Here is a 54,982-nt window from a genome sequence, read left to right on the forward strand (position 1 = left end):
AGGCGAACCAGAGTGCCGCGACCACCTTCCGCACCATGCGGTCGGACGCCAAGGGCAGCGCTCCGGCCAAGCTGCCGACGCTCTACGGCATCGCGCCGTTGGTGCAGGCCAAGAGCGGCAGCACCCTGGTGATCGAACGCACCGATGGCAAGGAGCCCACCATCAGCGTTCCCCTCAAGAGCGAGACGATGGTCGGCGGCAAGTTCTATGACTTCGCCAAGGCCGGGAAGTCGCTGACGCCGGGCGGCAGCTATCTCGCCATCCTCGGCACCAAGCGTTACGCCTTCCAGGTCGATCCCAGCGCCACGTCGTCGCCGACGCCGATCGTCGGGCGCCTGCTGCGGCTCGAATAGGCAGCTAGCGACGGGGCGATGCGGCAGATCGGCAGACGGGACATCGTTGCAGCGATCCTGATTGCGCTTCTTGCAGGCGCCATCGTGACGTCTCCGCCGTTGCAGACACTGCAGGGCCTGTCACTCGACATCCTCACGGCACTGCGCGGTAAGCTCGTCGGCGACCACCGCGATCCCGCGACATCACCCGTCGTCGTCGTGGCCATCGACGGCGAGACCTACGACACTCCGCCGTTCAAGGGATCGCCAACGCAGACCTGGACGCGCGAGATCGGCCGGGTTCTCGGCAGCATCGACGACGGCGGCGCCAAGGTCATCGGCTTCGACGTCATCTTTCCAAGCTCGATCGAGCAGTCGGAGATTCCCTTCGGCGACGCCTCGCTGGGCAGCCGCATGAGAGGCTTCGATCGGGACTATCTCATCGCCCTACGGAAGCTTTCCGACAGCGGCAAGCTGGTGCTCGGCGAGATCTTGAGCAACGACCATCAGGAAAGGCCCGACCGCGCGCAGCAATTGGCGGTGAGAAACAATATCCGCGCCCTCAACGTCCATACCGACACCGACGACGTGATCCGGCGGATGCCGCTGAGCTTCTCGATCGACGGCAAGCCGGTCCCCGCGATGGCGGTCGAGCTCGCCGCGCGCGCGCTCGCTGTAAAGCCCGAGATTGCACCGTCCGGAACGACCGAATTGTCCGGTTATGCAATTCCGAGTGCGGTACCGAATACACTGGCGCTCAATTTTCGAGGACTGGGCCGCGACATTCCGACTTTCTCCTTCGCCGATCTGCGAGCCTGCGTCGAAAAAGGCGACCGCGATTTTTTCCGCCGCGTCTTCGACGGCAAAGTCGTGCTGCTCGGCACCGCCCTGAATTTCGATGATCGCAAGCTCACCTCGATGCGACTGTCCGACGGATATGACGGAACGCCGGGTCCACGATGCGCCCTACCCGTCTCGGCGAACACCGCGCAAAAGGCCCGCAGCGACATCGCCGGGGTCTTCGTGCATGCCACCGCGGTCCGGAACTTGATCGAGCGCGATGCCGTGAGCGAACTCGGCTTTCCGGCACGGACCATTGTCACGATCGCGCTCGCGGCAATCATCGCCTGCGCGGCCTGCATGTTCGCGCCCGGCGGCGCGATGATCGCCTGGTTCGTCCTCACCGCCGTTTACGCCGCCGTGGCCGTCGGTGCATTCGTCTATGCCTTGGCGCTGCCGCTGACGGAGCCGGCACTCGCAAGCCTTGCCGCGCTCGCGATGATGATCGGCTACCGTTTCGTGCTGGCCGATCGTGACGAGCGTTTCCTGCGCAAGAGCTTTGCGTTCTATCTCGCCCCCGAAGTGATCGACACCATGGTTGCCTCCGGCAAGATGCCTGCGCTCGGCGGCGAAATGCGCAACGTCACCATGTTCTTCTCCGACCTGAGCGGCTTCTCCTCCATCGCCGAGACGATGACGCCGGGCGAGCTGGTGACGCTGATGAACGAATATCTGTCGGCCATGACCGACATCATCGAGAGCCATGGCGGCTATGTCGACAAATATATCGGCGATTCCATCGTCGCCATGTTCGGTGCGCCCGCCGACGATCCCGCGCATGCGCGCCACGCGGTCCATGCCGCGCTGAAGTGTCACGCAAAGCTGGCAGAGCTCAACGCCGGCAGCGCCGCTTTCGCCGGCCGCGGCCTGTCGCACCGCATCGGGCTCAACAGCGGCGAGGCCGTGGTCGGCAATATCGGCTCCCGCCGCCGCTTCAACTACACCGTGATGAGCGACACCGTGAACGTCGCTTCGCGGCTCGAAGGCGCCAACAAATACTACGGCACCGCAATCATGGCCTCGGAATCGACGATGGCGCAAACCGGCGACGGCTTCGCCTGGCGGGAACTCGATGCGATCCGGGTGCTGGGGCGCGGCGAGGCGATCAGGGTATTCGAGCCGCTCGCGGACAAAGGCGCGGAGAGCGCCGGGCAGAAACAGGTGGCCACGGCTTACGCGGAAGGGCTGGCCTGCTGGCGGGCAAGGGAATTTGCGAAGGCCGCTGATGCGTTCGGGCGAACGGCGGAAATGGATCCGGCGTCAGCGCTTTTTGGCAAGCGCGCGACTGCGCTCGCTACAAATCCACCGGGGTCGGATTGGACTCCGGTGAACATCCTAGAAGGAAAGTAGTGCAGCGTAGCACCGCTTTTCGGGTTCACTCCACGCTAGAACGGCAGCCCCACATAATTTTCCGCGAGCAGGCGCTGGGCCGTTTCGGACGAAAGGAGATACTCCAGTTCAGTCTGCTGGAGCCGGTCCTCGTATTCGAGCCGGTCGGGGAAGCGATGCAGCAGCATCGTCATCCACCACGAGAAGCGTTGCGCCTTCCAGATCCGCGCCAGCGCCTTGGCGGAGTAGCCCTGGAGCCCGGAATCATCGTCGTTCTGATAGTGCGCGAGCATGGCGTGGTAGAGATAATAGATGTCTGAGCCGGCGCTGTTCAACCCGCGCGCGCCGGTCGGCGGCACGATGTGGGCGGCATCGCCGGCGAGAAACAGGCGGCCGTAGCTCATCGGCTCGGCGACGAAGCTGCGCAAGGGCGCGATGCTCTTCTCGATGGACGGTCCCGTAATCAGGCGGCCGCCGACCTCGTCCGGCAAACGACGCTTCAGCTCGGCCCAGAACGCATCGTCGCTCCAGTCCTCCACCTTGTCGGTGAGCGGCACCTGGACGTAGTAGCGGCTCAGCACTTGCGACCGCAAGGAACACAGCGCGAAGCCGCGCTCGTGCTTCACATAGATCAGCTCCGGCGACACCGGTTTCGTGCGCGACAGCACGCCGAGCCAGCCGAACGGGTAGATCTTTTCGTATTCCCGCAGCACGTCCTTCGGGATCGACTTGCGGCTGACGCCGTGAAAGCCGTCGGCGCCGACGATATAGTCGCAATCGACTCGAACGGTCTCGCCATTCGAACGATAGGTCACGTAAGGCCGGTCGGAGGTCAGGTCATGCGGCGTCACGTCCTCGGCGTTGTGCACGACGTTGCCGCCGAGGCGGTCGCGCGCCTCGTAGAGGTCGCGCGTCAGCTCGGTCTGGCCGTAGACCAGCACCGAATTGCCGCCGGAATGCTTGTAAAGGTCGATCTGAGAGAGCACGCCGTCATGGGCGATCTCGAATCCCTTGTGGATCTCGCCCTCGCGGTCCATCCGCTCGCCGCACTGAGCCTCGCGCATCAGCCTGGCGAAGCCGTGCTCGAGCACGCCGGCCCGGATCCGGGCAAGCACGTGGTCGCGGCTGGATTTTTCCAGCACGACCGTGTCGATGCCCTTGAGGTGCAGGAGCTGGGACAACAGCAGCCCGGACGGCCCGCCGCCGATGATACAGACCTGAACTTTCATTTTTGCGTCCTCCTCTGCACTTTCTTGCAGATTCAGCGCCGCTGACCGATGGAGGCTTTCGTCTTTGTCTTGTACTATTCGAACATGAGACGCGCAGCCCCCGCCCCGGCAATCCGGGTCTACAATCTGTTCGGCGAGTCCGGCGATCTGCCCGATGTCGTGCATTGCGAGACGATTGCCTCGCGCTCGGTGCTGCACGACTGGACGCTGGCCGTGCACCGCCATGCCCGACTGCACCAGGTGCTGCTGATCGAGCGCGGCGGCGGCGAAGCCACGCTCGACGGGCGCGTGGTGCAGCTGAAGCCGATGCAAATCGTCAACGTGCCTGTCGGCCACGTCCACGGCTTCCGTTTCGTGCCTGATACCCAGGGCTGGGTTCTGACCATTGCCGCGGAAATATTGGACGAAGCGCTGCTCGCCTCCGAAGGACTGCGAGGTGCCTTGTCGCGTTCGGCCGTGATACGCGGCACGCCGCAGATCCGGATCACCATGAAGCAGATCTTTGCCGAACACGCCGCACGCGATTTCGGCCGGGCGCACGTGCTGCGTGCACTGTCGGCGGCCATGATCGGGCTGGTGGCCCGCGCGCTCACCGGCGAGGGCGGTGGCAACGGCACGGCTGAAAGCGGACTATTCCGCCGCTTCGAGGCGCTGCTGGAACAGCATCATCTGGAACGCTGGAGCGTTGCGGACTATGCGGGTGCGCTGTCGATCACGACGACCCATCTCAACCGGGTGACGCGGACGGCAACCGGCGACACCGCCTCGCACCTGATCCTCAACCGGCTGATCCGCGAGGCGCGGCGCAACCTCGTCTACACCAATTTGCCGGTCTCGACGATCGCCTATGCGCTGGGCTTCGAGGACCCCGCCTATTTCAGCCGGGTCTACGCCGCCGCCACGGGCGTGTCGCCGCGCGCCTTTCGCGCGCAGCTCCACGGCGAGGAGACCTGAGACGATCACACGTCGAAGAACACCGTCTCTTCCGGCCCCTGCAAATTGATCGTGAAGGAATACACGATCTTGCCAGCGCGTTCGCTGCGCTTTGCGATCAGCGTCGAGCGCCGGACCGGATGCTCGATCAGGTTGAGCACGGGGTCGGCGGCGTTGGCGACCTCTTCGTCCGAAAAATAGAGACGCGTGTTGAGACCGATGTTGATACCGCGCGCGACGATCCAGACATTGATGTGCGGAGCGCCTTTGCAGCCGGTCTTGTCGATGATTGCGCCCGGCTTGATGGTCTCGAAGGTGACGAGACCGCTCTCGAAGTCGGAGCCGGCGCGGCCCCAGCCACGAAATTCCTCGTCGAGCGCGCCGGTCGACCGGTCGGCCGGATGGCTATAGCGGCCGGCCGCGTTGGCCTGCCAGATCTCCAGCAGCACGTCGCGAAGCGGCGTGCCGCTGCCGTCGATCACCTTGCCCTCCAGCGTGATGCGTTCGCCTTGCGTGTTCGGCGTCACCAGCACGTTGGAGAAATTCTTCTCGAAAATGTCGAAGCCGGCCATGGCCGGGATCAACCCGATATGGACGTAGGGCCCGGCCGTCTGCGAGGCGGTTTCCTTGAGGTAGTTGAGCGGCTGCGGCATGGACCTAGTTCCCTGCGGTGCGGTTTTCAAAGTAGGTGGAGCGCTGGCCGCGCAAGGCGATGTCGAAGCGGTAGGCGAGCGAGTCGAACGGTGTGGATGCGTTGAGGTCGAGCGGCGCGACGAGACGCTCCAGCGCATCCTTGTCCGGGATCGTCGTCAGGATCGGGCAGACCGGGATCAGGGGATCGCCGTCAAAGTACATCTGGGTGATCAGACGTTGTGCGAAGCCCGAGCCGAACACCGAGAAGTGGATGTGAGCGGGACGCCAGCTGTTGACGTAGTTACGCCAGGGATAGGGTCCCGGCTTCACGGTACGAAAATAATAGTAGCCCGTGTCGTCGGTCAGCGCGCGGCCGCAACCGCCGAAATTCGGATCGATCGGCGCCAGATACGTGTCCTTCTTGTGCCGGTACCGGCCGCCGGCATTGGCTTGCCAGAACTCGACCAGCGTGTTCGGCACGCCGCGGCCGGTCTCGTCCAGCACGCGGCCGTGGACGATGATGCGCTCGCCGACGGGATCGCCGTCCTTGGCGTAGTTGCGGATCAAATCATTGTCGAGCGCGCCGAGGTCGTTGTGACCGAACACCGGGCCCGTAATCTCCGAGACCGAGTTCTCAAGCGACAGCAGCGCCTGGCGCGGCGAACGCAGCACCGAGGATTTGTAGCCCGGCGCGTGCGCGGGCGGATGCATGGAACGGTCGCGCTGGAAGAAACCGCCGTCACCGAGCGGCGGCGCGAACGGCTCGGGGTGGTTGAGGCGGGGATCCCGCAAGGCTGGCGCCTGGGCATGCATCGGCGTTGTCTCTCCCTCTGGCGCCCCGTTTGGGCGCACGATTTATCGGGAGATGATGGCGCGGGCTATTCTCAAGACAAATAGATCAATTATAATGAATTCCATGAACAAAATCGATCATTTGGCGCTTGATGGCCACGCGCTGGAGCTGTTCCTGGCGGTGCTGGAAGAAGGATCGGTGACGGCCGCCGCAACGCGGCTCGGCCTGACGCAATCCGCGGTCAGCCACGCCCTCAACAAGCTGCGGCGGATCGTCGGCGATCCGCTGTTTGCCAAATCCGGCCGCGGCATTGTGGCCACGGCGCACGCCCAGGCGCTCGCGGCAAAGGCGCGAGCGCTGATCGACGAGATGCGGAGCTTTGCCGGCGGCGTCACGTTCGAGCCGGCGAGTGCGCAGCTTTCGCTGACAATCGCCGCGAACGACTTCCAGCGCGACCTGCTGCTGCCGCGGTTCTTCGATCATGTCGCCGCGCAAGTGACGAGCTTGAACCTGCGCGTGATCCCCTCGCAGTCGCCCTCGCCCGCGATGCTGCGCGAAAACCGCTGCGATCTGCTGATCACGCCGCTGCCGCCATCCGGCGTGGACATCGTGCAGAAGCGCCTGCTGCAAGACCATTACGTTTGTTACTACGACCCCCAAGCGCGTGCCGCGCCGGCTACGCGCGGCGCCTATCTCGCGGCGCGTCACATCACGGTGGTCTACACTGACAATGAGCGGCTCGACTTCGACCGCCGGCTTGCAGCCAACGGCTTCCACCGCGACATCGCGATCTCGGTGCCGAGCTTCTCCGGCGTGCCGTCCTTCCTGCGTGGCTCGCAGATGCTGGCGAGCATGCCGAGCCTGCTGGCGCCCGGCGTGATGCACGGCTTCGCGCAGGTGCGGATTCCGCTGGCCTCGCGCACGCGAACCCTGGCCGAGCTGCCGATGTACGTGGTTTGGCACCAGCGCTATCAGAAGGACCCGGCGCATCGCTGGATCAGAGGCCAGCTCGAGACCGTGGCGGCGACGGCCTCGCACCCCGCCCCCGCGAAAACCTGATCCCCGTCAAACCCACTGGTTGCGCCGGGGCCGCCACGCTAGAATTCCCCCATGACAGTGACCGACATTGCGAGCCGGACCTACAATCACAGCTGGCGGCTGGATCCCATCATCCGCAGCCTGCTTGATACGGACTTCTACAAGCTATTGATGTTGCAAATGATTCGGGAATCTTACCCGAATCAGCAGGTGACATTCTCGGTCATCAACCGATCGCGCCATGTCCGGCTCGCCGAGATCATCGACGAGGGCGAACTGCGCGCCCAGCTCGACCACGCCCGCACCATCCGCTTCACCAAGAAAGAGCTGATCTGGCTTGCCGGCAACACTTTCTACGGCAAGACCCACATGTTCTCGGCGGACTTCATCCGCTGGCTCGCCGAATTCCGGCTGCCCGAATACGAGCTGCGCAAGGTCGAAGGCCAGTACGAGCTGCACTTCCACGGGCCGTGGAGCCACACCACGATGTGGGAGATTCCTGCGCTCGCCATCCTCAACGAATTGCGCTCGCGGGCCGCGATGAAGGGCCGCGGCCGCTTCGAGCTCGACGTGCTCTATGCCCGCGCCAAGGCCAAGCTGTGGACCAAGGTGGAGCGGCTGCGCAAGCTGGATGGCTTGCGGCTGTCCGATTTCGGCACTCGTCGCCGCCATGGCTTCCTCTGGCAGCGCTGGTGCGTCGAGGCCGTGAAGGAGGGCCTGGGCCCGTCCTTCATCGGTACCTCCAACGTGCTGCTCGCGATGGACAATGATCTCGAAGCCATCGGCACCAACGCCCATGAGCTGCCGATGGTCGCGGCGGCGCTCGCCAAGGACGACGAGGAGTTGCGGTGGGCCCCCTATCGCATCCTCGACCAGTGGCGCCAGACCTATGGCGGCAACCTCCTGATCGCGCTGCCCGACGCTTTCGGCACCAAGGCATTCCTGCGCGATGCGCCGGAATGGGTCGCCGACTGGACCGGCTTCCGCCCCGACAGCGCGCCGCCGATCCAGGCCGGCGAGGAGATTATGAAATGGTGGGAGCAGAAGGGCCGCAATCCCAAGGACAAGCTGCTGGTGTTCTCCGACGCGATGGACGTGGGCTCGATCGAGGAGACCTACCACCACTTCACCGGCCGGGTGCGGCTCTCCTTCGGCTGGGGGACCAATCTCACCAATGATTTCGTCGGCTGCACACCCGACGGCTCGTTCAATCTCGATCCGATTTCGCTGGTCTGCAAGGTGTCGTCGGTCGACGGACATCCGGCCGTCAAGCTCTCCGACAATCCCGAGAAGGCGACCGGCCTGCCCTCGGAGATCGAGCGCTATTTGCGCGTGTTCGGCGACGCCGGCCGCGTGCGCAAGCCGGTGCTGGTCTAGCGCCAGAGCAATCTCTCTCCATCGGGTAAACCACCTGGGGCGAATGCGCGACATCGGCGCCGATGCCGCGTCAGTTCCGGTTCGGCGGCATTTGCAACGATCTGCCAGCATCCGCTTCACAATGCCTTCACCCTGCGACGCAGTCTCCCGGCATTTTCAAGTCGAGTTAAGCACCTTTCGCGCGTAATCCGCGTTATGAGCGGATCGCTCCGCTGGGGTCGTCGAGCGACTTGGGGAAACGCAAAGTGTTTCGCAGAACAGCGCCGTCAACGAAGGGACGCAGCTTCCTTCACGTCATCAAGCTGGTCTCGCCTTTCGTCACGGTCGTCCTGCTGCAGGCCGCGATTGCCGGATTCAGCCTGGAGGTGATGTCCTCGGTCCGCGCCTATGTCGCGGGCGAAGCCTTGTGGTCGCGCTCGCAGAAGAACGCCGTCTATTTCCTCAATCTCTATCTGCATTCGGGCGACGCCAGCCAGTTTGCGCAATATCAGACCTCGCTGGCCGTTCCCATCGGCGACGAGTTCGCGCGCTGGGCGCTCGAGCGCGATCCGGTCGACGTCGAGGCGGCCCGCATCGGCTTCCTGCAAGGCGGCAACCATCCCGATGACGTGCCGGGATTGATTTGGCTGTTTCGCTACTTCAAACAAGTCAGCTTTCTCAAGGAAGCGATCCGCGAGTGGGCTGCCACCGACCCCATGCTACTGGAGCTCAGCGTGTTCGGCGAGGTCATCCGGTCAGAGCTGAAGAACGGGCCGGTTCAGGACGGCAACCGCCTGCAATTGTTGTCGTCGCGGCTGTCGGAGCTCAACACCCAGTTCACGGTGCACGCCAACCGGTTCTCCACCGTTCTCGGCGAAGGCTCCCGCGCCATTAAGATGACGCTGACTGGCGTCAATATCGTCACAGCCATGACGCTGATCCTGCTCCTGATCTGGCACACGCGGCGATTGGTGCTGCAACGACAGGCGTTCGAGGATGCCCTGCATGCCGAGAAGGAGCGCCTGGCCTGGCAGGCATCGCACGATTGGCTGACCGGCCTGTCCAACCGTCGCGCCTTCGAGGCGCGCCTGCAAAGCGAGCTGGACGACATCGCGGCGGGTTCGCTGGGCCTGATCCTGCTCGATCTCGACCAGTTCAAGGACGTCAACGACAGCTGCGGTCACCTCGCCGGCGACCGCCTGCTCCGCCAGATCTCGCGCCTCCTGCAGCAGGAGCGGCGGCCGCATGACCTGGTGGCCCGGCTCGGCGGTGACGAATTCGGCCTAATCCTTCCGCAATGCACGCCGTACGACGCCGTCGATATCGCCGAACGGCTGCGCCGGGCGCTCGATCTATCCGTCTTCGCCTGGGACGATCGTTGCTTTGCCGTGACCGCCAGCATCGGCGTTGCCTGCATCACCGACGGCAACGCCACGCTCGAGGACGCGATGCGGCGCGCGGATGCCGCCTGCTATCGCGCCAAGGAGAACGGACGCAACCGTGTTCAGGTCGACAACGGGACGACGGACGTCATCGTCGTCACCTCTCGGCAACGCAAGTCCGCCAGCGCATAGCAGCGCTCAGCACTTTATCGCATGGGCAGAATCCCGAGGCCCGCGAGATGCGCATCCAGAAATTGTTCGACCTGCTGGCGCAGCATTTGCGGCGGTACGGCCACCATGCGCTCTTCGAGGCCGAGTGAGATGATCCCGTGCACGGCGGAAAACAGGGTGCGTGACAGCAGCGCGATCTGCACGTCGTCTGCATTCGGAAGCAGCCGCACCAGGGGCGCTTGCATCAGCGCGAAGGCGTCCATCACCATCTGAAGGATGTCATCGGGGTAAGGGCGGTCGTCCTCCATCCGATGTTCGAACAGCGAGCGCAGCAGATTGGCGTGCTCCGCGAAGAATTCGAGATAGGTCGCGGCCAGCCCGTAGAGCTGGCGAACCGGATCCTCGGCTGGGACCTGGCCCAGCCGCACCGTTAGCGCATTAACAGTCTCCCGATTCACAGTCAGGATCACGCCGTCGAAGTCACCGAACTCGTTATAGACGCTGCCAACCGAGCAGCCGGCGGCGTCCGCAACGTCCCGGACTTTCAACGCTTTCAATCCCTTAGTTGCAATAATGCCGCGAGCGATCTCCACGATCTGCTGCCGCCGGCGAGACTTTTTTCGATCTCGCAACGATTCGTCTTGAACATTGTTCATTTTCAGGATACTCACTTGAACAATGTTCAAGTTAACCCGGAGACCTGCAAAATGCAAACCCTCGCTGTTGATATCACCTCCACCTTCGTCGATGACGCCATAGCTCTCGTGACCGGATTTGGCCGCGCCCTCCTGCGGTTCGCGACGGGGCCGATCGATCGCATCGCAAATGCCTGCGACATCGCCGGCGTCCTGACCGAGCGCCGGGCGACCTTCCGGATGTGGCGGGCTAACCGCGGCCGTGCCCGTCATGAGGGCCGCCGCATTAGCCTGCTCGGCCGCCTCTCGCCCTTTCGCCGCCTAGCCCATCTCACCTGAGGCGAGCACGCCGCCTTGCCGGAGCGTGACAGAGCCGCGACCAACCATTTGCGAACCAAACCACGCCACGCGGAGACCAACAGGATCGGAAGGCAAAGGCGCAGAGCAGGCCGGGACGATCGTCGTCAACCCGCAAATGCCCGTCGCATCTCCTCCGGTCCCGACGCCCATCCGACAATGAAACAACCTCAGACAGCGTTTCCAAAACAGGACTAGTCATGATCAGGGATTTGATGTCGTCACGCCGCTTCGCGCCGCTGTTCTGGGCGCAATTCTTCTCGGCGCTGAACGACAACGTGCTCAAGAACGCACTCGTCATCATCCTGCTTTACAGTGCCGCGACCGGCCACGGCGATGCGCTGGTGACGGTCGCAGGCGCCGTCTTCATCTTCCCCTATTTCATCCTGTCCGGGCTCGGCGGCCAGCTCGCCGACAAATACGTCAAATCCGTCGTCGCAAGGCGGCTCAAATTCGCCGAGATCTTTGCCGCGGGCTTTGCCGCGGCCGGCTTCTTCCTGCACTCGGTGCCGCTGCTGTTCGCAGCGCTCGCACTGTTCGGCGTCATCGCCGCGCTGTTCGGTCCCGTGAAATATTCGATGCTGCCGGACCAGCTCGAGCTCGGCGAGCTCGCGACCGGCAACGCGCTGGTCGAAGGCGCGACCTTCATGGCCATCCTGCTCGGCACCGTTGCCGGCGGCCAGTTCGTGGCCGGCTCCGCGCATATGGGCTGGGTCGCATCGGCCGTGGTCGTGCTGGCCCTGCTGTCCTGGACCTTCGCCTCCCGCATTCCCGCGACGACGCCGTCTGCACCCGATCTTCCGGTCAACGCCAATCCCTGGACCTCGACGCTCGGCCTGCTGAAGACGCTGCACGCCGATCACCGGCTGTGGGACGGCACCGTGATCGTCTCCTGGTTCTGGCTGGTGGGCGCCATCGTGCTCTCGCTGCTGCCGGCGCTGGTCAAGGAGGTCATCGGTGGTACCGAGGGCGTGGTGACGTTGTGTCTCGCGATCTTCGCAATCGGCATCGCCGTCGGTTCGCTGTTCGCCGCGAATCTGAGCCACGTTCGCCCAAACCTCGCGCTGGTGCCGATCGGCGCCATCATGATGGGGTTTGCCGGCCTCGACCTCGCCTGGGCGATCGGCGTGACCGCCAAGGGCCAGGACATCACCGCGGGCGACTTCGCGACCTCGTTCGCGGGACTGCGCATGCTGCTCGACTTCGTCGCCTTCGCATTCGGCGGCGGGCTGTTCGTCGTGCCGTCCTTCGCCGCCGTCCAGGCCTGGTCCGCTCCCTCGGAGCGCGCCCGCATCATCGCCGCCGGCAACGTGCTGCAGGCCGCCTTCATGGTGGCCGGCTCGCTGTTCGTCGCGCTGCTGCAGGCCGGCGGATTGCACATCGGCTGGATCTTCTTCGGCCTCGGCGTCGCCAGCTTCGGCGCGGTCTGGTTCGTGCTGACGAAGTGGGGCAAGGAAGGCGTGCGTGACTTCGGCGGTCTGCTGTTCCGCGCGCTGTTCCGCACCGAGGTCCGCGGGCTGGAGAACCTGCCGCCTGCTGGCACGCGCATGCTGATCGCGCCCAACCATGTCAGCCTGATCGACGGCCCGCTGCTGCACGCCGTGCTGCCGATCGACGCGAGCTTCGCGGTCGATACCGGCATCGCCAAGGCCTGGTGGGCCAAGCCGTTCCTGCGCGTGGTCAAGCACTACACCATGGACCCCAGCAAGCCGCTGGCCGCGCGCGACCTCATCAAGCTCGTCGCCGCCGGAGAGCCGGTGGTGATCTTTCCGGAGGGACGCATTACCGTCTCCGGCTCGCTGATGAAGGTCTATGACGGCACCGCGATGATCGCGGACAAGGCCGACGCGGTCGTCGTCCCGGTCCGCATCGAAGGCGCCCAACGCTCGCATCTCAGCTATCTCAACGGCAGCCAGATCAAGCGCACGTGGTTTCCGCGGGTGACCGTCACCATCCTGCCGCCGGTCAAGCTTCCGGTCGATCCGTCGCTCAAGGGCAAGACGCGCCGCAACGCCGCGGGCGCCGCACTTCAGGACGTGATGATCGACGCGATGGTGAAGAACGCCATGCTCGATCACACCCTGTTCGAGGCGCTCGGACACGCTTACCGCGATCGCGACACCGGCAAGGTCATCATTGAGGATGCGCTCGGCACCAAGCTGACCTATCGCAAGCTGATCCTGGGCGCGCAGGTCTTGAGCCGGAAGCTGGAGAACGGCACCGCTGTCGGCGAGAATGTCGGCGTGCTGCTGCCGAATTCCGCGGGCGTCGCCGTCGTCTTCATGGCGCTACAAAACATCGGTCGGGTCCCGGCGATGCTCAACTTCTCGGCCGGCCCGGTCAACGTCCTCGCCGCCATGAAGGCCGCACAGGTCAAGACCGTGCTGACGTCCAAGGCCTTCATCGAGAAGGGCAAGCTCGACAAGCTGATGGCCGCGATCTCCGCGGAAGTTCGCGTCGTCTATCTCGAGGATGTCCGCGCCTCGATCGGCACGGCCGACAAGATCAAGGGCCTGCTCGCCGGGACTACGCCGCGCGTCGTCCGCCAGGCCAGCGATCCGGCCGTCGTGCTGTTCACATCGGGCTCGGAAGGCACACCCAAGGGCGTGGTGCTGTCTCACCGCAACATCCTTGCGAACGCCGCACAGGCGCTGGCGCGGGTCGATGCCAACGCCAATGACAAGGTGTTCAACGTGCTGCCGGTGTTCCACTCCTTCGGGCTGACCGGCGGAATGATGATGCCGTTGCTCGCGGGCATTCCGATCTACATGTACCCCTCGCCGCTGCACTACCGGATCGTGCCCGAGCTGATCTACCAGACCGGCGCCACGATCCTGTTCGGCACCGACACGTTCCTCACCGGCTACGCCCGCTCGGCGCATGCCTACGACTTCCGGACCCTGCGCCTGGTGATCGCCGGCGCCGAGGCGGTCAAGGATCGCACCCGACAGGTCTTCATGGAGCGCTACGGCATCCGCATCCTCGAAGGCTACGGCGTTACCGAGACCGCGCCGGTGCTGGCGATGAACACGCCGATGGCCAACCGCCCCGGCACGGTCGGCCGCCTGTCGCCGCTGATGGAAAGCCGCCTCGACCCGGTCCCCGGCATCGAGGAAGGCGGACGCCTCTCGGTGCGCGGACCGAACGTGATGCTCGGATACTTGCGGGCGGAAAATCCGGGCGTGCTCGAATCGCTCGCCGAGGGTTGGCACGACACCGGCGACATCGTCGCGATCGACCCGGCCGGCTTCATCACCATCAAGGGCCGCGCCAAGCGCTTTGCCAAGATCGCCGGCGAAATGGTCTCGCTGTCGGCGGTCGAGAACATCGCGACGGCGCTGTGGCCGCAGGCCGGTTCGGTCGCCGTGTCAATCCCGGACCAGCGAAAGGGCGAGCGCATCGTGTTGCTGACGACAGAGAAGACTGCCGAGCGCAGCGCAATGCAGGGCCAGGCCAAGGCGATCGGCGCGTCCGAGCTGACTGTTCCCGCTGCGATCATGGTGGTCGACAAGGTGCCACTGCTCGGGACCGGCAAGACCGACTACGTCACCGCAACGACGATGGCCCGCGAGCAGGCGTCTGGACCAGAGCGCGAGGTGGCATAAGCGAGATGCACGAGGCGCCTCAATCAGGCGACGGGCGATGCCCAGGAGTGGTTCTGCTTCACGGCATCGCGCGAACCTTCGTACCCTGAAACGTCTTTAGCGGGCACTCCAGGCGACCGGGTTCGCGACCCTCAACATCGACTATGCGAGCCGCAGGAAGCCGATTGCAGCGCTCGCGAGATCCACCCGGCGATCACCGATTTCGCAGAACGTGATGCGCCCGCCCCCCGTCAGGTGGTCACGGTCCAGGGATCGATTATCGTCAGACCGGCAGCCTTGAACGCACTCGTGTCCCGCGATGCCACTGCGAACCCGTGCGCGGCGGCGGTCGCGGCGATATAGCCATCGGGCGTGGGAAAGCCTTTCCCGGCCGCGCGCGCCTTGACGGCGAGATCGGCATAGCGCCGCGCCGCGGTGGTATCGAAGGGCAGAATGCGGGCCGCGAACAGGTCCAGCACGCCGTCGAGCGCAGCTGCCAGCCTGTCCCTACGCTTGCCGCGCGGCAACGCGCCGATCCCGAACAACAGTTCGGCGATGGTGACGCTGGAGAGAAACAGCGTCTCAGCCGCCTGGGCGTCGAGCCAGTCACGGACCGATGGATGCGGTTCGGGCTTCATAGCCTCGGAGACCACATTGGTATCGAGCAGGATCATTCGAAGCGTACCGGCTCAGCGGGACGCGCGTCGCGGCCATGTTCAAGTGCCTCGACGTCGGCATTGGTGAGGCCGATCTTCCGGCTCATCTCCGAAAGAGCGGTGCCAAGCCGCAGCCGGCCCTCGGGACGCACTGCGGCCTCTAGAATGGCGCGCATTTCCGCTTCCGCACTGCGATTGTGCTGCGCCGCGCGGACTTTCAGGGCGCGATGCGCCTCCTCGGAAAGGTTGCGGATGGTGACGGCGGCCATGATAGCGTCCTCCGGAGACTGACTGCAATGCTATCAAGATAGAGCTTCTGATAGCATTTTTCAAGGGCGACTGCGGCGCTCACGCGCCGCCGAACCTCCTTACCGGGATGCCGAACTTCTTCTCTCTACCGCTCACGTGCGCGAAACCCGCTTGCGCAAGTCTGAATCTCAAGAACTGCCTTCTCCGCGCCGCTCCTGCGCATAACGCACCAGTGCCGCGAAGCGATAGATGCCGTGCACGAACTTGCCGTAGGGCATGGTGATGAACAGCGCGAACACTGCACCCAAATGCGACGCCAGCAGCGGTCCCATGGCGACGGTCTCCCGCAAGAGCAGAAGCAACATGCCGGTGAAGCCGGTCAGGAACAGCATGGCGATGAAGCCGACATCCATGCCGTAGCGCTGCTCGTCGAGCAGCGCCGGGTCGCGCCGCATCTTGGCGACGAACAGGCCGATCGGCCCGATGATCAGGCCGATGCCACCGAGCGTGCCGAGAACCACCGGCAGATCCCACCAGGGATACGGCGCCTCGCGGCCGAGCAGATAGTGATACAGCGTGGCGACCGAGGTCGCGGCGAAGCAGAGCAGGAAGCCGTAGAAGGTCAGGTGATGGAAAAGCTTGCGCCGGTCGGTCGGCTTGTCATCCTCATTGTAGCAGCCGACGCCGCCACCATGGAGATAGCGCAGCTCACCAGCGTCGCGCATCGCCTGAAAGATGGAGCCACCGTCCGCACGGCCAGCGATCGGCGGGCCGATATCCCGCCAGAACGCACGCACGCTCATCACCAGCGCGAAGATCCCATAAAGGAAGGCGGCGCTGAACAACGCCGCCATCGCATTGTGCGGCATCAACTTGTAGAACGCGCCGGGGCCGGTGTGCACGCCGACCAGCACGCTGCGGTCGTTCAGTGCCGCGAAGCCGAGGATGAAGGCGGCCATGCTGAGCGCGGCGACGATGCTGATGACGAGGCCGTTGCGCGCAAAGGCACCGGACAGCGCCTGCGGCCAGGCATAGGCCGCGTAGGATTCCGCACGCGCGATCGCCAGCGTCTGCGGGACGTTGACGTTGAATTCGTGCGGCGGCGAGAACTGGCAGTCGACATAGCAGGCGCCGCAGCCGTGGCAGAGATTGGCGAGATAATTGAGGTCGCCGTCGGAGAAGGCGCGCCGCATCTCCATGGCGGGAAATACCGCGCAAAGACCCTCGCAGTAACGGCAGGAATTGCAGACCGTCATCAGGCGGTCGGCTTCGTCCAAAATTCTGGTTCCGTGCATGGCTTTACTTCGTCAGGCCTTTGCCCTCGAGCCATTTCTGGATCAGGGCTGCGACATCGAGGTTGTTCTTGTCCATCATCACCATATGCGAATTGCCCTTGATACCAGCCTGCGGGAGATCGACGATGTCGACACTACCCCCGGCCGCCTTGATGGCATCCGCAAAGGCGATGCCGTTGGCGCGAATCTTGGGCCAACGCGAATCGCGCTCGATATAGTCGCCGTAGATGATGAGGGTCGGGATGTTCTTCAGCACATCCGCCTTGGCGGGATCGCCGATACCGGCCGGTTCGATCGCAATCAGCGCCTTGACCTTGTCGGGACGGGCTTGCGCGACCTTGAAGCCGAAGGTGCCGGCTTGGCTGTGGAACAGAAGCACCGAGGGGCCGACGCGATCGATCTCGGCGATATAGGCGGCGATGGTCGCATCGTCGGTCGTGGTCCAGCGCGGCACGTTCTGCTTGACGAAATTCTCGTAACCCTCGACGGGGAACTGGCTGCCCGGCAACAGTCTTCGCTTGGCGGGATCGGGATCGTATGAGTTCGGTCCATCGCCGATGCGGAAACGCTCGAACGGATTGGCCGTGGTCAGGAAGACCGGCTCGCCTTTGAAGATATCGGGGTATTGCGCCCAGCCCGCGCGTCCGCGCTCTACCGCGTCGGAGTTATAGACGGCCCACCCCTTGCGCAGAAAATAATTCAGCCAGCCTTCGCGTCCGTCCGGCGTGGTCTCGTAGGTGACGCCCGTCAATCCGCCGCCGTGCCACATCAGCAAGGGATAGGCACCCTTCTCGTTAGCCGGCAGAAAATATTGCACGTACATCTGCTCGACCTGATACGTGCCGTTGGGATCGACCTTGGCCGGCACGCCACCAGGCGCGAACACAACCTCCCTCACCGGCTTGCCGGAGATTTCGACAAGGCGGCCGCCGACATGAAACGAACCCATGTCTCGTAGCGTGATCGGCTCGGCCGCCTGGGCGTGGCCGACGATCAGCAGCGCCGCGATCGCGGCAGTGGCAATGCGTGACATGGTTTCTCCCTGTTCTTTTCTTCGTCCTAGTTCTTGGCGTGCCGCGCCGCTTCCCGTCCTGCAATCCGTCCGAACACGCTGCCGATGGTCATGCCCATACCGGCGGCATAACCCTTGCCGAGCACGTTGCCGGCCATGATCTCGCCGGCCGCGAACATGTTCGCCGACGGCTTGCCGTCAGCCATCAGCATCCGCGCTTCCCTGGTCACGCGCGTGCCGAGATAGGTGAAGGTGATGCCGGGCCGTACCGGATAGGCAAGATAGGGCGGCGTCTCGATCCGCCGCGCCCAATGCGACTTCGGCGGCGTGATGCCTTCGGTGCGGCAATCGTCCAGAATGGTGTGGTCGAAGGTGCCGGGCCGCACCGCGGCGTTGAATTCGGTGATGGTCTTTTCCAGTGCGGCCGGATCGAGCTCGAGCTTGCCGGCGAGCTCAGCCACGGTCTGCCCGGCGATCGGGGGAAACAGCGTCGGCATGAAGCTGGTGACAACGGTCGAGTCGAAGATGATGTAGGCGATCTGGTCGGGCTGCGCGGCCACCAGCCGGCCCCAGATCGCGTAGCGCTTCGGCCAGATGTCCTCGCCCTCGTCATAAAAGCGCTGCGCGTGCTTGTTGACGACGATGCCGAACACGACCGAATCGTGCCTTGTGATGATGCCACCGTCGAATTTCGGCGCGCGGGAGTCGATCGCGACCGCATGGCACTGGGTGGGATCGCCGACCTCCTGCACGCCCTTGGCGAGCAGCATCTTCAGGATCGAGCCGCGGTTATAAGGCGTGCCGCGGATCAGGAAATTGTCGGCGGCCTCGCCCCAATATTGCTTCAGCCATTCGATGTTGGCCTCGAACCCGCCGGCAGCGGCGACCAGCGACGTCGCGCGGATCTCGGTGTTGCCCTTGATCGGCCGTTTGAGACGGGCGGCGAGGAACATGCCGTCCTCGATCACAAGGTCGGTGACCTCGGCGTCGTATTCGACCTCGACGCCGAGCTTCTCGGCGGTGAGATAAAGTGCGTTCAGCATCGCGCGGCCGCCACCGAGAAAGAAGGAGTTGGTGCGACCGAGGCTCAGCGTGCCGCCGAGCGACGGCTGCCAGCGCACGCCCTGCTCCACGATCCAGTTCAAGATGTCCTTGGACTCACGGATCATGTGTCGGGCGAGCAGCTCGTCGGTCTGGCCGCCGGTGACGCGCAGCAGATCTTCCCAAAACTCCTCCTCGGTGTAGGGGCCGGTGAGGATTTCGGTCGCCTCGTCATGGGCGCAGCGCATGTTGCGGGTGTGGCGCGTGTTGCCGCCGCGATAGAATTTTGGCGCACCTTCGAGCACCAGAACCGACGCCCCACCACGTCGCGCGCTGATTGCCGCACACAGCGCCGCGTTGCCGCCGCCGATCACCAGCACATCGTATTTGCTGCTCATGCCGTCTGCCCGATGCGACGAAGTTGGAGACATTCTGCCCGCCGGCGGCCCCGGTCAATCCGGGGCCATTGCGCACCTTTGTATACAAAGCTATACAAACGTCCGGCAAGCGCCATCCCTGCATGGGCAGGATGCGGGAGCCCACGAGGACGCATGGCAAAACGCTCGACAAAGGCAGGCGGCTCGATCGCGCGCGGCGGCGGCGTGGCGCTCGGCGAAGCCGTGTTCCGCTCGCTCTGCGAGGCGCTGCAGGCCGGCAGCTACCGCGCCGGCGACCGCCTGCGCGAGGAAGAGGTCGCCCAGCGGCTGAAGGTCAGCCGCACCCCGGTGCGGGAAGCTCTGGGGCGGCTTGCCGCACGCGGGTTCGTCGAACCTGCCGGCGGCCGCGGCCTGATCGTACGCAACCTCGACATCTCCGAGGTGCTCGAACTCTACGCCATGCGCGAGATCATGGAGGGCGCCGCCGCCCGACTTGCGGCCGAGCACGCCTCGGCGCCCGAGATCGATGCGCTCAGGGACATCGAGCAGGCCTTTATCGAAGGGTCCGGGGCCGACGCGACCGACATGGTAGGAGACATGGCAAGGCTCAACCGCGCCTTCCACGAGGCGATCTGCCGCGCCGCGCGCAACCGCTATCTCGACAACGCTTCGCGCGAATTGCAGGACTGGATCGCCCTGCTCGGTCCAACCACGTTCACGGTATCGGGCCGCCCCTCGACCAGCCACGGTGAGCACCAGGCCATCATCGAAGCCATCGCGGCTCGCGACGGCGGCAAAGCAGAGCAGCTCGCGCGCACACACATCCGCGAAGCGCTGCGCTGTCGGCTGAAGCTGTTGCAAAAGCAGTAGCAGAGCGCGGCGCTCAGGCGACCAGTTCTGCGGCAATCGCCTTCAAGACGTCCCGCACATCGCCTGGACCGAGCCGCACCTGCAGTCCGCGCTGACCGCCATTGACGTACACATAGTCATGTGCGAGCGCGCTCTGCTCGATCACGGTGCGCGCGGGCTTCCGCTGCCCGAACGGGCTGATGCCGCCAACCTTGTACCCGGTGAGGCGCTCGGCCTCCGGCGGCTTCATCATCTGCGCCGACTTGCCGCTGAAAGCAGCGGCGAGCTTCTTCATCGAGACTTCCTGGTCGGATGGGACGATCACGCAGACCGGCTTGCCATCGACCAGCGCCATCAGCGTCTTCAAGACGCGAGCGGGATCCTCACCGAGTGCGGCAGCCGCCTGGAGGCCGATGCTCTCGGCATCGGGATCGTAGTCGTAAGCGTGGACGGTGAAGGCAACACTGGCGGCGGTGAGCGCACGTGTGGCTGGGGTGGCTTTGGACATGTGTCACGTTTACCACCGTCATTGCGAGGAGCGAAGCGACGAAGCAATCCAGAATCTTGCCGCGGAGGCAGTCTGGATTGCTTCGCTTCGCTCGCAATGACGCCGCAGCCCTACTCCGCCGCGTCGCGCATCTCGGCGCGCTCGGCTCTCGCCGCGCAGAACTTGAACTCCGGGATCTTGCCGAACGGATCGAGCGCCGGGTTGGTCAACAAATTCGCCGCCGCCTCCGCGTAGCAGAACGGCATGAACACCATATTCTCGGGAACGTCGCGGTCGGAGCGGACCTTGACCTCGACCGCGCCGCGGCGGGTCTCGAGCCGAATGAAATCGCCCGGCGCGAGCTTCTTCCTGTGCATGTCCTTCGGCGACATGAACGCAACCGCCTCGGGCTCGATCTGGTCGAGCACCTGCGCGCGGCGGGTCATGGAGCCGGTGTGCCAGTGCTCCAGCACGCGGCCGGTCGAGAGCACCATCGGATATTCGACGTCGGGGATCTCGTCCGGCGGGATGACGTGAGCCGGCACGATCTTGCCGCGGCCGCTCGCAGTCGGGAAGCCCGTGGTGAAGATGATCTCGTTGCCGGGCATGTCGGGACCATCGACGGGATAGGTGACCGCGCCCTCGCGGACCAGCCGCTCCCAGGTGATGTTCTTCAACGACGGCATCAACTCTGCCATCTCGGTGAAGACTTCGCCGGGACCGGCATAATTCCACGGCAGGCCCATGCGCTTGCCGATCTCCTGGATGATCCAAAGATCGTGCCGCGCATCGCCCGGCGGCTTGATTACCTGGCGCGCGAGCTGCACGCGGCGATCAGTGTTGGTGAAGGAGCCTTCCTTTTCGGCAAACGCCGAGGCCGGCAGGATGACGTCGGCGTGGAAAGCAGTTTCCGTGACGAATAGATCTTGCACGACGAGATGATCGAGCATCGCGAGTGCTCCGCGCGCATGCTGGAGATCGGGGTCGGACATCGCAGGGTTCTCACCCTCGATATACATGCCCGTGATCTCGCCCGCGTGAATCGCGTTCATGATCTCGACCACGGTCAGACCGCGCACGGGATCGAGATCCTGGCCCCACAGCTTCTCGAAGGCACCGCGCATGTCGTCGCGGCCGACCGGCTGATAGTCCGGCAGGAACATCGGGATCAGACCGGCGTCGGAAGCGCCCTGCACGTTGTTCTGGCCGCGCAGCGGATGCAGGCCGGTGCCGGGGCGGCCGACCTGGCCGGTGATCAGCGCCAGCGCAATCAGGCAGCGCGCATTGTCGGTGCCGTGGACATGCTGGCTGATGCCCATGCCCCAGAAGATGATCGACGATTTTGCCCGTGCATAGGTTCGCGCGACCTCACGCAGGGTCTGCGCCGGGATGCCGCAGATCGGCTCCATCTTCTCCGGCGTGAACTCCTTGATCTTCTCCTTGAGGTCCTCGAATCCCTCGGTGTAGCCGGCGATGTACTGGTCGTCGGTCAGCCCTTCGGTGATGATCGTGTGGATCATCGCGTTCAGCATGGCGACGTCGGAGCCCGGCTTGAACTGCAGATGCTTGGTCGCATGGCGCGACAGCGTCTGCCGGCGCGGGTCCATGACGAACAGCTTTGCGCCGTTCTGCTTGACCGCGTTCTTGATGAAGGTCGCGGCGACCGGATGGTTCACGGTCGGGTTGGCGCCGATCACGATGATGACCTCGGCGTCCATCGCAGCCGAGAACGGCGCGGACACCGCGCCTGAGCTCAGACCTTCGAACAGCGCCGCGACCGACGAGGCGTGGCACAGACGGGTGCAATGGTCGACGTTGTTGGAGCCGAAGCCGGTACGCACCAGCTTCTGGAACAGATAGGCCTCCTCGTTCGAACCCTTCGCCGAGCCGAAGCCGGCCAGCGCCTTCACGCCCTTCTCGTCGCGGATCTTGACGAGGCCCTTGGCCGCGATGTCGAGCGCTTCTTCCCAGCTCGCTTCGCGGAAATGCGTGAAGGGATTGGCCGGATCGACCTGGTCGTTGGAATCCTTCTTCGCGTTCGGCAGCCGCACCAGCGGCTTGGTCAGGCGATGCGGATGGTGGATGTAGTCGAAGCCGAAGCGGCCTTTGACGCAAAGACGGTTACGGTTGGCCGGGCCATCGCGGCCCTCGGCATAGATCACCTTCTCGTCCTTGACCTCATAGGTCACCTGGCAGCCGACGCCGCAGAACGGACAGAGCGAATCCACCTTCTTGTCGGCATAGACGACACGGGTCTGCGCCTCGTCGAGCATCACGGCCGGCATCAGGGCTCCGGTCGGACAGGCCTGCACACATTCGCCGCAGGCGACGCAGGTGGATTCGCCCATGGGATCGTCGAAATCGAACACGATTTTCGAGCCGTGGCTGCGATAGGCCATGCCGATGACGTCGTTGACCTGGACCTCACGGCAAGCGCGCACGCAGAGGCCGCACTGGATGCAGGCATCGAGATTGACGCGCATCGCCGGATGGCTGGCGTCGGTCGCCCAACGCTCGGCGGCAGGGAAGCGGCTCTCGGTGACCCCCGTGGTTTCGGCCCAATGCCAGAATTTGGAGTCCGGATCGTGCGAGGTCTCGCGTGCCGGCTGATCGGCGACCAGCAGCTCCATGACCATCTTTTGCGCGGACACCGCGCGCGCGCTCTCGGTCTTCACCTTCATGCCGACCGACGGCGTGCGCTTGCAGGACGCCGCGAGCACGCGCTCGCCCTCGATCTCGACCATGCAGGCGCGGCAATTGCCATCGGGGCGATAATCAGGCGCGGGCGAGTAGCACAGATGCGGAATCTCGCGGCCCTGGCGTTTTGCGACTTGCCAGATCGTCTCGCCTGCATTGGCCTCGACCTGCTTGCCGTCGAGCTCGAACGTAATCTTCGTCATTCGGCCGCTTCCTTGAACTCGTCAGGGAAATATTTGATCACAGTGGACAGCGGATTCGATGCCGCCTGTCCAAGCCCGCAGATCGAGGCATCGCGCATCGCCTGGCTCAATTCGTCCAGGAGAGCGCGGTTCCAGACCGGTTGCTGCATCAGCAGTGCGGCCTTCTGGGTTCCGACGCGACACGGCGTGCACTGGCCGCAGCTCTCGTCCTCGAAGAACTTCATCAGGTTCAACGCGGCCGCGCGCACGCTGTCCTTTTGCGACAGGATCACGATCGCGGCAGAGCCGATGAAGCAGCCGTATTTTTCAAGCGTGCCGAAATCGAGCGGGATGTCGTCCATCGCCGCCGGCAGGATGCCGCCGGACGCACCACCCGGCAGGTACGCGTAGAACTGATGGCCGTCGGCCATGCCACCGCAATATTCGTCGATCAGCTCGCGCACGGTGATGCCAGCAGGCGCGAGTTTCATGCCGGGATTCTTGACGCGGCCCGAGACCGAGAAGCTGCGCAGGCCGTGCCGCTCATGGCGGCCGTGCCCCTTCCACCAGTCGGCGCCCTTCTCGACGATGTCGCGCACCCACCACAAGGTCTCGATGTTGTTGATCAACGTCGGCAGGCCGAACAGACCGACCTGGAATGGATAAGGCGGCTTGTGCCGGGGCAGGCCGCGCTTGCCCTCGATGCTCTCGAGCAGCGAGGATTCCTCGCCGCAGATATAGGCGCCGGCGCCGCGGCGCATGTGCAGCGTCGGACCGCCCGGCGGGAGCTTTGCGATCTCGCGTTCGAGGATTTCGCGCGACGCCGGATATTCGTCGCGGAGGTAAATGTAGATATCCGAGGCCTGCACCACATGGGCGCCGATCAGCATGCCCTCGAGGAAACGGTGCGGATCGCTTTCGAGATAGACGCGATCCTTGAACGTGCCGGGCTCGCCCTCGTCGCCGTTGATCGCCATCAGCCGCGGGCCTGGTTCACCGAGCACCGCGCGCCACTTCCGTCCCGTCGGGAAGCCGGCGCCGCCGAGACCGCGCAACGAGGCGTCGTCGAGTGCCTTCAGCAGGTCGTCCGTCGCCAGTTCCCCCGAGCGCAGGCGATTGAGCAGCTTGTAGCCGCCGCCGGCGACATAGGCCTCATAGCCGATATATTTGGGCAGATGCGCGTGGGTGTCGCCAGCCTTCGCCGCCGCCATGACATTCGCGACCGTCGCGTGGTCAACAAAGTTGTGTCCGACTTCCGCAGCAGGCGCCGTGTCGCAGCGGCCGACGCAGGGCGCGCGTACCACGCGGATGCCGGGGCCCGACGCGTCCTGCAGATCGGCGAGCAGCTTCTCTCCGCCGAGCATCGCGCAGGTCAGCGAATCGCAGACGCGGATCGTCAGCGGTGCGATATCGGGCTCGCCTTCCTTCACCACGTCGAAATGCGCGTAGAAGGTCGCAGTCTCGAACACTTCGGCGAACGCGAGCTTCATCTCGTCGGCGAGCGCAGCGAGGTGCGCGGCCGAGATCTGGCGGTACTTGTCCTGGATCAGATGCAGATATTCGATCAAGAGGTCGCGACGCCGCGGCCTGTCGCCGAGCAGCTGTGCGATCTCATGCGCGGCGGTGGGATCGACCTGCCGTCCCTTGGGCGTGGACTTGGCGCGCTTCCGTCCCTGGCCGGGATGTTCGAACTCGCGAACCTTGTGAACGTCGTCGTTGCTGCTCATGGAGAGGTCGCGTTCTCTTCAAATGCGTGATCAGTCTAGGCCGGATCGCCAAAGCGATCAGCCTTCGTTTCCCGATTCGATCAGCGGAACCACCGGTTCTGCGTCCCGCCGACCAAGCCAAATTCGACGCAACTCTAGTCTCTGGTATGCCAGATGCAAGACAATTTAGAGCGTCTCTAGAATGATTTAGGAGGCAGGCGGTCACCCGCCATGCCCCTTTACGCGTGCGCCAGACGGAACCTGATCTCAGGTCTTGCTCATGCACTCTTCGATGTAGAACCAGCGGTCATCGCCGGCGAGGCCCTTGGCCTTCACGTCGGCGCGGCAGGCTTTCAGCTTCGGCTTGTTGGCTGCCCATTTCGCCTTCATGTCTTTCAGCTTCTGCATGGTGAGTTTCATCTTGCCAGGCTTGGCTTCGGTCGTTGCAGCAGGCGCCGCCGGTGTCGTTGTCGTCTGCGCGGATGCGGCATGAAGGCCAGCGACGAGCAACGCGGCCGCAAGGCAAGTTCGAAGGCAAGTTCGGGTGCGAATCATTTTAATCCCCCTAAGTCCCATTCTTGATGATGTCTGAAAGGCCAACGAAGCGGGACGCCTGATGAGCATCCCGCTTCTGTTTCAACGGCGGATCAGAAGATTTTGACCGCGCTCTCCAATGTCTTCCAGACACCCCAAAGCAGGGGGACGCCGACGAAGGCCCAGAACAGCGCCGCCTTGGCGTCAAGCCCGCCAAATCCGATGCCGTAGGAGCCGTGCGGCCCCGCGGCGGCGGCGTTGGCGCTTGCCGCCTGCAACTTGGCGACATCAGCCTCCTTCATGTGCCATTTCGAATCGACCGGCTTGATCAGATAGTTGCAGATCAGGCCCGCGATCAGCATGGCGCAGAGGATGTACATCGTCGTGTTGTAGAGCTGGTCGCGCGGCACGCCTGCCGCGAGTTGGAACTCGCGGATGTAGTTGACGACGACGGGGCCGATGATGCCCGCGGTGGACCACGCCGTCAGCAGCCGGCCATGGATGGCGCCGACGAACTGGGTTCCGAACATGTCGGCAAGGTAGGCCGGCACGGTGGCGAAGCCGCCGCCATACATCGACAGGATGATGCCGAAGCCAAGCACGAACAGCAGCTTCGAACCCATCGCCGCAAAAGTCGGCGCCAACGCGTAGAGCACGATGCCGAGGATGAAGAACGTATAGTAAGTGTTCTTCCGCCCAATCTTGTCCGACAGCGATGCCCAGAAGAAGCGGCCGCCGATGTTGAACAGCGACAGCAATCCGGCGAAGCCCGCCGCGATCGCGGCGATCTGCGCCTTCTGTCCCGCATCAAGCGCGTTGAAGCCGATGTTAGGCAGGCCGATCAACTTGCCGGCGAAGATCTCCTGGAGCATCGGCGAGGCCATCCCGATCACGCCGATGCCGGCCGACACGTTCAGGCACAGCACCCACCAGATCAGCCAGAACTGCGGCGTCTTGTGCGCGTCGTTGAGATGGACATTGGCCTTCGAGATCATCGCGTTGGCCTTCGACGGCGCGGTCCAGCCCTCGGGCTGCCAGCCGGGCGGCGGCAAACGATAGCGGAACGCGCCGATCATCATGAACACGAAGTAGATGACGCCCATCGTGACGAAGGTCTCCCAGACGCCGACCGAGGTCGGGGTCTTGAAGTAGTTCATCAACAGGTTCGCCAGCGGTGCGCCGATCATGGCGCCGCCGCCGAAGCCCATGATGGCCATGCCGGTCGCCATGCCGCGGCGGTCCGGGAACCATTTGACCAGCGTCGACACCGGCGAGATATAGCCAAGGCCGAGACCGATGCCGCCGATCACGCCCGAACCCAGCCACAACAACCAGAGCTGATGGGTATAAACCCCGATCGCACCGAGGAAGAGGCCGCCGCACCAGCACAGCGCCGAGACGAAGCCGGCCTTGCGCGGGCCTACGCGCTCCAGCCAGCCGCCCCAAACCGCAGCCGCGATACCGAGCAGCACGAAAAAGAGCGTGTACATCCACCCCATGCTGGCGACCTTCCAGTCGCAGCTGGTCGTGAACAGCTCCTGAAACAGCGACATCTCTGCGCACGCCTTCGGCGCGGTCACTCCGATCGCGCGCGACAGCGGCAGCCAGAACACCGAGAAACCGTAGGCCATGCCGATGCAGAGATGGATGCACAGGGCGGCCGGGGGCACCAGCCAGCGATTGAACCCCGCGGTCGCGATGGTCCGCTCGCGATCCAGAAAACCTGCGCCGGCACCCGAAAGTGTTCCAGCGCTCTCGATGGTAGACATGCATTCCTCCCCTGAAGCCGCCCTTCTGAACGGCCTGCCACGACGGTCCTGTTCCTCAGCCGTTGCAGCGCAGCCTTTGTCCCTGCTGCTCCGCACAATGATCGACGCGCGCCAGGATCGTCACGCGCATCCGAGACGTTAAACCCCTAACTTTGGGGGCTATGCCCGACGCCACGGCCGGGCTTCTTTCGATGGCCCATTTGCTCCGCATATCGCAGGCAAGACTCGACCTCCGCGTCTCGGCGGAGGAACTCGATTGGGGCAGAAGTGGTGATCGATGTCGATAGACAAAAGGTAGGTATCAACCGAGTGACTGCCGGCTAAGTGGGCGGCGCACCATTGAGATTTTCTATCGATCGATTGGCCTTCTCAATCAAGAACACGATACGCGCGTCGTTGCGCTCAGTGATCTCCACCGTGTCGCCGGTCTCTCGGATCAGGTTCGGAATGTCAATCACCGACAGGGGATCGGTGCAGTACACTTCGAGCTGATCGCCCGGCTGCAACGGTTTCAGCGCTTTGCGCGTCTTCAGGGCGGGCAGCGGGCATTTCAGTCCGGTGAGATCGAGCGTCGTTCTGGTCATCGGCGCAACATGGCGGGAGGGGTCGATGGCGTCAACGCCAGGACAGCGCCAACATAGCACCCAGACTCAGAGCAAATCGGCATAGGACAGGAAACCCACGCTCTGCCCCGGCTCGACACGCGTAACCTCCTCATCGAGCTCGACGAGGCCGTCGGTGTCGACCAGAGAGGACAACAGGCCCGCGCCCTCGCGTGGAAACTTGATGGCCTCGAGTGCGCCGTCCTGCATGCGCCGCAAGGAGGCGCGAACATATTCGCGACGCCCCGCCTTCTTCTTGTAGGTGAACGCCGCGCGCACCGGGATCGGCAACGGCGGCGCCTGCAGGCTGCCCGCAAGCGCCAGCACCGTCGGCCGCACCACATGCACGAAAGTGACGAAACTCGCGACGGGATTGCCCGGCAATGCGATCAGCGGCGTGCCCTCGATGATGCCCATCGCCACAGGCCGTCCCGGCTTGATCGCCATCCGCCACAACACCAGCGAGCCGATGCTCTCGACTGCCGCCTTGACGTGATCCTCTTCCCCGGTCGAGACGCCGCCGGTGGTGAGGATCAGATCATGCGTGCCGGCGACTTGCTTGAGGCCATTCGCAAGCGAGATACGTTCGTCGCGCAAAATGCCGAGATCGCTGACGTGGCAGCCGAGCCGGCGCAGCATCGCCATCAGCATGAAGCGGTTGGAGTCGAACAGCTGCGAGGCCGCGCGCGGCTCGCCGGGCGAGGCCAGTTCGTCACCGGTCGAGAACACCGCGACACGGATGCGCCTGACGACGTCGAGCCTGACCAGGCCGAACGCCGCCGCGAGGGCGACATGCTGCGGCAGCAAGCGCTGGCCTGCGCGCAGCGCAATGTGGCCTTGGGGAATGTCCTCTCCCGCAGGGCGGACATTCGCACCCTGCTTCAGGCCCGGCGGCAGCACAATTCGGCCGGTATCGTCGACGCGGACGTCTTCCTGCATGAACACGGTTTCGGCATCCGGCGGCATCGGCGCGCCGGTGAAAATGCGCGCGGTGTGGCCGGCCTTGATCGGCGCCAGTGCCAGACCGCCGGCCTGAATGCGGCCGTCGAGCGGGAGTGCCCGCTCGGCGCTATCAGGAAGATCTGCGTTGCGCACGGCGTAGCCGTCAACAGCGGAATTGGTGAAGGGCGGCAACGGCAGCGGCGCCGCGATATCGCGGGCCAGCACCCGCCCATCAGCATCGATGAGCGACACGGTTTCGAGATCGACAATCGCGTTGACGCGCGTCGTGATCAGGCCAACGGCCTCGTTGACCGACATCATCGGTCCGCCAAAGGCAAAACAATCGTCCGACAATTGCGCCATGGTGCCTCGTCAGCGCATCGCAGCGCTTTTCGCGACCGCTTCCTCGACCGGCATCGCCGCGCGCAGCAGCAATTCCGCGGCGGCGGCGATATCGTCGAGATGGACCGTCGGCAGTCGGGTTTCAATGGCGACATCGGCCGCGATCCCGAAAATTCCGGGATCATCGGGAAACAGCAGCGGCTTGTCGTTGGCGGCGCGATGCACTTCGATCTTGCGATGTGGCTCGCGCTTGAAACCCTCGACCACGACGAGATCGACGGCCGACAATTTGCTCAACAGTTCCGGCAGACGCGGCTCCGCCGCTCCGCGTAATTCGTGCATCAGCACCCAGCGATTTGACGAAGCAACCAGCACCTCGGCCGCGCCGGCCTCGCGATGGCGCCAGGAATCCTTGCCGGGCACGTCGACGTCGAACTGGTGATGCGCATGCTTGATGACAGAGACGCGCAAGCCAAGCGCATTGAAATGCGGGATCAGCCGCGTCAACAACGTGGTCTTGCCCGCACCGCTCCAGCCTGCAAGGCCGATGACTTTCATTCCAGCTCCGTCTCCGCCAGCGACACGGTCCTTGATGGAACCACCCTCTCCTCCGTCATTGCGAGCGCAGCGAAGCAATCCAGGAATGCGTCCGCGGCGGCAGCCTGGATTGCTTCGCTTCGCTCGCAATGACGAATAGGCGGCATTTCGTTCTCTCGCCAGCATGCTTATATCGGCTTGACCCGAATGTCATGCTAACCTCGCGGCCATCATGAAGATCGACAAAGCCCCAGCGCCCCTGATCGTCCCTGACACCGACGACCCGCGCCTCACCGAGAGCGTGACCGGGACCGACCAGTCCGGCGCCAGGATCGAGATCAAGGTGCCGGTGGAGCGCCCACTGACGCTCTACCTGAATTCGCAGGAGATCGTCACCATGATGACGATCGGCGACTATCCGGAGTATCTGGCACTGGGCTATTTGCTCAACCAGAACATGCTGAAGTATAATGACAAGGTCACCGAGGTCGAATACGACGACGACCTTCAGGTGGTGGTGGTGCGCACCGAACACCACACCAATTTCGAAGCCAAGCTGAAGAAGCGCACGCAGACCTCGGGCTGCGCGCAGGGCACGGCCTTCGGCGATCTGCTGGAGGCGGTCGAGAGCGTGGCGTTGCCGAAGGCAGAGCTGCGCACTTCCTGGCTCTACCAGATGACTCAGACCATCAACACCATGCCCTCGCTCTATCTAGAGGCCGGTGCGATCCACGGCTGCGTGCTGTGCAGAGAGGGCGAGCCGCTCTGCTACACCGAGGATGTCGGCCGTCACAACGCCGTCGACAAGATCGCGGGCTGGATGTACCGCCACGGCGTCGATGCATCCGACAAGATCCTTTATACCACCGGACGGCTCACCTCTGAGATGGTGATCAAGACGGTCCGCATGGGAATTCCGATTTTGGTGTCGCGCTCCGGCTTCACCGCCTGGGGCGTCGATCTCGCCCGGCAGGTGGGCTTGACGCTGGTCGGCCGCGCGCGCGGCAAACGGTTCATCGCGTTGGCGGGGGCAGAGCGCATCGTCTACGACCAGAACCTCGCTTATGTCGAGGAGGAATCGGCCAAGCACAAGCGCAAGGGTGAAAGTAGTGACGATTAACTTTCCGACCACGCAAGGCGTGCTGCTCGCCGGCGGCCTCGCGCGGCGCATGGGCGGCGGCGACAAGCCGATGCGCACCATTGGCGGCCGTACCATCCTGGAACGCGTAATCGCACGCCTGAAGCCGCAGTGCAGCGGCCTGATCCTCAATGCCAACGGCGATCCCGACCGCTTCGCTGCGTTCGATTTGCAGGTCGTCGCAGACGACGTGCCCGGCTTTCCCGGTCCGCTCGCCGGCATCCTTGCCGCGCTCGACTGGACCGCGGCGAACCGGCCCGAGATGGAATGGGTGCTCAGTGCCGCCGGCGACTGCCCGTTCCTGCCGCGAAATTTGATCGCGCGCTTGCATGAAGAACGCATCGCGGCGAATGCCGAGCTCGCCGTTGCGGCGTCAGGCGGCCAGTCGCATCCGGTGATCGGCTTGTGGCGGGTTGGCTTGCGCGACGAACTGCGTCACGCGCTGGTGGTCGAGGACCTCCGCAAGATCGACCGCTGGACCGCGCGTTATCCGCTCGCGACCGTGACGTGGCCGACGGAGCCGCTCGATCCGTTCTTCAATGCCAACACGGTCGAGGATATCGCGGAAGCCGAGCGGCTGGCCGCACTGGATGCGGCGTCCTAACCAGGCTCTACGCCGGCCGGAATCCGGCCCGCTCCAGCGCGGCGCGCGCTTCGTCCGAACCGAGTGCGGCGAGAAAGGCTTGCACCGCAGGACGCTGCTTGCGCGCCGTGACCAGCGCGAAGTCATAATGTTCCTCCGCGAGCGGAATGAAACCGAGGCCGACCGCGTTGGCGACCGGCGCAATGGTCATGCCCCAGTCGGCGCGGTGCTGTGCGACCGCCGCGGCCACCGCGTTGTGCGAGCGCGGCTGGTTCCAATAGCCGTCCGGGCGCGCACCACCGAGCAACCGGTCGATCAGGATGCGCGTGCCGGCGCCCTGGTTGCGGTTGACCATGATGCAGGAGGGATCAGCGAGCGCCGCGGCGACGGCGTCCTTCGCGCTGTCGCCTTCGAAACGCTTGTCGCCCTTGCGAAACACGATGCCCTGCATCCGCCGCCAGCCCGGCACGAGTTCGAGCCCTTCGACGAGGTAAGGCGTATTGTAAGTCTCGCTCTTGTCGTCGAACAGATGGATCGGCGCCAGATCGCATTCGCCGCGCCGTGCCGCCGCAAGTCCGCCCAGACTGCCGACCGCGATCGAACGCACGGTCAGGCCGGCGTGCGCGAGTTGCGCCGTGACAAGATCGAGGCCGGTGCAATGGCTGCCGACGATGACGAGATCGGGCACCCGCACATGCGGCGTGAACAGCGTCACCTCGGCCTCAGTCCCGGCCGGCATCTGGTCGGCGAGCGCGTCGATGCGCAGAAAACCGTCAGCCTGCGCGAACGACGTGATCGCACCGGACCCCTTGCCGGAGGGATAGGCGATCAAGCCGTCCTTGCCATCGACCAGCGAGACCATGACGAATTCAGTGCGGCCGAGCTCGGAAGCAATGCGCACCGGCACAGTCGCGCTCACCCTGGCATCAGAACGCGGCGGCAGTCCGGCCATCTTGCGCAGCACCGGCACGATCATGTCGTGAAAGGTGAACATCGCCGAGGTCGGAAAACCCGGCAGGATCACGACCGGCTTGCCGTCGCACACCGCTAGGCACAGCGGCTTGCCGGGCTTGAGCGCAATGCCATGCGCGATGATGCCGGGCTTGCCGAGCCGGCCGATGATGCGATGGGAGAGATCGCCGGCGCCTTTCGACGTGCCGCCGGAGAGCACCAGCATGTCAGCGTCCGCCAGCGCACGCCGCATGGCGGCTTCGAGCTGGGCTTCGTCATCGGGAATGGCGCCGAGGAAAACCGCCTCTCCGCCGTTCTCGTCGATCGCAGCAGTGACGATCGCGCCGTTGGTGTCGTAGATCGCAGCAGGCGCGAGCACCTCGCCCGGCTGAACCAGTTCATCGCCGGTGGAGATCACGGCCACACGAGGTTTGCGCACGACGCGCACCTCGGCAAGACCGCAGGCCGCCAGCATGCCGACCTCGCGCGAGCCGATGATCGTGCCGGCGCGCAGTAGCGCCTCACCGCGCGCAATATCGGACCCCGCGTAGGATATGAATTGCCCGGGCGAGGCGGCGCGACGGACGTCGATCGCGCCCGATCCCGCCGGCTCGGTATGCTCGACCATGACCACGGCATCGGCGCCGCGCGGCAGCGGACCGCCGGTGGCAATCGACGTTGCCGTTCCCGCGGCGACTTGCAGCGCCGGTACGGTGCCGCAGTGAATGGTCTCGCCATTCAACCCGAGGCGCACCGGCGCACCTTCGCCGGCCGTCGCAAGGTCCGCCGAGCGCACCGCGAACCCGTCGACATTGGAACGGTCGAACGGCGGCACGTCGATCGGCGCAGTGATGTCTTCAGCGAGCGACGCACCGAGCGCAGCACCGAGTTTGCGCGGTTCGCTCAAAAGAGCGCGCGGGAACAGCGCGGCCTCGAAGCGAGCCAGGGCCTCCTCGCGGGAAAGGATTTTGAGGAACTGTTCCTGTTCGAGCGCGCTACGGACTTGCGATTGCGGGATCATGGTCATGCTAAACCCACATCATTCCCGCATCAGATAGGCATCGACCGGCGCGCCCGCTGCAAATCCCTCGTGACTGGCGGGAACAAGCAGCCATGCATCCGCGCGGGCAATTGCCTGGAGCGGCCATTCTCCTACCGCAAGTGGCACCCACCCATGATGTTCCTCGGCCAGCAGGACCATTTCCGCGATGCCGACGCTGGATGCAATTTTTCGCGCGAGCGGCAAGGCTATCTGTCGGCGCGGCAGCCGCGCCGACAAAAGATCGATGAGCGGCAGCACGAGCGCGAGCCAGACCGCGAGCGCGTGATCCGGCGATCCGGGCAAGGCGACAACAGAAATCGTTCCGAGCCGCCCGATCGCGGCGGTGCGTCCGGGCTGGAGCGCAAGACCATGGGCGATCACGTCACCATGCCGGGCCAGCGCCGTGACCGCAGCATCGTTGCGACCGACACCGCTGCCGCCGATCGTCAGCAGGAGATCGCAGGTGGGCGCACCGAACGCCCCCGCAATCGATTCCGCGTCTCGCGCGCCGGCCTCGCTCGTTTGCACATCCAGTCCTGCGGCGCGTGCGATGTCCGCAATCAGATGCATGGTCAGCGTTGCACCTGGTACATTGATGATGCGCAGTCGCGGACGGCGCACGCTCAGCCGGTCCAGTCCGGCGGCACGCGCGAGCAACAGAGCGGCAGGACCAAGCGGATTCCCCTCTGCCGCGGCAGGCGTTCGTCCGTCGATATCGCTTCCCGCACGCCTGACGCCCTGCCCCGGCACGCCCTCCGCCAACACCTGGGCGAGCGGACCAGACACCTCGACCGCGTCGGCATCGAGCACGCAGCCGCATCCCGCCGGCATCGCGTCTCCGGCATCGACCCAGGCGGGCGCTGTTGCGAGAGGCAGCGGCGAATAAGAGGACGCGCCGACCAGATCATTGGCGCATAACGCCCAGCCGTCCGCGGCAGCGACGTCACGAGACGGTCGGGCTGGGAGCAGCGGATTGCCCGCCGCGATGCAGCCGGCCGCTTCGCTCAGCGGCAACTCCATCGGCGCGAGCGAATCAAGCCCCTTCAGCAACGCGGCGAGTGCGGCGTCGAGCGGCGTCAGTGATGGCGGCAGGCGCTGGGTCATGCGCCATGATGGATCATGCATCGCCCGGTTTGGCAACCACTGGCGATACGAAGGTCAGCCGCCCGATTTGTCCGCATTGGGGAAGAACAGCTGCTGTCCGTCGACCTTGTATCCGGCGATCGCCGCCTGTCCGTTGGGCGAGATCAGCCAGTCGACGAAATCCTGCCCCAGCTCCTTCTTCACGTTCGGAAACTTCGCGGGGTTCACCAGCATCACGCCGTACTGATTGAGCAGACGCTTGTCGCCTTCGACCACGATGTCGAGATCGCCGCGCTCCCGAAAAGCGATCCAGCTGCCGCGGTCGGACAGCACATAGGCGTTCGCCACGCGCGCTGCATCGAGGGCGGAAGCCATGTCCTGCTTGGCCTCGCGGTACCAGGCCCCCTTGGTGCGGGCGATGTCGATGCCGGCGACGATCCAGAGCGCGAGCTCCGCGGCATGCGTGCCCGAGCGGTCGCCGCGCGTCACGAACGGCGCGCCCTTGGCCTCGATCGCCTTCAGCGCGGTCGCGATGTCCTTGCCCTTGACGCCGGCGGGATCGCTTTTCGGCCCGATCAGCACATAGTCGTTGTACATCACGTCGAAGCGCTTCGCGGCAAAACCGTCGGCAACGAATTTCTCCTCCTGCGGCCGTGCATGCATCAGCACGACGTCGACTTCGCCCCTTCGTGCCCCCTCGAGCACCTCGTCGGCGCGCCGCGCGATCACGGTCACCTCGATGCCGGTCTTGTCACGGAAGATCGGCAGCAGGTAATCGAGCAGGCCGGACTCCTGCGTCGCGGAGGTCGTGGCGAGCACGATGGCGCGGTCCTCCGCGGATGACGCCGCAACGCTCGCGGCGAGGCCGCAGAGAAGCGCGAGTGCAACGGAGAGGCGGCGGACGGCCATGATCGGGTTCCCACTGGCTATGACGCGATCATGATGATGATCGATTGCGCCGCACTCGTGACGCGTTTGCTCGTTGCAGCGTCGGATGCGGACAACAAAAGATAGAGCGCGCGTCAAACCACTACCGGCGACAGATTTTATCTGTCCGCGTCGCGCGCCGACGACTCGGGAAATCTCGGCAACGCGCGGAGCGGCATATGCCCATTGCAGTTGCGCGCGCGACTGCCCGCAAGAATGGCACCACGCGAGCGATTCAGGATCGTTCACCAAAGCAGAGATCGCGCGTGGGGATGTGTTGCAAAGCAGCGAGATGATCAGGCATGGTCGTCACGGACAAAACTTGAAATGCAGATTCCACCTGCGTCGAGCACCAAAAAGAAGCAAGAATTTGCATAGGAATGCAGGATGGAATTCCTGACGACCAGCGAAGCCGCCGACTATCTTCGGCTCGGCGAACGCAAGCTGTACGAACTCGTCACCACCGGCGCGATCCCATGCACCAAGGTGACCGGCAAATGGCTCTTCCCGCGGCACGAGCTCGACCTCTGGGTGCTGTCCGGACTGGCGCGTCCGGCCGGCATGTTGATCGCTGAGCCGCCGCCGGTCGTCGGCGGCAGCCAGGACGAGCTGCTGGATTGGGGTCTGCGCGAATCCGGCTCGGGCCTGGGATCGATGAGCGAGGGCAGCGCGCGCGGGCTCGAGCGCTTGCAGCGAGACGAGGTGATGGCCGTGGCAATGCACTTCCACAGCCTCGATGCCGACGGCAATCTCGCCGCCGACGCCAATGCAACGGTCCTGCGTGACGCTCCGGACCTGCATGATGCATTGCTGGTCGCGTTCGTGCGCCGCGAGCAGGGTCTCGTGCTGGCGCCGGGCAATCCCAAGCGGCTGCGCGGCCTTTCCGACGTGCTCGCGCTCGGGGCCAGGATGGCGATGCGGCAACAGGGCACGGGCGCGCAGATGCTGCTCGATGTGCTGCTCAAGCGCGCCGGCGCCTCGACGCGCGATTTGCGCCGGATCGAGACGCCCGCCCTGACCGGGCCGGATCTCGCCGAGATCGTCCGCGCGGGACAAGCCGATTGCGGAATCGCGACGCGTGCGTCGGCGCGCTCGGCCGGCCTCGATTTCGTGCCGCTGGTCTGGGAGAATTTTGACCTCGCGATGCGGCAGCGCAGCTATTTCCGCCCCGCCATGCAGGGCCTGATCCGGTTCCTCAGCGAAAAGCGGTTGCTCCAGCGCGCCGAGGAGCTGACCGGCTACGATCCCTCCCCCGCCGGACAAATCCGCTTCGCCGCCTGACGTTGACGCCCGCCCCCGAATAGTTGCAAAAGAAACCAATTCAGCCGGGCCATACCCGGAGGGCACACCGGCCAACGCGCCGGATCAGGGGAGGATAAGCATGAAGCCAACGAGATTTGGACTGCCGGTCGCTGCCGGCTTTGCAGCGACATTCCTGGCAGCGCTGCTGCCGGGCGCCGCGATGGCGCAGGTGTCCGACGAAATCGTCAAGATCGGCGTGCTCACCGACATGAACGGTCCGGCCTCGGCGCCGACCGGCCAAGGCTCGGTGACGGCGGCGCAGATGGCGATCGACGATTTCGGCGGCACCGTGCTCGGCAAGCCGATCAGCATCGTCGTCGGCGACCACCAGCTCAAGGCCGACATCGGTGGCGCGATTGCGCGGCGCTGGTACGACGTCGACCAGGTCGATCTGATCGTCGACGTACCGGTCTCCGCCGTCGGGCTCGCGGTGCAGAACATGGCCAACGAGAAGAAGCGGCTGTTCATCACCCACTCGACCGGCACCGCGGATTTCCACGGCAAGTTCTGCTCGCCCTACGCGATCCAGTGGGTGTTCGACACCCGCGCGCTCGCGGTCGGCACCGCGGACGCGGTGGTCAAGCGCGGCGGCGACAGCTGGTTCTTCATCACCGACGACTATGCCTTCGGCCATTCGCTGGAGCGCGACGCCTCCGCGGTCGTGACCGCCAATGGCGGCAAGGTGCTGGGCTCGGTGAAACCCCCGCTGGCCACGCCCGACCTCTCCTCGTTCGTGCTGCAGGCGCAGTCCTCCAAGGCCAAGATCATCGGCATCGCGGCGGGTCCGCCCAACAACATGAACGAGATCAAGACCGGCTCCGAATTCGGCGTGTTCAAGGGCGGCCAGCAGATGGCGGCGCTGCTGGCGCTGATCACCGACATTCATGGCCTCGGTTTGCAGGCGGCCCAAGGGCTGTTGCTGACGACGTCGTTCTATTGGGATATGGACGACAAAACCCGCGAATGGTCGAAGCGCTACTTCGCCAAGATGAACAAGATGCCGTCGATGTGGCAGGCCGGCGTCTATTCGAGCGTGATGCACTATCTCAACGCCATCAAGGACACCGGCACCGACGATCCGCTCAAGGTCGCGGCGAAGATGCGGGAAAAGCCGATCGAGGATTTCTTCGCCCGCAACGGCCGCTTACGCGATGACAATCTGATGGTGCACGACCTCTGGCTGGTGCAGGTGAAGACGCCGGAGGAGAGCAAATATCCGTGGGACTATTACAAGATCCTCACGACGATCTCGGGCGACAAGGCCTTCGGTCCGCCGGACCCGGCATGTGCGATGGCGAAGAAGTGAGGGTGTAGCGAAGCCGCGCTGACGGTGTACCTTCTCCCCTTGCGGGAGAGGGTGGATTCGCGAAGCGAAGCCGGGTGAGGGGTATCTCTCCGCTCGACCAGCTCTCGCTGAATTCGCGGAGAGATACCCCTCATCCGGCGCTTCGCGCCACCTTCTCCCACAGGGGGAGAAGGAAGGAAGTGCCCTACTTCAGCACTCCGATTTCGCGGAAGTATTTTGCGACGCCCGGGTGGATCAGCTCCGGCTTCGGCGCGGCGGCGACCGTGTTCGCGGCCGTGGTCTCGCAGGCTTGCGCGAGCTGCTTGCAGAATGTCGGCTCGACACCGTGAAGCGTCTTCGCCAGACGATAGGCGACATCGTCGGGCAGATCTTCGCGCGTCAGCACAAAACTCCAGGACCCCAGCGAGGCGATCGGCTCGGATTGTTTCGGGTAGCTGCCGGCCGGCACGGTGAGCGGCTTCAGGAACGCATGCTTGGCGCGGATGCGGGTGATGTCCTCGGCGCTGGGCGCGATGAAGCGCGCGCCTGACGCGCTCGAGGCTACCGCCGCAAAGCCGGGCCAACCGATGCCGGCGCCCCAGAGTGCTGCGACGCGGCCATCCTCGACCATCGCGGGGCCGTCGCCGGCGCGGTCGAGATAGATCGCCTTGAAATCCTCGTCCTGCTTCAAGCCGAGCCCATCGAGCACATAGCGCGCCAGGATCGGCAGGCCCGAGCCCTTGGCGCCGAACGCGACGGGCTGGCCGACGAGATCGCGAATGGTCTTGTAGGGACTGTCCGCGCGCACCACGAACATGCCGGGGTTGGAATAGATCGCGGTCAGAATCTTCAGCGTGACCTTCGCACGGCCGATGCCGGCGAAGGCTTCATAGGCCGGCTCGCCCGCGACCAGCGCGAGATCGAGCTCGCCTTTTTCCAGCAGCGGAATGTTCTCGTTGCTGCCCTTGGTGTTGCGCGGGGCGATGATCACTTGCGGATCGGCCGCGTTCATCGCTTGCGCAAAGGCGTTGCCATAGAGCGGAAAGCCGCCGCCGGGCGTCGCGGTGCCCAAGCTGATCGTCAGGGCGGGAGTCGTGGTCGGAATGGCGTTGCCTCCGGTTTGAGCGGCGGCGGGGCTGACCAGCAGCGCCGCGCCGAGAACAAGGGTGATCGCGAATCTCATGGTCGGTCCCGGCGGGGGCGCGTCAACATCGACTTGCGGCGATGTAGGCAGCGCCCCGTTTTTGTGAAAGCATGCAGCCCAACGACAATAGAACAATGGGAGGCGTCATGTTGCGAATTTTGCGTAACAGTGTTTTCGGGCTGGTTTTCCTTTCAACGCTGTTGGGCGCCGCACCTCCCGCCTCCGCCGCTTATCCCGACCGTCCCGTGCACTGGATCATCGGCTTCTCCGCCGGCGGCCCGGTCGACATCGTGGCGCGGATCATGGCGAACTGGCTGTCGGACCGCTTCGGCCAGCAATTCATCGTGGAGAACCGCGCCGGCTCCGGCGGCAACATCGCGGCCGGCGCCGCGATCAACTCGCCGCCGGACGGCTACACGCTGCTGTTCGTCGCGCCCAACAACGCGATCTCGACCTCGCTCTACAAGAAGCTGCCGTTCGACTTTTTGCGCGACACGGTGCCGGTGGCCAGCATCATGCAGCTCACCAACATGCTGGTCGTCTCCAACGCGTTCCCGGCGAAGACGGTTCAGGAGTTCATCGACTACTGCAAGGCCAATCCCGGCAAGATCTCCTTTGCTTCCTCTGGCAACGGCACCTCGGTGCACATGTCGGCGGAGCTGTTCAAGGTGATGACCCAGTGCGACATGGTGCACGTGCCTTATCGGGGATCTGCGATCGCGTTCCCCGACATCATCTCCAACAAGGTGCAGTTGATCTTCGACAACCTCCCCTCCGCGATGGAGCAGGCCAAGGGCGGCAATGTCCGCGCGCTCGGCGTGACCTCGCCGCAGCGCTGGCCGAGCGTGCCTGACGTGCCCACGATCGCCGAGACGGTGCCCGGCTTCGAATCGGTCGGCTTCTACGGCATCTCCGCGCCGAAGGGCACGCCGGCCGACGTGATCGAGATCCTCAACAAGGCCGTCAACGAGGCGCTGAAGGACCCGAAGCTGGTCGCGCGCCTCACCGAGACCGGCGGCATCCCCAAGCCGATGACGCCGGCCGAGTTCGGCAAGCTGGTCACCGACGAGACCGAGAAGTGGCGCAAGGTGGTGGAGTTCGCCGGCGTGTCGGTGGACTAGGCCTGTGGAACTGCCGCGCGCCTGCAGCGCGCCAACGCGACATCGGAGGGGATCGGAAGACCCCCTCCCAACAAAAGGTGCGAAAACAACCCCATGCACAGTAGAAAGATCTTGGGATCACAAGGGGTTACGGAATCAACAACGACCCCCCCTTGGCGCGATTGCCAGAGGGCGGGGCGAAGGCTCGGCGAGGTGGGCTTGCGCCGTCGGGCAAAACAGGATTATAAGGGCATCATCGCCAATTTCGGTTATTCAAAAATCTTAGCCTTTGCCGCCCCGACGTTTCCAACCGCCGGAGCCAGCATTGCACCCCCGCCTCCGTCCCTGTAAACGAACCGCGCACCGTTGCCGGCCGCAGCTTTCGCGGCCGTCTCGCGGCGGGGCCTGTAGCTCAATGGTTAGAGCCGGCCGCTCATAACGGTCTGGTTGCAGGTTCGAGTCCTGCCGGGCCCACCAATGGTCTATTCGGCGCCTGGGCGAAGGCGGGGCGCGAAGCTAAATTGACAGGACCACCAACCCCTCGTTAAAGTTGTATTTTCTTTGTAGAAATTTGCCAAGGTGGTCCTCATGGACGACATTGTTTTATCCGCAACTGAGACCCCGCATGATGCGGCTCGTCCAAGCGTTTCCAAGAAACTCTTGCTTAAAAAGCTGATTATCCAGTTTGTCGCATTCTCAGCAGTTGCCTATGTCATTAGCGGTCTCTTTCTCTTCTGGATAGCCGATCAGTGGAGCGGCATCGTACGTGGCGGTTTTGTTGGGGTCTTATTCGCCAACATCCTCTTGATTGTCACGTGGGCGCTCTTTGGGGTGCTTGGATTCCGCTATCCGTCCGTATGGAAGTTGGCTGATCTAAACGTCTTAGTGCGGCCCAAAGAGCGCACAACGCTTGATATCATTGCAGAACTAGAGCGCCGGAATTGTCTTAGCGCGCCGGACCGCGGCTCGTTGGACCGGACAATTGTAATGCAACAGATAGACCAACGGGTCACTCGACTAAGGCAACAAGCGGGCATAATCCTCGGCGCGATAGCGATCGCATTGATCGCAGCGACACTGGTCGTGATTTTCGCTGGGCGGCTTACGAGCCTTGATGCTGCAGCGGTTAGCAACATCGACAAAGTCAAATCGGAGTTGAATACGACTGAAGAGGATCTAAACAAACTCTATAAGTTCCAGGGCATGTATGACGAATTGGAGCAACTCAAGCACCAGTACTCTGAGGCAAAGGATCCTGATGTATCGAGAGGCCTCAAACAATCGATCGCCGAAAAGGCTAAAGAGATTTCTGGCGTTCGTTATTTTGGTTCCGATCGCCTTACGCTAGAGCCTGAAAACGGCACCTCAGCAAAAGCGTTGATCGCGTCGCTCCAAGCGCGAGAATCTATCTTGAACGAACTATTGGCACAGGTGTTCAAGGCAGAGTTACTGGCCGAACACGGTTACAATGACTGGCGCTATCTCGGTGCGACCGCGATCACCCGCGTCGGAGTGGTGCTGATAATTGTCTTTCTTGTTCAGATCCTAATGGGCCTCTATCGGTACAATACGAGGCTCATTACTTACTACAACTCACGCCGCGATCTTCTCGCCTTGTGGGAGGGCGATCAGAAGAAGCTCCATGGACTAGCGACAGTCATGGCACCACCAACTTTCGACTTCGGTAAGGAGCCCAAGCATCCCTTGGAGGACATCATCAAAGCGGTGGGCGCTCACATGACTAAAACAAGTGGCGGACCATCAGCCCACAAGGAAACCAAGCTGAAAGACAAAGCTGAGTAGCGCGATGCGCGTTCTGATTTCCCAATCATCGCGCGGTACGAGTGCCGAATCAATGCTCCCGACCGGCGCGAATGATAAATGGTTACGGTGACAGTGCACTCAATGACTTCGGCCGCCTACGCGGGGTCGACACGAATTAAGTGCACTGTCACGGTATTCCCCGCACTTCCATTCGAAGAATGTCGGGTGATCACCGATTTTTCAATCATTATTATCGGGCTCGTAGCCGTCCCACTCGTCTGTTTCATCTGAAGAGTAATACTCGCTCGCCTCAAACGATTGGGTGTTAACGTATGTGTCGCCCAAGCCTGCCGCTGCCAACTGCGATAGGCCGGCGACCTTCATACCGCATGCGACGCATTCAAATTTACTGGGAAGATACTCCTGTTTTTCAATTATCATGTCACCATCGATGGATTTACGCGGCGAAGAGATCGCGTCTCCAGAAACAATGGCGTCGGACTGACACGCAGGGCATTTGACGCGATGTCCAACGTGTTTTGTTGCCCACACTGATGATATGTCTCCGGCCTTCTTCCGCTCAGCATCCGATTTCTGTTTCCATACGGTCGAATGTGCGTTGATAGTCGCTTTGACCGCCTTGGCAGCGTCGTCTTTGAAAGCCGCGATCAGCTTTTCAGCCGTTGCTGCTTCTTCGGCGCCAAATATATCTGCTAGGGTGGTGCTAAGATCATCCGCCAAGAATTTGCATGTTTTATAGAATAGCGGAAGCCATGCGGAGTGCTTCTTGCCTTCGAAGGCATTAAAGCCGGAGTGAAGCTCTCCGTTCCGAAGCGACGTGTGACGCAGGCTGAAGCCCGCTAGCTCTGCACTAAATTCGGTGGCGACTTTCGACAGTCTTTCAATCACGTCGTTGGTTGCCGCGGTTTTCGGAATGAATTTCTTAACGTTGACAGGATACCCCGTTGCGCTGATCACATTGTTTACGTCTTTGACGTCGGCCAGCAACACGGGAGCGTAATCAGAAAGATCCGCGCGCAAAAGAAACTCAAGACAAAAACTCGACCACAATGCAAACTCCCAGCCGTCGCGTGGCGCTTCGAGCATTTTCTCGGCATAGCGCTTCGCTTTAGCAACCAGCGCGTCGCTATCCCATGTATCGCTGAAATCTGATGAGTCTTCGCTTTCGTCGCTCAAAATAACTCTCCGAAGTAAGCACGTTGGATCACGCGATCCTCTTGATCAGCCATGACGGCAGATCGTCCATGCAACATGCGCCAATTATCAATCAGAAGCGTATCTCCTTCAGATTGTAATGCAATACGGATGCGAGGCGCTGCGACCAATTCATCCTTGACCTGTGCAATTCCTCTTTCTCCGGCAGGTGAAGCTGGCACGATGAAAACCTCGTCCCAGCGTAGGATCGAACTCCGACGAGACGTTGGAGGACTGAATAATGAAAACAGCGGTGTTGATCCACGCAACGCGCGTCGCGGTTTGACAAGCGCTCGGCTCATAGTCGACCGACCCACGCGCTCGACAATTGCTGATCCGTCAATTAGATCTGTCCAGACAGAACCATACCCTCTGCGACACCTAAGCATCAGGTAGCGAGGCGGCGTTCTCCAATGGGCCATGTCGCTATGAAACGGAAATGCGTCAAGTCGATAGATTCCGCCATAGGTGTTAGGCCCAGCGTTCGATTTCGGGACGACATCATGCACGGCGGGAATGGCGCTGAAAGTCAGGGCGCAACCGAGAGCAGCGGCAAGTTCTTCGGATTTTTTCTCTGGTTCCCAATGCTGCAAAAATACGTACCCGCTTCTCGCGACGTCCTGGGCGAGGCTAACCGTTTTGCAAACCGTGCGAAGAAGCTGATTGTCCATGGCCCCATCTTGGCACGACACTCACGATCAAACGAGGCCGATTAGGCTTCAAAAAGTGATCCTTTCGTCTCGTGTCCATGTCGTGGAAGCTGCGATTGCGGTGACAGTGCTGGACTGCACTGTCATCGTTATCCCAGTAAAATAAAGCATCTGGGCCTTCACCAATTTTCCGGTGGACCGGCTGATTTTGTTGGTGCCAGACATGGTCAGGATCACCACACTCCCCGTTGCGGCACGCGATGTCCGCGAGCGCATCCGGCGGCGGATGTGTGGCGCCGCTTCGGCCTCTCTCATGTCGGGACTGACCATGCGAAAGCTTCTGGCGATTTTGGTGATCTCATGCTGGGCCAGTTTGGCTTACGCACAAAGGGCCGACCTCCTTGTCACGAACGCAAAGCTCGTGACGCTGGATCCCGCATCGACGATCGCGCAGGCTCTCGCCGTCCGCGACGGCAAGATCGTCGCGATTGGCGGCAACGATGCCATGGAAGGCCTGATCGGGCCCGCGACGCGCCGTGTCGACGCGGGTGGACGCACCATCATTCCGGGATTGATCGATTCCCATATTCACGCCGTGCGCGCCGGCCTCACTTACGCAACCGAGGTCAACTGGATCGGCGCAAAGACGATTCCCGAGGCCATGGAACGCTTGGCCCAGGCGGCAAAAGCGCGGCCGGCGGCCTGGATCATCGTGGCCGGTGGCTGGAGCGAATTGCAATTTGCGGAGAAGCGGCGGCCAACGCTCGCCGAGGTGATGGCGGCCGTTCCCGACAATCCGGCTTACACCCAGCTGTTCTATGCGGCGGTGCTGATGACGCCAAAAGCGCAGCAAGCCCTCGGGATCTCCGCGGATCAGCTGCCGGCCGGCATCACGGCCGCATCGGGCGAAGCCACGGGCTGGCTCAACGGCTCCATCGTCAGCATCTCCGCGCTGTTCGATCGACTGCCGAGGCCGAATTTCGAAGAGAATGTCGCGGGGACCCGGCAGTTCTTCACGGAGCTCAATCGTCTCGGCGTGACCGGGATCGTGGATCCCGGCGGCTTCAGCATTTATCCCAGCCATTACGCCGCCTTGCAAAAGCTCTGGCGTGACAAATCGCTTTCGGTTCGCGTTGCCTTCAGCCTGTTCGCCCAGAATGTCGGCGCGGAATTCGATGAGTACAAGACGCTCACGCCGTTCCTGCCGATGGGATTCGGCGACGACATGCTGCGGTTCAACGGACTAGGCGAGCGGATCACCGGCGCCATGTACAACAACAATGCGCCCGACGCGGCCGCCAAGGACAAGTTCCGCGAGATCATTCGCTGGGCGGCCAAACAAGGGCTGACCGTCACCATCCACTGGCAGGAAGACAAATCCGTGCATCACCTCCTGGACCTCTACGACGAGGTCAACAAGGAGACGCCGCTCGCGCCGTTGCGCTGGTCCATTGCTCATCTCGACAACACCTCGCCCGAAACGCTCGCGCGCATGAAAGCCCTTGGTGTCGGCTGGACCATGCAGGACGCGATGTATCTCGGAGGCGACCGTATCGTGGCGCAGGCCGGCGAAGCCGCGCGCAGCATGCCGCCGATCGTCACGGCGTTGCGCATCGGGGTCCATGTCGGCGCCGGCACGGATGCACATCGGGTCGCGTCCTACAATCCGTTCGTGGCGCTGCAATGGATGCTCGAGGGCAAGACCGTCGGCGGACTGTCGACGCGCGGCCCGGACGAAACACCCAGCCGCGAAGATGCCTTGCGCCTCTACACCGTGGGAAGCCCGTGGTTCTGCTTCGACGAGACGCGGCGCGGCACGCTGGAGACCGGCAAGCTCGCCGACTTCGCGATTCTCGACCGGGATTTCCTGTCCGTCCCCGTCGAGCAAATCGGCGCCACGGCGTCTCTGCTGACGGTCGTGGGCGGCAAAATCGTCTACGCCGCGGATGCTTTCTCGGGCGTCAAATGAGAATTGGAGCCCTGGAGGCGAGCATCTGAGCCCTGCGGACTTCGCGCGGCGCAGCCGCGCGGAGAATGAAGGGCGAAGCGTTTTGTGCGGCGCAGCCTCAACCGGGTGAGAGCAACTAAATCCCCGATCCGGCATTATCCCCGCGAGCCGTTTCGCGGAGGTCTCACGATGGAAGACCAGAATCGGATGACCCTGGTTTTGAGTGCGATCGCCCTCGCCGTTGCCATCGTGGCCACGATCACGATGGAGCGCGTCAACATGGCTGCGGTCAGCAACGACGCAGCTCCCGGAACAGTCGGACTCGCCAGGCCGCACCCACCGCTGGACCGTGCGGCCGGTGAGCCGATACAGACGGTCGGCGGCCCCTCCAGCGCGAGTATTCGCGGACGTCCCTGATCGAAGGCCGGGATTGCGGGGGCAGCGCTCTTGATGATTTCTGCCGCTTTCACGGGTTCAATATCCTATACAAGGCGCCCGTCCCCCACCGCGGCAGGAGCCATCCATGACCAGTGAAAAAGGCCCGAACATCAAGAAGAAGCAGAAATGCAAGAACTGCGAAGGCAAAGGCCTGCTCAAGAAGGGCGACAAGGTCGTGAAGTGCCAGCGCTGCAAGGGCACCGGCGTGCGGTAATGATGAGTGACGCCGCCCGGCCGCGCTAATTCGTGCAGACCCCGCCGGCAAAGTGCTTCTCGACGATGTACTTCGAATGCACCACGATCGGCTCGACCAGCTCGAAGTCGGTCGCGCCGCCGACGTAGAACGTGCGGTCTTCGCCCTGCATGCGGGCAAGGTCGGCATAGATGCCGGTCTTGATCTGGTCCGGCGTGAAGTGCTGGAAGTAGGTGAATTCGTCGAACGTGTGCCAGCGCGGCTGGCTGGTGTCGATCGTGCCGCCGAGCAGTTTGGTCAGGCGCTTGACCTCCGCGATGACCTCGTCGCCGGTCTGCTTGTCCCTGGGGCGGGTGTAGAACTGCGTGAACATGTTGCCGCTGTCCTGAAACTGCCGCGCGACCGCCCATGGCGTGCCCTGTTCGGTGAGCGGCAGCACCGGCGCGACCGGCGCCTCCATCTTCATGTCGATCCAGAACGTCGTCATGCAATACGGATTGAACTTGATCTCGCGATTCACGTTCTGCTCCGCGGCATTGGGAGCAAGGCCGAGCTGCGCGAACACGTCCTTCGTCAACGGACAGGCGAGCACCAGATAATCATAGAGCTTGCTGTCCTTGACGATCTTGAGGTCGTTCAGATCCTGCTCGGGATACTCCATGTCGATCCGGACACCGGCGGCCGAGCGCTCGATTTTGGTGATGTTGACGTTGAGCCGGACGTTGAGGCGCCAGGACACCCGTTCCCACAGCCGCTGAAACCCGTCGGTGAAGCGTCGCGGCCAGCTCCCGATGATCCAGTTGACCGGGCCGAGCCCGAACACCATCGGGAAGAACGTCCGGACCGACATGTAGCGCAACGCGTAGGGCGTCGCGATGTCGTCGAGCTGGCCATAGCCCATGATCGTGATCGGAAACTGGAACAGGGTGGCGAGCGGCATCAGATCCTGTTTTGCGAGCCAGGACTTGAAGTCGACGCAGAGCTCGGGGCGCTCGTGGATCTTGTCGAGATAATCAGGCGCGTCGATGACGCCGCTGAGCTGCCACCGGATATAAAGATATCGAACCGCCGCCCAGAGGAATGTCCACACCGAGATCGTGGACTTGGTGTAGGGATCGTAGAGCACGGCCTTCATGAGCGATCGGTACGTGAAGCTGTTGCCATCAGGCGCGATGTCGATCGAGGTATAGGGCTCCTCGGCATAGGTGGTCGCGCCGACCTCGGCCGCGATCTCCAGCGTCTCCTGGTAGGCCCAGGTGACGTAATTGGCACCGAGGTCATAGCTCATGCCGTCGACGGTGAGACTCTTGCAGAGCCCGCCAATCTGGCCGAGCTTCTCCAGCACCGTAACGTTGTGAAACCCGTTCTTCGACAGGAACCATGCGGTCGACAGGCCCGCCGGGCCCGCGCCGATGATTGCAATGGTCGCGTGGCAGTCGACGGCGTCGATGCGGGCCATGAGGTTTCCTGGGCGAAGCGCGGATGTGTCGGGCCGGTCCCGGGACGATGACGCCGTGACGCGGCGGCATCGTTCAACTTGAGATCGACCATGAGCCGACATGCATACTGCTGGTTTTCCAGAGGCCACGCAAGCTCTGGTTGTGATCAATTCCGCAGTCCCGCAAGTGGGGCGTCTCGGCGAGTGCAACCTCGATTGGCACTTCCTGCGGCAAGGCGCGTTGCGGTCTTTTCGAAGGAGATGCAGATGACCGAGACCGACGCGCAAGGCGCCAAGACTGGGACATCGACCGGGACATCGCCGACGGGTTCGGCAGCGCTCAACCCCGGCGATGAAGCCGCACCGGGAACGACGGGCACGGGCGAAGATCTGTGCCCCGATTGCCATGGCAAGGGGCGGATCGACGGCGCGCCCTGCGCGACGTGCGGCGGCAGCGGGACCGTGATCCGGGCCGTCGGCGGGGCCTGAGCAAAGCGCAGGGCCGGCGCGGCGCTTGCACCGGGCTGGCTTTCGATCGCAGCTTCATTGTTCCAGCAACGAACAGCCTGCATCCGTGTTTTCGGGATGCGAGACATAATGAGGCGCGCCATGACCAGGGATCCCGGACTGAAGCCCGACGATTTTCCCATCGAAGCCGACAAGGACAAGCTCAGGACCCACAAGGGCGAGCCGGTCGCCTCGGCCGAGTCGGAGAAGATCGCGGATCAGATCGCCGAACGGCTGAACGAGCATGCCCACCAGGAAGAGCAGGATCGTTGGTCGGCCTAAACGCTTCGCCTTGCCGGCACCCACCCGGGCATAGCAACGACCGATAGATTTGTAGGAACGACCTTAGGCCGTTGCGTATTGGGCCGCGCCGGGTCCTTGCGATTCCGGCAATGGCGGCCTCCGCTCGAAGCCCGCCCCCGGGCCACAGGCCGGGGCCGCCTGATGGGGATCAGCCCGTCATCTCAACCCGTCATGGAGCGCTGCGCGAAAGACCATGGAGGCGCCCACACCAGGGATGCAAAACCCGCTTCGACAGGCGCGGCTCTACGGCTACCTGATCGAACGCGAGGGCGCGCTGTTTCATCCCGGCGGCAGCCACCCGCTGTGCAGCGCAGGCATGACGCGACGCATGATCGAGGCGGGCTGGCTGGTGAAAGCCGGCGACCGCTACGAGCTGACGCCGCAAGCGCAGGAATTGATCGCCCCGGGCGCGATGAGTCCGGGATGACTTAATCGTCGCTGGTGCGGCATTTCCGCGCCCGCGCAGGAACAGGTGCGCGCCGAGATCTTTGCCTCGGCACGGCATGTGACGACGTCAAGCACAGGAGCGGACATGAAAAAGCTGGTTCTCGCAGGGCTCGTTGCGGCTCTCGCATTTTCCCCTGCCGCATTCGCGCAAGGCGGCGCGGGTGCGTCCAGGACCGGGTCGAGCATCGACTCCTCAAGCACCGGCGGCACGACGGGCGCGGGAGCCTCCAGCCTCAACACGTCATCGGACAACAACGGCGGCGGCGCGAACGCACCGGCCAAGTCCTCCACGACGCGGCCAGGCGACAACGACACCAGGCAAACGCAAGGCGGCCAGCAGGCCATGCCCGGCTCCGGCTCCACCGGAGCGAACCGCAAATAGGCGCGCCGCGAACGATTGACCCGATTGCCCTCACGCTAAAGGCCCGGACGATGGTCCGGGCCTTGTCTCGTCACCACCAGGGATCCCAATAAGGCGGTGGAGCGTAGGCGTAAGGCACATAATAGGCCCGCCGCACGAAGCGCGGTCCATAGTAGCCGTAGGGCGGGCCATAGTAGCGCGGGCCATAATAGGCATCGGCCGCGAGCCCCGCCGCAAGCGCACCGGCAACAAGACCGAAGCCGATACCGGGGCCTCCCCAATGACCATGCCAGCCGCCGCGCCAACCATGGGCTTCCGCCGGCGAAGCGGCCGCCACGAACAGCGCCGAGATCATCGTCAGGACCAAAGCAAGTTTCTTCATGTGCGACTCCCAGAACTTGGAAACCGACCGCAAAACGCCAGACCGGAATTGAAGTTTCCGAGCGTTCCGGAAAATTTTGCAGCCAACTGACGGACGCGAATGCGGGCGCCCGCAGGACGCGGGCGGAAGCGGCGGCTCCCGCCCGCTTCATGCTTACTTGCCGTTGATCGCGATGCGCCTCACCTTCTGTTGTGCCGCCGGTGATTTCGGCAGGGTGACGGTGAGAACGCCGTTGTTGAAGGACGCGGCGACCTTGTCCTGGTCGACGTCATCGACCGGAATGCGCCGCTCGAAACGGCCATAGTAACGCTCGCTGAAGAGACGCTCCTTGTCTTCCGTTTCGCTCTTCTTCTCGCCGCTGATCGTCAGCACGCCGTTTGCAAGCTCGACGTTGACGTCTTTCTGTTCGAGACCGGGAAGCTCGGCGACGACCTTGACCTCCTTGTCGCTCTCGTCGAGTTCGACGTTCGGCCAACCCATCGCGGTCGAGGAGCCGAACGGACTGAGGTCAAAGCTGCGGAAGGCATCGTCGAACAGCCGGTTCATCTCGCGGTGAAGCGCAAGCAGCGGGTTGCCGGCTTCGCCGCGCTGAACGGCCATGTTGCGTGAGCCGTTGTTCCACGGAATCAGATCGCGTAGTGCCATTGTCGTTTCTCCTTCTCTCCTCTCTCGATTGTCGATTGGCGCAGCTCGGCGCGCGGCGAAGGCCACGCACCGGCGCTGCAAAGCCCGGACGATCAGCTCGTCAGGCACCTGCTTGTGCTCGATGTTTCGGTCGGGGTTGCCAAAAGAATTAGGAGGCGGCGATTTGGTTTCAAGAGGCGACTGCCAAGCGCCCCCCGATGGCAGCGCGAACTTTTTCGAACGCGCGCATTTCGATCTGCCGCACCCGCTCGCGTGACACGCCATATCGCGCCGCGAGTTGCTCGAGTCTCAGCGGCGGCTCGGAGAGCCAGCGCGCCTCGAGAATGTCGCGCTCACGCGGCTTGAGGACGTCCAGCGCGCCGGCGAGGGCTTCACGCCGCCGTCTGGTTTCTTCCTGCTCGGCGTATTCGGCTTCAGGACTGGACGCGGGGTCGACCAGCCAGTCCTGGACTTCGCCGCCGTCGGCGTCGCGCACCAAAGCATTGAGCGACAGGTCGCCGCCGAGGCGCCGGTTCATCTCGATGACGTCGTTCTCCTGCACGCCGAGCCGCCGCGCGATCTGGCTGGCGTGCTCGGGGCGGAGATCACCATCCTCAAGGGCGGAGATTTCCGCCTTGGTTCTGCGAAGCTTGAAGAACAGCTTCTTCTGCGCGCCGCTGTTGGCAATCTTGACCAGCGACCAGGACCGCAGGATGTATTCCTGTATCGACGCCTTGATCCACCACATCGCGTAGGTCGCAAGCCGAAAGCCCCGCTCCGGCTCGAAGCGCTTGACGGCGTGCATCAGGCCGACGTTTCCTTCGGAAATGATGTCCGCAACCGGCAGGCCGTAGCCGCGATATCCCATTGCAATCCTGGCAACGAGCCGCAGATGGCTTGTGACCAGATGATAGGCTGCCTCGCGGTCGCCGTGCTCGCGCCATCGCTTCGCGTAGGCCATTTCCTGGTCGGGCCGCAGCATCGGAAACTTGCGAATTTCCGCCAGGTAATGTGTCAATCCGCCCTCAGGCGACAGCATCGGAACAGTTGCAGTGCTTCCCATGACCCACCTCTTCGAGTTTGTCTGCTTACGCTCCAAAATCGTCATGACCAAAAATGGTTTCGGCCGACGATGTTACGACCGGTCGGGCCGGCGCGTGAGTTTGCGGCGGCTCTGGCCGCGTCACGAGATAGAGCTCGCCCGCCACCAATAGGAGGGCAGCGACGGCCAGGGCCAACATGCCGAGCACCAGATCGCTGTCATCATCCATGCGCGTTCGAAACGTATGTCGATGTCGAAAGATCGGCAGCCATTGCCATTGGCTATCCGCGACATCGAACGTCGACACCGGAATTTTGTTCCGGACTTTTGGCGTCCCGCCGAGACGCGTCCTCACCCTCCCAGCGAATTCCTCGTCGCGCGAAGAATGTCGTCCGACAGCTTGGGATCGTCCACGGCGCGGGCGAGCACGAGGGCGCCGACCATTGAGGCGGCGGCTGCGAGCGCCTTGTCCTCACGCTGCCGCGGCTTCAGCGTGGAGGCCATCCGGCTGCTCAGCAAGCCGATGACGCCGCGCACGCCGGCGGTGAAACGCTGCTTCACGCCGCTACTTTGACGTGACACCTCACAGGCGAGCGCAGCGAAGGGGCAGCCGGCGGCGGGATCGTCGCGATGCCCCGGCGAGAGATATTCCGAAAGATAGTCCTCGAGTTCGAACGCCTCTGGCAATTCCTCCCCTTTGGCCTTGATCGCATGGGCCACGGCTTCCTCGACCAGCCGCTCCTTCGAGCCGAACTGGCTGTACAGGCTGCCGTGCGTCATCCCGGCCGCCTCGGCGAGCGCGTCGACACCGACGCCGGCGATGCCGCGCTCCCGCAGCAGGCGGGAGGCGGTCTCGAGAATATGCTCGCGATTTTTGGCGGCCTGTTCCTTTGAGACTCGCATGGGACCGATCCTTGGAGGCGGGGCTTGACTTTTATAATTACGATCGTCATCTATATCAATAGTTACGACCGTAATCAAACGATTTCAGGCCCGCTAGTGGCGTCGGAGAGACATTATGAACAGGATTACACCGAAGATCGCGCTGGTGACCGGCGCCTCCTCAGGCATCGGCCAGGCCACGGCGGAGCGGCTCGCGAACGCCGGCTACAAGGTGTTCGGCACCAGCAGGCGGGGCGCGCAGGCGGGCAAGCAAGCCTTCGAGATGCTGGCCCTCGACGTCACCAGCGATGCGTCGGTGGAAGCCGCCGTCGGCGAGGTGATCCGGCGCGAGGGCCGCATCGACCTGCTGGTGAACAATGCCGGCTTCGGCGTTGCCCCTGCCGGCGCGGAAGAGAGCTCGATGGAGCAGGCGCGCGCGATTTTCGAGACGAACTTTTTCGGCCTGATCCGGATGACGCGAGCCGTGGTCCCGCACATGCGGCGCCAGGGGAATGGCCGCATCATCAACATCGGCTCGGTGCTCGGCTTTCTGCCGATGCCTTACGGCGCGCTCTATGCCGCGACCAAGCACGCGGTGGCAGGCTATTCGGAATCGCTCGACCATGAACTGCGCACGCGGGGCATCCGGGTCTCCGTGGTCGAGCCCGCCTACACCAGGACGCCGTTCGACGCGAACTTCATGGAGCCCGATGCCACGCTCGACGAATATCGCGAGGCGCGCGCCGGCGTGACCAAGCGGGTGAACGAGGTCATGGCGACGGCCGAACAGCCCGGCGTGGTGGCCGAGACCGTGCTGAAGGCGGCGAGCGCGGCGCGCCCGCAACTCAAATACGCGGCCGGCAGCCTTGCGAAGCGCCTGCGGTTTCTGCGCCGGTTTGCGCCTGCAGCCCTCGTCGATGCCGGGCTTCGAAAGGATTTGCGGCTCGATGCGACTGCGGCGCCGCAGCCCGCCCGCACGGCGCGGGCTTTCTGAAGGCGCGCGACCAGCCGCAAGCTTGCCGTCGCGAAGAACCTCCGGACCGAGAGAAAAAATGAGAGCCCTCATCTTCAAGCGCTACGGCAAGCCGGACCAGATCGCGTTGGCCGACATCCCGCGGCCTACGCCAAAGCCGAACGAAATCCTGGTCCAGGTTCACGCCGCGGGCTTGAACCCGATCGACAACCTGATTCCGAAAGGGACGTTCAAGCCGATCCTCAAGTTTCAGCTGCCGGTCACGCTGGGCAGCGATCTCGCGGGCATCGTCGTCGAGGTCGGAAACCGCGTGACCCGCTTCAAGCCCGGCGATGCCGTCTTTGCCAGCATCTTCGATCTCGGCACCGGCGCTCTCGCCGAATTCGCGATCGTGCCGGAGGATGCCGCCGCGCTCAAGCCGCCAAACCTGGACTTCGTGCAGGCGGCCTCGATCCCGATGGTCGGCCTGACATCGTGGCAAGCGCTTAGGGAGCGCATACGTCTCAAGCCCGGCCAGAAGGTGTTCATTCCCGCGGGCGCCGGCGGGATCGGCACGTTCGCGATCCAGCTCGCGAAATATCTCGGAGCAAAAGTGGGGACGACGACCAGCACTGGAAACATCGATCTGGTGCGCAGCCTCGGGGCCGACGAGGTGATCGACTACAAGACCCAGCAATTCGAGGCGGTGCTGCGGGATTACGACGCGGTGCTGGGTACGCTCAGGGGCGACGCGGTCGAGACATCGCTTCGGATCCTGAAGCGGGGGAGCAGGATTGCTTCGCTGGTCGGGCCGCCGGACGCCGCGTTCGCGCGCGGCCGCGGGATGAACTTCGTCATGGTGTTCCTGTTCGGATGGCTGAGCCGCAAGATCATTCGCGAAGCCGGCAAAATCGGTGCTGAGTACTCGTTCGTGTTCGTGCACCCGGACGGCAGCCAGCTCGCCGAGATCGGCGAGCTTCTCAAGGCCGAGCGTATCCGGCCGATGATCGACAAGGTCTTTCCGTTCGAACAGGCGAAAGAGGCACTGGCCTATCTCGCAAAGGGACGGGCCAAGGGGAAAATCGTCGTCCAGATAAGATGAGGGCGTGATGCGGCCCGCGCGCATCGCCTCAGTCCCAAACCCGCCATAGCTCCGGCACGCTCTTGAGCCCACACCCTCATTCATCGTCATTTCGAAAACGTAGACGCGTTTTCGGATACGCACGATGGCCCGTGTCGGCCCTGATGCAATTCCCCGTACGGTACCACATCATCGTTGCAGCGCTCTCATCATTCAGGTGATCGCATCGACCGGCCCGCGCCGGAGCGACATCATCGGCGTCGGTCATGACCGCTGTTTCGAGACCAGTCGCGTTGCAGGCCCAAGCATGG

General features: G+C 63.7%; 53 protein-coding genes, 1 tRNA gene and 1 pseudogene (1 of these 55 running past the window's edge). 25 read left to right on the plus strand and 30 right to left on the minus strand.

Annotated elements, in window-relative coordinates; translation table 11 throughout:
* Both AC0L3J_RS23850 and AC0L3J_RS23855 read left to right on the plus strand, forming a co-directional pair.
* Positions 1 to 353: the 3' portion of a hypothetical protein gene (locus AC0L3J_RS23850; RefSeq protein ID WP_473348474.1), read on the plus strand. 319 nt of this gene lie to the left of the window's left edge; only the last 353 of its 672 coding nucleotides appear in the window; the start codon falls outside the window, past its left edge; the stop codon is at positions 351 to 353.
* Positions 354 to 371: 18 nt separating this feature from the next.
* On the plus strand, positions 372 to 2,522 hold the full coding sequence (locus tag AC0L3J_RS23855) for a CHASE2 domain-containing protein (RefSeq protein ID WP_473348475.1): 2,151 nt from the start codon (positions 372 to 374) through the stop codon (positions 2,520 to 2,522).
* 35 nt (positions 2,523 to 2,557) lie between these two features.
* On the opposite strand, the gene pobA is transcribed toward AC0L3J_RS23855, so the two are convergent.
* On the minus strand, positions 2,558 to 3,730 hold the full coding sequence (pobA, locus tag AC0L3J_RS23860) for a 4-hydroxybenzoate 3-monooxygenase (protein WP_473348476.1): 1,173 nt from the start codon (positions 3,728 to 3,730) through the stop codon (positions 2,558 to 2,560).
* 48 nt (positions 3,731 to 3,778) lie between these two features.
* Between pobA and AC0L3J_RS23865 the strand changes: the two genes are divergently transcribed.
* On the plus strand, positions 3,779 to 4,684 hold the full coding sequence (locus AC0L3J_RS23865) for a helix-turn-helix domain-containing protein (RefSeq protein WP_473348477.1): 906 nt from the start codon (positions 3,779 to 3,781) through the stop codon (positions 4,682 to 4,684).
* A 5-nt stretch (positions 4,685 to 4,689) separates the two neighbouring features.
* Here the strand turns inward: AC0L3J_RS23865 and pcaG are convergent, their stop codons facing one another.
* Entirely contained in the window at positions 4,690 to 5,316 is a 627-nt protein-coding gene (pcaG, locus tag AC0L3J_RS23870) for a protocatechuate 3,4-dioxygenase subunit alpha (protein ID WP_473348478.1), read from the minus strand.
* 4 nt (positions 5,317 to 5,320) lie between these two features.
* Positions 5,321 to 6,109, minus strand: a complete 789-nt coding sequence (pcaH, locus tag AC0L3J_RS23875) for a protocatechuate 3,4-dioxygenase subunit beta (protein ID WP_473348479.1) — start codon at positions 6,107 to 6,109, stop codon at positions 5,321 to 5,323.
* Between the two features lie 94 nt (positions 6,110 to 6,203).
* Between pcaH and AC0L3J_RS23880 the strand changes: the two genes are divergently transcribed.
* The 3 genes from AC0L3J_RS23880 (at position 6,204) to AC0L3J_RS23890 (ending at position 10,057) form a co-directional block, all read left to right on the plus strand.
* Positions 6,204 to 7,148 carry a LysR family transcriptional regulator gene (locus AC0L3J_RS23880; protein ID WP_473348480.1) on the plus strand — a complete coding sequence of 315 codons (945 nt, stop codon included), beginning with the start codon at positions 6,204 to 6,206 and terminating at the stop codon, positions 7,146 to 7,148.
* A 51-nt stretch (positions 7,149 to 7,199) separates the two neighbouring features.
* Entirely contained in the window at positions 7,200 to 8,504 is a 1,305-nt protein-coding gene (gene pncB, locus AC0L3J_RS23885; protein WP_473348481.1) for a nicotinate phosphoribosyltransferase, read from the plus strand.
* 245 nt (positions 8,505 to 8,749) lie between these two features.
* Positions 8,750 to 10,057, plus strand: a complete 1,308-nt coding sequence (locus AC0L3J_RS23890) for a GGDEF domain-containing protein (protein ID WP_473348482.1) — start codon at positions 8,750 to 8,752, stop codon at positions 10,055 to 10,057.
* A gap of 14 nt (positions 10,058 to 10,071) precedes the next feature.
* On the opposite strand, the gene AC0L3J_RS23895 is transcribed toward AC0L3J_RS23890, so the two are convergent.
* Entirely contained in the window at positions 10,072 to 10,692 is a 621-nt protein-coding gene (locus AC0L3J_RS23895) for a TetR/AcrR family transcriptional regulator (RefSeq protein WP_473348576.1), read from the minus strand.
* Positions 10,693 to 11,228: 536 nt separating this feature from the next.
* On the opposite strand from AC0L3J_RS23895, the gene AC0L3J_RS23900 reads away from it, so the two are divergent.
* Positions 11,229 to 14,633: an acyl-[ACP]--phospholipid O-acyltransferase gene (locus AC0L3J_RS23900; protein ID WP_473348483.1), complete on the plus strand. Its 3,405-nt coding sequence runs from the start codon at positions 11,229 to 11,231 to the stop codon at positions 14,631 to 14,633.
* 5 nt (positions 14,634 to 14,638) lie between these two features.
* Positions 14,639 to 14,855 (plus strand): annotated as a pseudogene (locus tag AC0L3J_RS23905) (lipase family protein); the annotation flags it as partial.
* Between the two features lie 8 nt (positions 14,856 to 14,863).
* On the opposite strand, the gene AC0L3J_RS23910 reads toward AC0L3J_RS23905, so the two are convergent.
* The 5 genes from AC0L3J_RS23910 to tcuA form a co-directional block, all read right to left on the minus strand.
* The gene (locus AC0L3J_RS23910; RefSeq protein ID WP_473348484.1) at positions 14,864 to 15,286 is read right to left on the minus strand and encodes a PIN domain-containing protein; all 423 of its coding nucleotides are present in this window, start codon (positions 15,284 to 15,286) and stop codon (positions 14,864 to 14,866) included.
* Positions 15,283 to 15,537 (minus strand): FitA-like ribbon-helix-helix domain-containing protein, encoded by a 255-nt coding sequence (locus AC0L3J_RS23915; RefSeq protein ID WP_473263289.1) that lies wholly within the window; start codon positions 15,535 to 15,537, stop codon positions 15,283 to 15,285. The genes AC0L3J_RS23910 and AC0L3J_RS23915 overlap by 4 nt, the downstream gene beginning before the upstream one ends.
* Positions 15,538 to 15,705: 168 nt before the next feature.
* Complete coding sequence (tcuB, locus tag AC0L3J_RS23920) at positions 15,706 to 16,812, minus strand: tricarballylate utilization 4Fe-4S protein TcuB (protein WP_473348485.1); 1,107 nt, start codon at positions 16,810 to 16,812, stop codon at positions 15,706 to 15,708.
* Positions 16,813 to 16,816: 4 nt separating this feature from the next.
* A complete protein-coding gene (locus tag AC0L3J_RS23925) occupies positions 16,817 to 17,845 on the minus strand; it encodes an alpha/beta hydrolase (RefSeq protein ID WP_473348486.1) in 1,029 nt (342 codons plus the stop codon).
* A 26-nt stretch (positions 17,846 to 17,871) separates the two neighbouring features.
* Positions 17,872 to 19,263 (minus strand): FAD-dependent tricarballylate dehydrogenase TcuA, encoded by a 1,392-nt coding sequence (gene tcuA / locus AC0L3J_RS23930; RefSeq protein ID WP_473348487.1) that lies wholly within the window; start codon positions 19,261 to 19,263, stop codon positions 17,872 to 17,874.
* Between the two features lie 153 nt (positions 19,264 to 19,416).
* Between tcuA and AC0L3J_RS23935 the strand changes: the two genes are divergently transcribed.
* Complete coding sequence (locus AC0L3J_RS23935; RefSeq protein ID WP_473348488.1) at positions 19,417 to 20,112, plus strand: GntR family transcriptional regulator; 696 nt, start codon at positions 19,417 to 19,419, stop codon at positions 20,110 to 20,112.
* Between the two features lie 13 nt (positions 20,113 to 20,125).
* Here the strand turns inward: AC0L3J_RS23935 and ybaK are convergent, their stop codons facing one another.
* From ybaK to mobB, 8 genes are all read right to left on the minus strand, one after another.
* A complete protein-coding gene (gene ybaK / locus AC0L3J_RS23940) occupies positions 20,126 to 20,599 on the minus strand; it encodes a Cys-tRNA(Pro) deacylase (RefSeq protein WP_473348489.1) in 474 nt (157 codons plus the stop codon).
* A 110-nt stretch (positions 20,600 to 20,709) separates the two neighbouring features.
* Positions 20,710 to 23,478 carry a formate dehydrogenase subunit alpha gene (gene fdhF / locus AC0L3J_RS23945; protein ID WP_473348490.1) on the minus strand — a complete coding sequence of 923 codons (2,769 nt, stop codon included), beginning with the start codon at positions 23,476 to 23,478 and terminating at the stop codon, positions 20,710 to 20,712.
* Entirely contained in the window at positions 23,475 to 25,184 is a 1,710-nt protein-coding gene (locus tag AC0L3J_RS23950) for an NADH-ubiquinone oxidoreductase-F iron-sulfur binding region domain-containing protein (RefSeq protein ID WP_473348491.1), read from the minus strand. Before AC0L3J_RS23950 ends, fdhF begins: the two co-directional genes overlap by 4 nt.
* A gap of 246 nt (positions 25,185 to 25,430) precedes the next feature.
* Positions 25,431 to 25,718 carry a hypothetical protein gene (locus tag AC0L3J_RS23955; protein WP_473348492.1) on the minus strand — a complete coding sequence of 96 codons (288 nt, stop codon included), beginning with the start codon at positions 25,716 to 25,718 and terminating at the stop codon, positions 25,431 to 25,433.
* 92 nt (positions 25,719 to 25,810) lie between these two features.
* A complete protein-coding gene (locus AC0L3J_RS23960; RefSeq protein WP_473348493.1) occupies positions 25,811 to 27,466 on the minus strand; it encodes an OFA family MFS transporter in 1,656 nt (551 codons plus the stop codon).
* 320 nt (positions 27,467 to 27,786) lie between these two features.
* Entirely contained in the window at positions 27,787 to 28,050 is a 264-nt protein-coding gene (locus tag AC0L3J_RS23965) for a sulfurtransferase TusA family protein (protein ID WP_456765883.1), read from the minus strand.
* 66 nt (positions 28,051 to 28,116) lie between these two features.
* Positions 28,117 to 29,373, minus strand: a complete 1,257-nt coding sequence (locus AC0L3J_RS23970; RefSeq protein ID WP_473348494.1) for a molybdopterin molybdotransferase MoeA — start codon at positions 29,371 to 29,373, stop codon at positions 28,117 to 28,119.
* 9 nt (positions 29,374 to 29,382) lie between these two features.
* Positions 29,383 to 29,910 carry a molybdopterin-guanine dinucleotide biosynthesis protein B gene (gene mobB / locus AC0L3J_RS23975; protein WP_473348495.1) on the minus strand — a complete coding sequence of 176 codons (528 nt, stop codon included), beginning with the start codon at positions 29,908 to 29,910 and terminating at the stop codon, positions 29,383 to 29,385.
* Positions 29,911 to 30,118: 208 nt separating this feature from the next.
* On the opposite strand from mobB, the gene fdhD reads away from it, so the two are divergent.
* Both fdhD and mobA read left to right on the plus strand, forming a co-directional pair.
* Positions 30,119 to 31,009, plus strand: a complete 891-nt coding sequence (gene fdhD / locus AC0L3J_RS23980) for a formate dehydrogenase accessory sulfurtransferase FdhD (RefSeq protein WP_473348577.1) — start codon at positions 30,119 to 30,121, stop codon at positions 31,007 to 31,009.
* On the plus strand, positions 30,954 to 31,631 hold the full coding sequence (gene mobA / locus AC0L3J_RS23985; RefSeq protein ID WP_473348496.1) for a molybdenum cofactor guanylyltransferase MobA: 678 nt from the start codon (positions 30,954 to 30,956) through the stop codon (positions 31,629 to 31,631). The genes fdhD and mobA overlap by 56 nt, the downstream gene beginning before the upstream one ends.
* A gap of 7 nt (positions 31,632 to 31,638) precedes the next feature.
* On the opposite strand, the gene AC0L3J_RS23990 is transcribed toward mobA, so the two are convergent.
* From AC0L3J_RS23990 to AC0L3J_RS24000, 3 genes are read right to left on the minus strand one after another with little or no spacing between them, the layout of a single operon-like run.
* Positions 31,639 to 33,588, minus strand: a complete 1,950-nt coding sequence (locus tag AC0L3J_RS23990; protein WP_473348497.1) for a molybdopterin biosynthesis protein — start codon at positions 33,586 to 33,588, stop codon at positions 31,639 to 31,641.
* Between the two features lie 12 nt (positions 33,589 to 33,600).
* Positions 33,601 to 34,707, minus strand: a complete 1,107-nt coding sequence (locus tag AC0L3J_RS23995; RefSeq protein ID WP_473348498.1) for a molybdopterin-binding protein — start codon at positions 34,705 to 34,707, stop codon at positions 33,601 to 33,603.
* A 54-nt stretch (positions 34,708 to 34,761) separates the two neighbouring features.
* Positions 34,762 to 35,595 carry an ABC transporter substrate-binding protein gene (locus tag AC0L3J_RS24000; protein ID WP_473348499.1) on the minus strand — a complete coding sequence of 278 codons (834 nt, stop codon included), beginning with the start codon at positions 35,593 to 35,595 and terminating at the stop codon, positions 34,762 to 34,764.
* Positions 35,596 to 36,000: 405 nt separating this feature from the next.
* Here AC0L3J_RS24000 and AC0L3J_RS24005 point away from each other — a divergent pair, with 405 nt between their 5' ends.
* Both AC0L3J_RS24005 and AC0L3J_RS24010 read left to right on the plus strand, forming a co-directional pair.
* Positions 36,001 to 36,894 (plus strand): substrate-binding domain-containing protein, encoded by an 894-nt coding sequence (locus AC0L3J_RS24005; RefSeq protein ID WP_473348500.1) that lies wholly within the window; start codon positions 36,001 to 36,003, stop codon positions 36,892 to 36,894.
* Positions 36,895 to 36,994: 100 nt separating this feature from the next.
* Entirely contained in the window at positions 36,995 to 38,221 is a 1,227-nt protein-coding gene (locus tag AC0L3J_RS24010) for an ABC transporter substrate-binding protein (RefSeq protein WP_473348501.1), read from the plus strand.
* Positions 38,222 to 38,405: 184 nt separating this feature from the next.
* On the opposite strand, the gene AC0L3J_RS24015 is transcribed toward AC0L3J_RS24010, so the two are convergent.
* Positions 38,406 to 39,383: a TAXI family TRAP transporter solute-binding subunit gene (locus AC0L3J_RS24015; protein WP_473348502.1), complete on the minus strand. Its 978-nt coding sequence runs from the start codon at positions 39,381 to 39,383 to the stop codon at positions 38,406 to 38,408.
* Between the two features lie 107 nt (positions 39,384 to 39,490).
* Between AC0L3J_RS24015 and AC0L3J_RS24020 the strand changes: the two genes are divergently transcribed.
* The 3 genes from AC0L3J_RS24020 to AC0L3J_RS24030 all read left to right on the plus strand — a co-directional run bounded on the left by AC0L3J_RS24020 (position 39,491) and on the right by AC0L3J_RS24030 (position 42,247).
* Positions 39,491 to 40,465, plus strand: coding sequence for a Bug family tripartite tricarboxylate transporter substrate binding protein (locus AC0L3J_RS24020; protein ID WP_473348503.1), 975 nt, complete (start codon positions 39,491 to 39,493; stop codon positions 40,463 to 40,465).
* 380 nt (positions 40,466 to 40,845) lie between these two features.
* Positions 40,846 to 40,921: transfer RNA gene (locus AC0L3J_RS24025), tRNA-Ile, on the plus strand.
* 111 nt (positions 40,922 to 41,032) lie between these two features.
* Positions 41,033 to 42,247, plus strand: a complete 1,215-nt coding sequence (locus AC0L3J_RS24030) for a hypothetical protein (protein ID WP_473348504.1) — start codon at positions 41,033 to 41,035, stop codon at positions 42,245 to 42,247.
* Between the two features lie 201 nt (positions 42,248 to 42,448).
* Here AC0L3J_RS24030 and AC0L3J_RS24035 read toward each other — a convergent pair whose 3' ends face one another.
* Genes AC0L3J_RS24035 through AC0L3J_RS24045 form a run of 3 tightly spaced genes read right to left on the minus strand, consistent with a single transcriptional unit; the run spans position 42,449 to position 44,403 of the window.
* On the minus strand, positions 42,449 to 43,405 hold the full coding sequence (locus tag AC0L3J_RS24035; RefSeq protein WP_473348505.1) for a hypothetical protein: 957 nt from the start codon (positions 43,403 to 43,405) through the stop codon (positions 42,449 to 42,451).
* Complete coding sequence (locus tag AC0L3J_RS24040) at positions 43,402 to 44,094, minus strand: TauD/TfdA family dioxygenase (RefSeq protein ID WP_473348506.1); 693 nt, start codon at positions 44,092 to 44,094, stop codon at positions 43,402 to 43,404. The genes AC0L3J_RS24035 and AC0L3J_RS24040 overlap by 4 nt, the downstream gene beginning before the upstream one ends.
* Before the next feature lie 48 nt (positions 44,095 to 44,142).
* Positions 44,143 to 44,403 (minus strand): hypothetical protein, encoded by a 261-nt coding sequence (locus tag AC0L3J_RS24045; protein WP_473348507.1) that lies wholly within the window; start codon positions 44,401 to 44,403, stop codon positions 44,143 to 44,145.
* On the opposite strand from AC0L3J_RS24045, the gene AC0L3J_RS24050 reads away from it, so the two are divergent.
* The 3 genes from AC0L3J_RS24050 to AC0L3J_RS24060 all read left to right on the plus strand — a co-directional run bounded on the left by AC0L3J_RS24050 (position 44,402) and on the right by AC0L3J_RS24060 (position 46,673).
* Positions 44,402 to 46,042 carry an amidohydrolase gene (locus AC0L3J_RS24050; protein ID WP_473348508.1) on the plus strand — a complete coding sequence of 547 codons (1,641 nt, stop codon included), beginning with the start codon at positions 44,402 to 44,404 and terminating at the stop codon, positions 46,040 to 46,042. The genes AC0L3J_RS24045 and AC0L3J_RS24050 overlap by 2 nt on opposite strands.
* A 168-nt stretch (positions 46,043 to 46,210) precedes the next feature.
* Positions 46,211 to 46,438 carry a hypothetical protein gene (locus tag AC0L3J_RS24055; RefSeq protein WP_473348509.1) on the plus strand — a complete coding sequence of 76 codons (228 nt, stop codon included), beginning with the start codon at positions 46,211 to 46,213 and terminating at the stop codon, positions 46,436 to 46,438.
* 106 nt (positions 46,439 to 46,544) lie between these two features.
* Positions 46,545 to 46,673 carry a hypothetical protein gene (locus tag AC0L3J_RS24060; protein ID WP_007600646.1) on the plus strand — a complete coding sequence of 43 codons (129 nt, stop codon included), beginning with the start codon at positions 46,545 to 46,547 and terminating at the stop codon, positions 46,671 to 46,673.
* A gap of 25 nt (positions 46,674 to 46,698) precedes the next feature.
* Here the strand turns inward: AC0L3J_RS24060 and AC0L3J_RS24065 are convergent, their stop codons facing one another.
* The gene (locus AC0L3J_RS24065; RefSeq protein ID WP_473348510.1) at positions 46,699 to 48,111 is read right to left on the minus strand and encodes an FAD-dependent oxidoreductase; all 1,413 of its coding nucleotides are present in this window, start codon (positions 48,109 to 48,111) and stop codon (positions 46,699 to 46,701) included.
* A gap of 246 nt (positions 48,112 to 48,357) precedes the next feature.
* On the opposite strand from AC0L3J_RS24065, the gene AC0L3J_RS24070 reads away from it, so the two are divergent.
* From AC0L3J_RS24070 to AC0L3J_RS24085, 4 genes are all read left to right on the plus strand, one after another.
* A complete protein-coding gene (locus tag AC0L3J_RS24070) occupies positions 48,358 to 48,579 on the plus strand; it encodes a hypothetical protein (RefSeq protein ID WP_473348511.1) in 222 nt (73 codons plus the stop codon).
* A 120-nt stretch (positions 48,580 to 48,699) separates the two neighbouring features.
* Complete coding sequence (locus AC0L3J_RS24075) at positions 48,700 to 48,879, plus strand: hypothetical protein (protein WP_063993743.1); 180 nt, start codon at positions 48,700 to 48,702, stop codon at positions 48,877 to 48,879.
* A 235-nt stretch (positions 48,880 to 49,114) separates the two neighbouring features.
* Positions 49,115 to 49,327 (plus strand): hypothetical protein, encoded by a 213-nt coding sequence (locus tag AC0L3J_RS24080; RefSeq protein ID WP_245286215.1) that lies wholly within the window; start codon positions 49,115 to 49,117, stop codon positions 49,325 to 49,327.
* 105 nt (positions 49,328 to 49,432) lie between these two features.
* Entirely contained in the window at positions 49,433 to 49,729 is a 297-nt protein-coding gene (locus AC0L3J_RS24085) for a hypothetical protein (protein ID WP_473348512.1), read from the plus strand.
* Positions 49,730 to 49,799: 70 nt separating this feature from the next.
* On the opposite strand, the gene AC0L3J_RS24090 is transcribed toward AC0L3J_RS24085, so the two are convergent.
* The 5 genes from AC0L3J_RS24090 to AC0L3J_RS24110 form a co-directional block, all read right to left on the minus strand.
* Positions 49,800 to 50,090: a hypothetical protein gene (locus AC0L3J_RS24090; protein ID WP_473348513.1), complete on the minus strand. Its 291-nt coding sequence runs from the start codon at positions 50,088 to 50,090 to the stop codon at positions 49,800 to 49,802.
* 153 nt (positions 50,091 to 50,243) lie between these two features.
* On the minus strand, positions 50,244 to 50,735 hold the full coding sequence (locus AC0L3J_RS24095) for an Hsp20/alpha crystallin family protein (protein WP_085350347.1): 492 nt from the start codon (positions 50,733 to 50,735) through the stop codon (positions 50,244 to 50,246).
* Positions 50,736 to 50,904: 169 nt separating this feature from the next.
* Positions 50,905 to 51,777 (minus strand): RNA polymerase sigma factor RpoH, encoded by an 873-nt coding sequence (gene rpoH / locus AC0L3J_RS24100; protein ID WP_473348514.1) that lies wholly within the window; start codon positions 51,775 to 51,777, stop codon positions 50,905 to 50,907.
* Between the two features lie 25 nt (positions 51,778 to 51,802).
* Entirely contained in the window at positions 51,803 to 52,063 is a 261-nt protein-coding gene (locus AC0L3J_RS24105; protein ID WP_473348515.1) for a hypothetical protein, read from the minus strand.
* 44 nt (positions 52,064 to 52,107) lie between these two features.
* Positions 52,108 to 52,659, minus strand: a complete 552-nt coding sequence (locus AC0L3J_RS24110; protein ID WP_473348516.1) for a TetR/AcrR family transcriptional regulator — start codon at positions 52,657 to 52,659, stop codon at positions 52,108 to 52,110.
* A gap of 115 nt (positions 52,660 to 52,774) precedes the next feature.
* Here AC0L3J_RS24110 and AC0L3J_RS24115 point away from each other — a divergent pair, with 115 nt between their 5' ends.
* A complete protein-coding gene (locus AC0L3J_RS24115) occupies positions 52,775 to 53,632 on the plus strand; it encodes an oxidoreductase (RefSeq protein WP_473348517.1) in 858 nt (285 codons plus the stop codon).
* 58 nt (positions 53,633 to 53,690) lie between these two features.
* Positions 53,691 to 54,692 (plus strand): NADP-dependent oxidoreductase, encoded by a 1,002-nt coding sequence (locus tag AC0L3J_RS24120; protein ID WP_473348518.1) that lies wholly within the window; start codon positions 53,691 to 53,693, stop codon positions 54,690 to 54,692.
* The last annotated feature ends 290 nt before the right edge of the window (positions 54,693 to 54,982 follow it).

Source organism: Bradyrhizobium sp. Kon37 (genome assembly GCF_055807535.1).

Bases quoted from the DNA above. Each gene is read 5' to 3' on its own strand.
- AC0L3J_RS24085 (WP_473348512.1), top strand. From the start codon at position 49,433: ATGAAAAAGCTGGTTCTCGCAGGGCTCGTTGCGGCTCTCGCATTTTCC.
- AC0L3J_RS23910 (WP_473348484.1), bottom strand. From the start codon at position 15,286: ATGATCCTGCTCGATACCAATGTGGTCTCCGAGGCTATGAAGCCCGAA.
- AC0L3J_RS23855 (WP_473348475.1), top strand. From the start codon at position 372: ATGCGGCAGATCGGCAGACGGGACATCGTTGCAGCGATCCTGATTGCG.
- pcaH (WP_473348479.1), bottom strand. From the start codon at position 6,109: ATGCATGCCCAGGCGCCAGCCTTGCGGGATCCCCGCCTCAACCACCCC.
- AC0L3J_RS24005 (WP_473348500.1), top strand. From the start codon at position 36,001: ATGGAATTCCTGACGACCAGCGAAGCCGCCGACTATCTTCGGCTCGGC.
- AC0L3J_RS24055 (WP_473348509.1), top strand. From the start codon at position 46,211: ATGGAAGACCAGAATCGGATGACCCTGGTTTTGAGTGCGATCGCCCTC.
- AC0L3J_RS24070 (WP_473348511.1), top strand. From the start codon at position 48,358: ATGACCGAGACCGACGCGCAAGGCGCCAAGACTGGGACATCGACCGGG.
- ybaK (WP_473348489.1), bottom strand. From the start codon at position 20,599: ATGTCCAAAGCCACCCCAGCCACACGTGCGCTCACCGCCGCCAGTGTT.
- AC0L3J_RS24020 (WP_473348503.1), top strand. From the start codon at position 39,491: ATGTTGCGAATTTTGCGTAACAGTGTTTTCGGGCTGGTTTTCCTTTCA.
- AC0L3J_RS24010 (WP_473348501.1), top strand. From the start codon at position 36,995: ATGAAGCCAACGAGATTTGGACTGCCGGTCGCTGCCGGCTTTGCAGCG.
- AC0L3J_RS24045 (WP_473348507.1), bottom strand. From the start codon at position 44,403: ATGGTCAGTCCCGACATGAGAGAGGCCGAAGCGGCGCCACACATCCGC.
- pncB (WP_473348481.1), top strand. From the start codon at position 7,200: ATGACAGTGACCGACATTGCGAGCCGGACCTACAATCACAGCTGGCGG.
- pcaG (WP_473348478.1), bottom strand. From the start codon at position 5,316: ATGCCGCAGCCGCTCAACTACCTCAAGGAAACCGCCTCGCAGACGGCC.
- AC0L3J_RS23955 (WP_473348492.1), bottom strand. From the start codon at position 25,718: ATGATTCGCACCCGAACTTGCCTTCGAACTTGCCTTGCGGCCGCGTTG.
- AC0L3J_RS24050 (WP_473348508.1), top strand. From the start codon at position 44,402: ATGCGAAAGCTTCTGGCGATTTTGGTGATCTCATGCTGGGCCAGTTTG.
- mobB (WP_473348495.1), bottom strand. From the start codon at position 29,910: ATGAAAGTCATCGGCCTTGCAGGCTGGAGCGGTGCGGGCAAGACCACG.
- AC0L3J_RS23990 (WP_473348497.1), bottom strand. From the start codon at position 33,588: ATGACCATGATCCCGCAATCGCAAGTCCGTAGCGCGCTCGAACAGGAA.
- tcuA (WP_473348487.1), bottom strand. From the start codon at position 19,263: ATGAGCAGCAAATACGATGTGCTGGTGATCGGCGGCGGCAACGCGGCG.
- fdhF (WP_473348490.1), bottom strand. From the start codon at position 23,478: ATGACGAAGATTACGTTCGAGCTCGACGGCAAGCAGGTCGAGGCCAAT.
- AC0L3J_RS24080 (WP_245286215.1), top strand. From the start codon at position 49,115: ATGCAAAACCCGCTTCGACAGGCGCGGCTCTACGGCTACCTGATCGAA.
- AC0L3J_RS24110 (WP_473348516.1), bottom strand. From the start codon at position 52,659: ATGCGAGTCTCAAAGGAACAGGCCGCCAAAAATCGCGAGCATATTCTC.
- AC0L3J_RS23995 (WP_473348498.1), bottom strand. From the start codon at position 34,707: ATGACCCAGCGCCTGCCGCCATCACTGACGCCGCTCGACGCCGCACTC.
- mobA (WP_473348496.1), top strand. From the start codon at position 30,954: ATGTCGAGGAGGAATCGGCCAAGCACAAGCGCAAGGGTGAAAGTAGTG.
- AC0L3J_RS23865 (WP_473348477.1), top strand. From the start codon at position 3,779: ATGGAGGCTTTCGTCTTTGTCTTGTACTATTCGAACATGAGACGCGCA.
- AC0L3J_RS24075 (WP_063993743.1), top strand. From the start codon at position 48,700: ATGACCAGGGATCCCGGACTGAAGCCCGACGATTTTCCCATCGAAGCC.
- AC0L3J_RS23915 (WP_473263289.1), bottom strand. From the start codon at position 15,537: ATGGCCGCCGTCACCATCCGCAACCTTTCCGAGGAGGCGCATCGCGCC.
- AC0L3J_RS23950 (WP_473348491.1), bottom strand. From the start codon at position 25,184: ATGAGCAGCAACGACGACGTTCACAAGGTTCGCGAGTTCGAACATCCC.
- AC0L3J_RS23935 (WP_473348488.1), top strand. From the start codon at position 19,417: ATGGCAAAACGCTCGACAAAGGCAGGCGGCTCGATCGCGCGCGGCGGC.
- AC0L3J_RS24030 (WP_473348504.1), top strand. From the start codon at position 41,033: ATGGACGACATTGTTTTATCCGCAACTGAGACCCCGCATGATGCGGCT.
- rpoH (WP_473348514.1), bottom strand. From the start codon at position 51,777: ATGGGAAGCACTGCAACTGTTCCGATGCTGTCGCCTGAGGGCGGATTG.
- tcuB (WP_473348485.1), bottom strand. From the start codon at position 16,812: ATGCACGGAACCAGAATTTTGGACGAAGCCGACCGCCTGATGACGGTC.
- AC0L3J_RS24120 (WP_473348518.1), top strand. From the start codon at position 53,691: ATGAGAGCCCTCATCTTCAAGCGCTACGGCAAGCCGGACCAGATCGCG.
- AC0L3J_RS24115 (WP_473348517.1), top strand. From the start codon at position 52,775: ATGAACAGGATTACACCGAAGATCGCGCTGGTGACCGGCGCCTCCTCA.
- AC0L3J_RS23880 (WP_473348480.1), top strand. From the start codon at position 6,204: ATGAATTCCATGAACAAAATCGATCATTTGGCGCTTGATGGCCACGCG.
- AC0L3J_RS24015 (WP_473348502.1), bottom strand. From the start codon at position 39,383: ATGAGATTCGCGATCACCCTTGTTCTCGGCGCGGCGCTGCTGGTCAGC.
- AC0L3J_RS24040 (WP_473348506.1), bottom strand. From the start codon at position 44,094: ATGGACAATCAGCTTCTTCGCACGGTTTGCAAAACGGTTAGCCTCGCC.
- AC0L3J_RS23925 (WP_473348486.1), bottom strand. From the start codon at position 17,845: ATGTCACGCATTGCCACTGCCGCGATCGCGGCGCTGCTGATCGTCGGC.
- AC0L3J_RS23895 (WP_473348576.1), bottom strand. From the start codon at position 10,692: ATGAACAATGTTCAAGACGAATCGTTGCGAGATCGAAAAAAGTCTCGC.
- AC0L3J_RS24060 (WP_007600646.1), top strand. From the start codon at position 46,545: ATGACCAGTGAAAAAGGCCCGAACATCAAGAAGAAGCAGAAATGCAAG.
- AC0L3J_RS24000 (WP_473348499.1), bottom strand. From the start codon at position 35,595: ATGGCCGTCCGCCGCCTCTCCGTTGCACTCGCGCTTCTCTGCGGCCTC.
- AC0L3J_RS23960 (WP_473348493.1), bottom strand. From the start codon at position 27,466: ATGTCTACCATCGAGAGCGCTGGAACACTTTCGGGTGCCGGCGCAGGT.
- AC0L3J_RS23900 (WP_473348483.1), top strand. From the start codon at position 11,229: ATGATCAGGGATTTGATGTCGTCACGCCGCTTCGCGCCGCTGTTCTGG.
- AC0L3J_RS24095 (WP_085350347.1), bottom strand. From the start codon at position 50,735: ATGGCACTACGCGATCTGATTCCGTGGAACAACGGCTCACGCAACATG.
- AC0L3J_RS23965 (WP_456765883.1), bottom strand. From the start codon at position 28,050: ATGACCAGAACGACGCTCGATCTCACCGGACTGAAATGCCCGCTGCCC.
- pobA (WP_473348476.1), bottom strand. From the start codon at position 3,730: ATGAAAGTTCAGGTCTGTATCATCGGCGGCGGGCCGTCCGGGCTGCTG.
- AC0L3J_RS24065 (WP_473348510.1), bottom strand. From the start codon at position 48,111: ATGGCCCGCATCGACGCCGTCGACTGCCACGCGACCATTGCAATCATC.
- AC0L3J_RS23970 (WP_473348494.1), bottom strand. From the start codon at position 29,373: ATGGCGCAATTGTCGGACGATTGTTTTGCCTTTGGCGGACCGATGATG.
- AC0L3J_RS24090 (WP_473348513.1), bottom strand. From the start codon at position 50,090: ATGAAGAAACTTGCTTTGGTCCTGACGATGATCTCGGCGCTGTTCGTG.